Annotated in this window: 40 protein-coding genes, 2 tRNA genes, 3 rRNA genes and 6 pseudogenes (1 of these 51 running past the window's edge); 22 read left to right on the top strand and 29 right to left on the bottom strand. The window is 58.0% G+C overall.

The genetic code is table 11. From position 1 onward, the window contains the following. The first annotated feature begins 98 nt into the window (after nt 1–98). The 8 genes from BFQ04_RS14090 to BFQ04_RS14125 all read left to right on the top strand — a co-directional run bounded on the left by BFQ04_RS14090 (nt 99) and on the right by BFQ04_RS14125 (nt 9,125). A 16S ribosomal RNA gene (locus BFQ04_RS14090) occupies nt 99–1,635 on the top strand. 125 nt (nt 1,636–1,760) lie between these two features. Beyond that, nucleotides 1,761–1,837 (top strand) — tRNA-Ile (locus BFQ04_RS14095). Between the two features lie 28 nt (nt 1,838–1,865). After that, a tRNA-Ala gene (locus tag BFQ04_RS14100) sits at nt 1,866–1,941 on the top strand. 236 nt (nt 1,942–2,177) lie between these two features. Beyond that, a 23S ribosomal RNA gene (locus BFQ04_RS14105) occupies nt 2,178–5,069 on the top strand. A gap of 157 nt (nt 5,070–5,226) precedes the next feature. Further along, a 5S ribosomal RNA gene (gene rrf / locus BFQ04_RS14110) occupies nt 5,227–5,342 on the top strand. Together the 16S, 23S and 5S rRNA genes with 2 tRNA genes alongside form the textbook arrangement of a ribosomal RNA operon. A gap of 217 nt (nt 5,343–5,559) precedes the next feature. Beyond that, nucleotides 5,560–6,219: a paraquat-inducible protein A gene (locus BFQ04_RS14115; protein ID WP_065951353.1), complete on the top strand. Its 660-nt coding sequence runs from the start codon at nt 5,560–5,562 to the stop codon at nt 6,217–6,219. Further along, on the top strand, nt 6,206–6,829 hold the full coding sequence (locus BFQ04_RS14120; RefSeq protein ID WP_065951354.1) for a paraquat-inducible protein A: 624 nt from the start codon (nt 6,206–6,208) through the stop codon (nt 6,827–6,829). The genes BFQ04_RS14115 and BFQ04_RS14120 overlap by 14 nt, the downstream gene beginning before the upstream one ends. Further along, a complete protein-coding gene (locus BFQ04_RS14125) occupies nt 6,822–9,125 on the top strand; it encodes a PqiB family protein (protein ID WP_065951355.1) in 2,304 nt (767 codons plus the stop codon). The genes BFQ04_RS14120 and BFQ04_RS14125 overlap by 8 nt, the downstream gene beginning before the upstream one ends. A 177-nt stretch (nt 9,126–9,302) precedes the next feature. Here BFQ04_RS14125 and mksF read toward each other — a convergent pair whose 3' ends face one another. The 3 genes from mksF to mksB are packed head-to-tail and all read right to left on the bottom strand — an operon-like array spanning nt 9,303 to nt 14,114. Beyond that, on the bottom strand, nt 9,303–12,143 hold the full coding sequence (gene mksF / locus BFQ04_RS14130) for an Mks condensin complex protein MksF (RefSeq protein WP_065951356.1): 2,841 nt from the start codon (nt 12,141–12,143) through the stop codon (nt 9,303–9,305). Beyond that, on the bottom strand, nt 12,140–12,847 hold the full coding sequence (gene mksE / locus BFQ04_RS14135) for an Mks condensin complex protein MksE (protein ID WP_065951357.1): 708 nt from the start codon (nt 12,845–12,847) through the stop codon (nt 12,140–12,142). The genes mksF and mksE overlap by 4 nt, the downstream gene beginning before the upstream one ends. Further along, entirely contained in the window at nt 12,837–14,114 is a 1,278-nt protein-coding gene (mksB, locus tag BFQ04_RS14140) for an Mks condensin complex protein MksB (protein ID WP_065951358.1), read from the bottom strand. Before mksB ends, mksE begins: the two co-directional genes overlap by 11 nt. Nucleotides 14,115–14,301: 187 nt before the next feature. Here mksB and BFQ04_RS14145 point away from each other — a divergent pair, with 187 nt between their 5' ends. Both BFQ04_RS14145 and rimI read left to right on the top strand, forming a co-directional pair. Next, the gene (locus tag BFQ04_RS14145; protein WP_065951359.1) at nt 14,302–15,045 is read left to right on the top strand and encodes an energy transducer TonB; all 744 of its coding nucleotides are present in this window, start codon (nt 14,302–14,304) and stop codon (nt 15,043–15,045) included. Beyond that, nucleotides 15,038–15,490 (top strand): ribosomal protein S18-alanine N-acetyltransferase, encoded by a 453-nt coding sequence (gene rimI / locus BFQ04_RS14150; RefSeq protein WP_003188286.1) that lies wholly within the window; start codon nt 15,038–15,040, stop codon nt 15,488–15,490. Before BFQ04_RS14145 ends, rimI begins: the two co-directional genes overlap by 8 nt. Nucleotides 15,491–15,788: 298 nt before the next feature. Here the strand turns inward: rimI and BFQ04_RS14155 are convergent, their stop codons facing one another. Next, on the bottom strand, nt 15,789–16,193 hold the full coding sequence (locus BFQ04_RS14155) for a serine kinase/phosphatase (protein ID WP_065951360.1): 405 nt from the start codon (nt 16,191–16,193) through the stop codon (nt 15,789–15,791). A gap of 138 nt (nt 16,194–16,331) precedes the next feature. On the opposite strand from BFQ04_RS14155, the gene can reads away from it, so the two are divergent. Further along, the gene (gene can / locus BFQ04_RS14160) at nt 16,332–16,976 is read left to right on the top strand and encodes a carbonate dehydratase (protein ID WP_003188288.1); all 645 of its coding nucleotides are present in this window, start codon (nt 16,332–16,334) and stop codon (nt 16,974–16,976) included. Here can and BFQ04_RS14165 read toward each other — a convergent pair. From BFQ04_RS14165 to BFQ04_RS14180, 4 genes are all read right to left on the bottom strand, one after another. Then, nucleotides 16,973–17,497: an SET domain-containing protein-lysine N-methyltransferase gene (locus BFQ04_RS14165; protein WP_065951361.1), complete on the bottom strand. Its 525-nt coding sequence runs from the start codon at nt 17,495–17,497 to the stop codon at nt 16,973–16,975. The genes can and BFQ04_RS14165 overlap by 4 nt on opposite strands. 141 nt (nt 17,498–17,638) lie before the next feature. After that, on the bottom strand, nt 17,639–18,808 hold the full coding sequence (locus BFQ04_RS14170) for a hypothetical protein (RefSeq protein WP_065951362.1): 1,170 nt from the start codon (nt 18,806–18,808) through the stop codon (nt 17,639–17,641). Between the two features lie 123 nt (nt 18,809–18,931). Continuing rightward, nucleotides 18,932–20,632, bottom strand: coding sequence for an acid phosphatase (acpA, locus tag BFQ04_RS14175; protein ID WP_065951363.1), 1,701 nt, complete (start codon nt 20,630–20,632; stop codon nt 18,932–18,934). Between the two features lie 139 nt (nt 20,633–20,771). Next, a complete protein-coding gene (locus BFQ04_RS14180; RefSeq protein WP_065951364.1) occupies nt 20,772–22,190 on the bottom strand; it encodes a short-chain fatty acid transporter in 1,419 nt (472 codons plus the stop codon). 185 nt (nt 22,191–22,375) lie between these two features. Here BFQ04_RS14180 and BFQ04_RS14185 point away from each other — a divergent pair, with 185 nt between their 5' ends. Further along, the gene (locus tag BFQ04_RS14185; protein WP_065951365.1) at nt 22,376–23,665 is read left to right on the top strand and encodes an MFS transporter; all 1,290 of its coding nucleotides are present in this window, start codon (nt 22,376–22,378) and stop codon (nt 23,663–23,665) included. A gap of 136 nt (nt 23,666–23,801) precedes the next feature. Here the strand turns inward: BFQ04_RS14185 and BFQ04_RS14190 are convergent, their stop codons facing one another. Together BFQ04_RS14190 and BFQ04_RS14195 are read right to left on the bottom strand one after the other, a co-directional pair. Then, entirely contained in the window at nt 23,802–24,038 is a 237-nt protein-coding gene (locus tag BFQ04_RS14190) for a hypothetical protein (RefSeq protein ID WP_065951366.1), read from the bottom strand. 447 nt (nt 24,039–24,485) lie between these two features. Then, complete coding sequence (locus tag BFQ04_RS14195; RefSeq protein WP_065951367.1) at nt 24,486–25,295, bottom strand: AraC family transcriptional regulator; 810 nt, start codon at nt 25,293–25,295, stop codon at nt 24,486–24,488. Between the two features lie 137 nt (nt 25,296–25,432). Here BFQ04_RS14195 and BFQ04_RS14200 point away from each other — a divergent pair, with 137 nt between their 5' ends. Beyond that, complete coding sequence (locus BFQ04_RS14200) at nt 25,433–26,071, top strand: LysE family translocator (protein ID WP_065888066.1); 639 nt, start codon at nt 25,433–25,435, stop codon at nt 26,069–26,071. Between the two features lie 61 nt (nt 26,072–26,132). Here BFQ04_RS14200 and ggt read toward each other — a convergent pair whose 3' ends face one another. After that, a complete protein-coding gene (gene ggt, locus BFQ04_RS14205) occupies nt 26,133–27,962 on the bottom strand; it encodes a gamma-glutamyltransferase (RefSeq protein ID WP_065951368.1) in 1,830 nt (609 codons plus the stop codon). Between the two features lie 314 nt (nt 27,963–28,276). Here ggt and BFQ04_RS14210 point away from each other — a divergent pair, with 314 nt between their 5' ends. Further along, nucleotides 28,277–32,461, top strand: a complete 4,185-nt coding sequence (locus BFQ04_RS14210) for an AvrE-family type 3 secretion system effector (RefSeq protein WP_256544583.1) — start codon at nt 28,277–28,279, stop codon at nt 32,459–32,461. A gap of 70 nt (nt 32,462–32,531) precedes the next feature. On the opposite strand, the gene BFQ04_RS14215 is transcribed toward BFQ04_RS14210, so the two are convergent. After that, on the bottom strand, nt 32,532–33,311 hold the full coding sequence (locus tag BFQ04_RS14215) for a PhzF family phenazine biosynthesis protein (RefSeq protein WP_065951370.1): 780 nt from the start codon (nt 33,309–33,311) through the stop codon (nt 32,532–32,534). Nucleotides 33,312–33,709: 398 nt separating this feature from the next. Between BFQ04_RS14215 and BFQ04_RS29315 the strand changes: the two are divergent. From BFQ04_RS29315 to BFQ04_RS29675, 3 genes and pseudogenes are all read left to right on the top strand, one after another. Further along, nucleotides 33,710–34,493: pseudogene (locus tag BFQ04_RS29315) on the top strand (IS3 family transposase); the annotation flags it as partial. A 1,695-nt stretch (nt 34,494–36,188) separates the two neighbouring features. Further along, the gene (locus tag BFQ04_RS14235) at nt 36,189–36,476 is read left to right on the top strand and encodes a hypothetical protein (RefSeq protein WP_242194930.1); all 288 of its coding nucleotides are present in this window, start codon (nt 36,189–36,191) and stop codon (nt 36,474–36,476) included. A gap of 725 nt (nt 36,477–37,201) precedes the next feature. Then, a complete protein-coding gene (locus BFQ04_RS29675; RefSeq protein ID WP_175413286.1) occupies nt 37,202–37,339 on the top strand; it encodes a hypothetical protein in 138 nt (45 codons plus the stop codon). 258 nt (nt 37,340–37,597) lie between these two features. Here the strand turns inward: BFQ04_RS29675 and BFQ04_RS14245 are convergent, their stop codons facing one another. Genes BFQ04_RS14245 through BFQ04_RS14260 form a run of 4 tightly spaced genes read right to left on the bottom strand, consistent with a single transcriptional unit; the run spans nt 37,598 to nt 41,248 of the window. Then, the gene (locus BFQ04_RS14245; RefSeq protein WP_065951375.1) at nt 37,598–38,635 is read right to left on the bottom strand and encodes a DUF1176 domain-containing protein; all 1,038 of its coding nucleotides are present in this window, start codon (nt 38,633–38,635) and stop codon (nt 37,598–37,600) included. Next, nucleotides 38,632–39,342, bottom strand: a complete 711-nt coding sequence (locus BFQ04_RS14250; protein WP_065951376.1) for a hypothetical protein — start codon at nt 39,340–39,342, stop codon at nt 38,632–38,634. The genes BFQ04_RS14245 and BFQ04_RS14250 overlap by 4 nt, the downstream gene beginning before the upstream one ends. A 20-nt stretch (nt 39,343–39,362) precedes the next feature. Beyond that, entirely contained in the window at nt 39,363–40,814 is a 1,452-nt protein-coding gene (locus BFQ04_RS14255; RefSeq protein ID WP_065951377.1) for a M48 family metallopeptidase, read from the bottom strand. A gap of 2 nt (nt 40,815–40,816) precedes the next feature. Next, nucleotides 40,817–41,248, bottom strand: a complete 432-nt coding sequence (locus BFQ04_RS14260) for a hypothetical protein (protein WP_065951378.1) — start codon at nt 41,246–41,248, stop codon at nt 40,817–40,819. 190 nt (nt 41,249–41,438) lie between these two features. On the opposite strand from BFQ04_RS14260, the gene BFQ04_RS14265 reads away from it, so the two are divergent. Then, on the top strand, nt 41,439–42,389 hold the full coding sequence (locus tag BFQ04_RS14265; RefSeq protein ID WP_065951379.1) for an AraC family transcriptional regulator: 951 nt from the start codon (nt 41,439–41,441) through the stop codon (nt 42,387–42,389). A 283-nt stretch (nt 42,390–42,672) separates the two neighbouring features. On the opposite strand, the gene BFQ04_RS14270 is transcribed toward BFQ04_RS14265, so the two are convergent. The 4 genes from BFQ04_RS14270 to BFQ04_RS14285 form a co-directional block, all read right to left on the bottom strand. Further along, on the bottom strand, nt 42,673–42,912 hold the full coding sequence (locus BFQ04_RS14270) for a hypothetical protein (RefSeq protein ID WP_139111933.1): 240 nt from the start codon (nt 42,910–42,912) through the stop codon (nt 42,673–42,675). A gap of 413 nt (nt 42,913–43,325) precedes the next feature. Beyond that, nucleotides 43,326–43,634: a hypothetical protein gene (locus BFQ04_RS14275; protein ID WP_065951381.1), complete on the bottom strand. Its 309-nt coding sequence runs from the start codon at nt 43,632–43,634 to the stop codon at nt 43,326–43,328. A gap of 29 nt (nt 43,635–43,663) precedes the next feature. After that, complete coding sequence (locus BFQ04_RS14280) at nt 43,664–44,266, bottom strand: hypothetical protein (RefSeq protein WP_065951382.1); 603 nt, start codon at nt 44,264–44,266, stop codon at nt 43,664–43,666. Nucleotides 44,267–44,883: 617 nt separating this feature from the next. Next, the gene (locus BFQ04_RS14285) at nt 44,884–46,674 is read right to left on the bottom strand and encodes a sensor domain-containing phosphodiesterase (protein WP_065951383.1); all 1,791 of its coding nucleotides are present in this window, start codon (nt 46,672–46,674) and stop codon (nt 44,884–44,886) included. A gap of 261 nt (nt 46,675–46,935) precedes the next feature. Between BFQ04_RS14285 and BFQ04_RS14290 the strand changes: the two genes are divergently transcribed. From BFQ04_RS14290 to BFQ04_RS30010, 4 genes and pseudogenes are all read left to right on the top strand, one after another. Beyond that, nucleotides 46,936–48,855 carry an ATP-binding protein gene (locus BFQ04_RS14290; protein ID WP_065951384.1) on the top strand — a complete coding sequence of 640 codons (1,920 nt, stop codon included), beginning with the start codon at nt 46,936–46,938 and terminating at the stop codon, nt 48,853–48,855. Nucleotides 48,856–49,665: 810 nt separating this feature from the next. Continuing rightward, a pseudogene (locus tag BFQ04_RS30435) lies at nt 49,666–50,397 on the top strand (PAS domain-containing protein); the annotation flags it as partial. Nucleotides 50,398–50,442: 45 nt separating this feature from the next. Continuing rightward, a pseudogene (locus BFQ04_RS30440) lies at nt 50,443–50,670 on the top strand (methyl-accepting chemotaxis protein); the annotation flags it as partial. 300 nt (nt 50,671–50,970) lie between these two features. After that, nucleotides 50,971–51,108 (top strand): annotated as a pseudogene (locus BFQ04_RS30010) (site-specific integrase); the annotation flags it as partial. A gap of 7 nt (nt 51,109–51,115) precedes the next feature. Here BFQ04_RS30010 and BFQ04_RS14300 read toward each other — a convergent pair. The 9 genes and pseudogenes from BFQ04_RS14300 to BFQ04_RS28640 form a co-directional block, all read right to left on the bottom strand. Beyond that, a complete protein-coding gene (locus BFQ04_RS14300; protein ID WP_065951386.1) occupies nt 51,116–51,355 on the bottom strand; it encodes a hypothetical protein in 240 nt (79 codons plus the stop codon). Between the two features lie 2 nt (nt 51,356–51,357). After that, nucleotides 51,358–51,648, bottom strand: coding sequence for a hypothetical protein (locus BFQ04_RS14305; protein ID WP_065951387.1), 291 nt, complete (start codon nt 51,646–51,648; stop codon nt 51,358–51,360). A gap of 447 nt (nt 51,649–52,095) precedes the next feature. Continuing rightward, entirely contained in the window at nt 52,096–52,959 is an 864-nt protein-coding gene (locus BFQ04_RS30445; protein ID WP_371914505.1) for a methyl-accepting chemotaxis protein, read from the bottom strand. Further along, nucleotides 52,954–53,736 (bottom strand): annotated as a pseudogene (locus BFQ04_RS30450) (MCP four helix bundle domain-containing protein); the annotation flags it as partial. The gene BFQ04_RS30445 and the pseudogene BFQ04_RS30450, both read right to left, overlap by 6 nt. 171 nt (nt 53,737–53,907) lie before the next feature. Next, the gene (locus BFQ04_RS14315) at nt 53,908–55,419 is read right to left on the bottom strand and encodes an IS66 family transposase (protein ID WP_065951389.1); all 1,512 of its coding nucleotides are present in this window, start codon (nt 55,417–55,419) and stop codon (nt 53,908–53,910) included. A 50-nt stretch (nt 55,420–55,469) separates the two neighbouring features. Continuing rightward, nucleotides 55,470–55,805, bottom strand: a complete 336-nt coding sequence (gene tnpB / locus BFQ04_RS30015; RefSeq protein WP_065951390.1) for an IS66 family insertion sequence element accessory protein TnpB — start codon at nt 55,803–55,805, stop codon at nt 55,470–55,472. Continuing rightward, nucleotides 55,802–56,119 carry an IS66-like element accessory protein TnpA gene (locus BFQ04_RS14325; protein WP_065951391.1) on the bottom strand — a complete coding sequence of 106 codons (318 nt, stop codon included), beginning with the start codon at nt 56,117–56,119 and terminating at the stop codon, nt 55,802–55,804. The genes tnpB and BFQ04_RS14325 overlap by 4 nt, the downstream gene beginning before the upstream one ends. Before the next feature lie 379 nt (nt 56,120–56,498). Then, nucleotides 56,499–56,714, bottom strand: a pseudogene (locus tag BFQ04_RS14330) (response regulator); the annotation flags it as partial. Between the two features lie 37 nt (nt 56,715–56,751). Continuing rightward, a protein-coding gene (locus tag BFQ04_RS28640; RefSeq protein WP_371914492.1) for an IS3 family transposase occupies nt 56,752–57,671 on the bottom strand; the annotation gives its coding sequence in 2 pieces (ribosomal slippage) (nt 56,752–57,626 and nt 57,626–57,671; 1,221 coding nt in all); it runs 300 nt beyond the window's last position.

A 57,671-nucleotide genomic window follows, 5' to 3' on the forward strand; every position in this document is an offset into this window, starting at 1 on the left:
AAGATTATCAGCATCACAAGTTACTCCGCGAGAAATCAAAGATGTAACCAACGATTGCTGAGCCAAGTTTAGGGTTTCTTAAAAACCCAAAGATGTTTGAACTGAAGAGTTTGATCATGGCTCAGATTGAACGCTGGCGGCAGGCCTAACACATGCAAGTCGAGCGGTAGAGAGAAGCTTGCTTCTCTTGAGAGCGGCGGACGGGTGAGTAAAGCCTAGGAATCTGCCTGGTAGTGGGGGATAACGTTCGGAAACGGACGCTAATACCGCATACGTCCTACGGGAGAAAGCAGGGGACCTTCGGGCCTTGCGCTATCAGATGAGCCTAGGTCGGATTAGCTAGTTGGTGAGGTAATGGCTCACCAAGGCGACGATCCGTAACTGGTCTGAGAGGATGATCAGTCACACTGGAACTGAGACACGGTCCAGACTCCTACGGGAGGCAGCAGTGGGGAATATTGGACAATGGGCGAAAGCCTGATCCAGCCATGCCGCGTGTGTGAAGAAGGTCTTCGGATTGTAAAGCACTTTAAGTTGGGAGGAAGGGCAGTTACCTAATACGTGATTGTTTTGACGTTACCGACAGAATAAGCACCGGCTAACTCTGTGCCAGCAGCCGCGGTAATACAGAGGGTGCAAGCGTTAATCGGAATTACTGGGCGTAAAGCGCGCGTAGGTGGTTTGTTAAGTTGGATGTGAAATCCCCGGGCTCAACCTGGGAACTGCATTCAAAACTGACTGACTAGAGTGTGGTAGAGGGTGGTGGAATTTCCTGTGTAGCGGTGAAATGCGTAGATATAGGAAGGAACACCAGTGGCGAAGGCGACCACCTGGACCAACACTGACACTGAGGTGCGAAAGCGTGGGGAGCAAACAGGATTAGATACCCTGGTAGTCCACGCCGTAAACGATGTCAACTAGCCGTTGGGAGCCTTGAGCTCTTAGTGGCGCAGCTAACGCATTAAGTTGACCGCCTGGGGAGTACGGCCGCAAGGTTAAAACTCAAATGAATTGACGGGGGCCCGCACAAGCGGTGGAGCATGTGGTTTAATTCGAAGCAACGCGAAGAACCTTACCAGGCCTTGACATCCAATGAACTTTCTAGAGATAGATTGGTGCCTTCGGGAACATTGAGACAGGTGCTGCATGGCTGTCGTCAGCTCGTGTCGTGAGATGTTGGGTTAAGTCCCGTAACGAGCGCAACCCTTGTCCTTAGTTACCAGCACGTTATGGTGGGCACTCTAAGGAGACTGCCGGTGACAAACCGGAGGAAGGTGGGGATGACGTCAAGTCATCATGGCCCTTACGGCCTGGGCTACACACGTGCTACAATGGTCGGTACAGAGGGTTGCCAAGCCGCGAGGTGGAGCTAATCCCACAAAACCGATCGTAGTCCGGATCGCAGTCTGCAACTCGACTGCGTGAAGTCGGAATCGCTAGTAATCGCGAATCAGAATGTCGCGGTGAATACGTTCCCGGGCCTTGTACACACCGCCCGTCACACCATGGGAGTGGGTTGCACCAGAAGTAGCTAGTCTAACCTTCGGGAGGACGGTTACCACGGTGTGATTCATGACTGGGGTGAAGTCGTAACAAGGTAGCCGTAGGGGAACCTGCGGCTGGATCACCTCCTTAATCGACGACATCAGCTGCTCCATAAGTTCCCACACGAATTGCTTGATTCATTGAAGAAGACGATAGAAGCAGCTTCAAGCTTTGAGCTACAAGCTTCAAGTTTGATTGCGTAACGCATCAAAATTGGGTCTGTAGCTCAGTTGGTTAGAGCGCACCCCTGATAAGGGTGAGGTCGGCAGTTCGAATCTGCCCAGACCCACCAATTTTAGTGTCGCAACCCGTTTAAAAGCGGGGCCATAGCTCAGCTGGGAGAGCGCCTGCCTTGCACGCAGGAGGTCAACGGTTCGATCCCGTTTGGCTCCACCATTAACTGCTTCTGCTGTTAGAGTTTAGAAATGAATATTCTGAAGTGAATATTGATTTCTAGTCTTTGATTAGATCGTTCTTTAAAAATTTGGGTATGTGATAGAAAGATAGACTGAACGTTACTTTCACTGGTAACGGATCAGGCTAAGGTAAAATTTGTGAGTTCTCTTAACGAGAAATTCGAATTTTCGGCGAATGTTGTCTTCACAGTATAACCAGATTGCTTGGGGTTATATGGTCAAGTGAAGAAGCGCATACGGTGGATGCCTTGGCAGTCAGAGGCGATGAAAGACGTGGTAGCCTGCGAAAAGCTTCGGGGAGTCGGCAAACAGACTTTGATCCGGAGATGTCTGAATGGGGGAACCCAGCCATCATAAGATGGTTATCTTACGCTGAATACATAGGCGTAAGAGGCGAACCAGGGGAACTGAAACATCTAAGTACCCTGAGGAAAAGAAATCAACCGAGATTCCCTTAGTAGTGGCGAGCGAACGGGGACTAGCCCTTAAGTGGCTTTGAGATTAGCGGAACGCTCTGGAAAGTGCGGCCATAGTGGGTGATAGCCCTGTACGCGAAAATCTCTTAGTCATGAAATCGAGTAGGACGGAGCACGAGAAACTTTGTCTGAATATGGGGGGACCATCCTCCAAGGCTAAATACTACTGACTGACCGATAGTGAACTAGTACCGTGAGGGAAAGGCGAAAAGAACCCCGGAGAGGGGAGTGAAATAGATCCTGAAACCGTATGCGTACAAGCAGTGGGAGCCCACTTTGTTGGGTGACTGCGTACCTTTTGTATAATGGGTCAGCGACTTATTTTCAGTGGCGAGCTTAACCGAATAGGGGAGGCGTAGCGAAAGCGAGTCTTAATAGGGCGTCTAGTCGCTGGGAATAGACCCGAAACCGGGCGATCTATCCATGGGCAGGTTGAAGGTTGGGTAACACTAACTGGAGGACCGAACCGACTACCGTTGAAAAGTTAGCGGATGACCTGTGGATCGGAGTGAAAGGCTAATCAAGCTCGGAGATAGCTGGTTCTCCTCGAAAGCTATTTAGGTAGCGCCTCATGTATCACTGTAGGGGGTAGAGCACTGTTTCGGCTAGGGGGTCATCCCGACTTACCAAACCGATGCAAACTCCGAATACCTACAAGTGCCGAGCATGGGAGACACACGGCGGGTGCTAACGTCCGTCGTGAAAAGGGAAACAACCCAGACCGTCAGCTAAGGTCCCAAAGTTATGGTTAAGTGGGAAACGATGTGGGAAGGCTTAGACAGCTAGGAGGTTGGCTTAGAAGCAGCCACCCTTTAAAGAAAGCGTAATAGCTCACTAGTCGAGTCGGCCTGCGCGGAAGATGTAACGGGGCTCAAACCATACACCGAAGCTACGGGTATCACGTAAGTGATGCGGTAGAGGAGCGTTCTGTAAGCCTGTGAAGGTGAGTTGAGAAGCTTGCTGGAGGTATCAGAAGTGCGAATGCTGACATGAGTAACGACAATGGGTGTGAAAAACACCCACGCCGAAAGACCAAGGTTTCCTGCGCAACGTTAATCGACGCAGGGTTAGTCGGTCCCTAAGGCGAGGCTGAAAAGCGTAGTCGATGGAAAACAGGTTAATATTCCTGTACTTCTGGTTATTGCGATGGAGGGACGGAGAAGGCTAGGCCAGCTTGGCGTTGGTTGTCCAAGTTTAAGGTGGTAGGCTGAGATCTTAGGTAAATCCGGGATCTTAAGGCCGAGAGCTGATGACGAGTTATCTTTTAGATGACGAAGTGGTTGATGCCATGCTTCCAAGAAAAGCTTCTAAGCTTCAGGTAACCAGGAACCGTACCCCAAACCGACACAGGTGGTTGGGTAGAGAATACCAAGGCGCTTGAGAGAACTCGGGTGAAGGAACTAGGCAAAATGGCACCGTAACTTCGGGAGAAGGTGCGCCGGTGAGGGTGAAGGACTTGCTCCGTAAGCTCATGCCGGTCGAAGATACCAGGCCGCTGCGACTGTTTATTAAAAACACAGCACTCTGCAAACACGAAAGTGGACGTATAGGGTGTGACGCCTGCCCGGTGCCGGAAGGTTAATTGATGGGGTTAGCTAACGCGAAGCTCTTGATCGAAGCCCCGGTAAACGGCGGCCGTAACTATAACGGTCCTAAGGTAGCGAAATTCCTTGTCGGGTAAGTTCCGACCTGCACGAATGGCGTAACGATGGCGGCGCTGTCTCCACCCGAGACTCAGTGAAATTGAAATCGCTGTGAAGATGCAGTGTATCCGCGGCTAGACGGAAAGACCCCGTGAACCTTTACTATAGCTTTGCACTGGACTTTGAATTTGCTTGTGTAGGATAGGTGGGAGGCTTTGAAGCGTGGACGCCAGTCTGCGTGGAGCCAACCTTGAAATACCACCCTGGCAACTTTGAGGTTCTAACTCAGGTCCGTTATCCGGATCGAGGACAGTGTATGGTGGGTAGTTTGACTGGGGCGGTCTCCTCCTAAAGAGTAACGGAGGAGTACGAAGGTGCGCTCAGACCGGTCGGAAATCGGTCGTAGAGTATAAAGGCAAAAGCGCGCTTGACTGCGAGACAGACACGTCGAGCAGGTACGAAAGTAGGTCTTAGTGATCCGGTGGTTCTGTATGGAAGGGCCATCGCTCAACGGATAAAAGGTACTCCGGGGATAACAGGCTGATACCGCCCAAGAGTTCATATCGACGGCGGTGTTTGGCACCTCGATGTCGGCTCATCACATCCTGGGGCTGAAGCCGGTCCCAAGGGTATGGCTGTTCGCCATTTAAAGTGGTACGCGAGCTGGGTTTAGAACGTCGTGAGACAGTTCGGTCCCTATCTGCCGTGGACGTTTGAGATTTGAGAGGGGCTGCTCCTAGTACGAGAGGACCGGAGTGGACGAACCTCTGGTGTTCCGGTTGTCACGCCAGTGGCATTGCCGGGTAGCTATGTTCGGAATAGATAACCGCTGAAAGCATCTAAGCGGGAAACTAGCCTCAAGATGAGATCTCACTGGAACCTTGAGTTCCCTGAAGGGCCGTCGAAGACTACGACGTTGATAGGTTGGGTGTGTAAGCGCTGTGAGGCGTTGAGCTAACCAATACTAATTGCCCGTGAGGCTTGACCATATAACACCCAAGCAATTTGACTACTCTAACGAGCATCAGATTGCGGTGTGTGAAGACGAGATGAACCGAAAGTTCGACGCTCACAAAACACCGATTGCTATCACATACCCAATTTGCTGAAGCGAGGCCATCAGGTCACGACTCAGTACCCGAATTTCTTGACGACCATAGAGCATTGGAACCACCTGATCCCATCCCGAACTCAGTAGTGAAACGATGCATCGCCGATGGTAGTGTGGGGTTTCCCCATGTGAGAGTAGGTCATCGTCAAGATTAAATTCCAGAACCCCTGTTTGCTAACGCAAACAGGGGTTTTGTTTTGGGCGCTCGAAAAGCGCTGCTCTCTGGCGCAGCGAACTTTTCTCGACGCGTACCAACGCCCTGCACGCCCTTATCCTCGCTCCAAAACCTCGGACAAATTTGCACAGTTATTTCTGAACCAGAGCACTAGAATAGGCACCTAACCTTTTTTAGAGCCAGAGCCCTATTTATGCCCGATCCGGTTGATGCCCTTGAGGTGTCGGACTTACCGCTGGACGACCTGGTGGCCTGCCATGAGTGCGATCTGCTGATGCGCAAACCCGTACTCGCCCTCGGTGAAAAGGCTCAATGCCCACGGTGCGGTTACGAGCTATACGCTCACCGTCACAATGTCGTCGAGCGAAGCCTCGCCTTGGTCCTGGCAGCACTGTTGCTGTACATCCCCGCGAACTTTTTACCCATCATGCAGCTCAATCTACTCGGGCAGTCCTCAGAGGACACCGTGTGGACCGGCGTAGTCGGCCTGTTCAACACCGGTATGCAAGGGGTAGCCGTCGTGGTTTTCCTTTGCAGCATGGGTATTCCCTTGCTCAAATTGCTTTGCCAATTGGCCGTGCTGCTCAGCATCCGCTGGAACATCGGTCGCAGTCATGGACTGCTGTTCTACCGCATCTACCACCATATGAAAGACTGGGGGATGTTGGAGGTCTACTTGATGGGCGTCCTGGTGGCGCTTGTGAAGCTTGCGGACATGGCCTCCATTACGCTCGGCCTGGGTCTGGTGTGCTTTGTCAGTCTTTTAATGGTTCAGATCCTGCTCGAGGTGGTGATGTCACCCCATCAGATCTGGCAGGCGTTGTCAGGAGAGGATGACCATGCGGGCGATTGATGCAGGCATTCTGGTTTGTACGGAATGCCATGAGTTGAACAAGCAGGAAGCGGACGCCGATGAGCAACTCTGCAGCCGTTGCGGTGCGCTGATCCACGCACGTCGCCCCAATAGCCTCATACGCACCTGGGCACTGCTGGTCACTGCGGCAATCCTGTATATCCCCGCCAACCTGCTGCCCATCATGACCGTCAACTCCCTCGGCCAAGGTGACCCCAGCACCATCATGTCAGGGGTGATCCAGCTGGTGCAGCATGGCATGTTCCCCATTGCCGCCGTGGTGTTCATCGCCAGTATCCTGGTGCCAACGTTCAAGCTGGTGGGTATCGGCCTGTTGCTGTTTTCGGTGCAGCGCCGTCAACCACTGTCCGCGCAACAACGCATTATCATGTACCGCTTTATCGAGTTCATCGGTCGCTGGTCCATGCTGGATATCTTCGTGATCGCCATCCTGGTGGCGGTCGTAAACTTTGGGCGACTTGCCAGTGTCGAGGCCAATCTCGGCGCTGCAGCGTTCGCCAGTGTGGTGATCTTGACGATGCTTGCCGCAGTAACCTTCGATCCCCGACTGATTTGGGATAACACGGAGTCGGATGACGACCATGAGTGATTTGCCTAAAGCTAAAACCCGCCCTGCATCCAACTGGTCGGCCATCTGGGTGCTGCCGCTGATTGCCCTGATCATCGGTGGCTGGCTGGGTTGGCGTGCCTACTCCCAGCAAGGTCTCGAGATCCAGGTCCGCTTTGAAAGCGGCGAAGGCATTCAGGTCAACAAGACCGAAGTGGTCTACAAAGGCATGACGGTGGGTAAGGTCAAAGCCTTGGCGCTGGATGACGAGGGCAACAATCGGGGGGTGATTGCCACCATCGAGATGAACAAGGACGTCGAGCAATACCTCAGGACCAATACCCGTTTCTGGCTGGTCAAGCCCAGCGTCAGCCTCGCCGGTATCACCGGCTTGGAAACCCTGGTGTCGGGTAATTACATCGCCGCAAGCCCGGGGGATGGTGAGCCCACCCGCAAGTTCAAGGCGCTCTCCGAAGAGCCGCCGTTATCCGATGCCAAGCCTGGTCTGCACCTGACGCTCAAGGCAGATCGCCTGGGTTCGCTGAACCGGGGCAGCCCGGTGTTCTACAAGCAGATTCAGGTGGGGCAGGTCAAAAGCTACTTGTTGTCCGAGGACCACAGTACCGTCGAGATCAAAGTCTATATCGAACCGACCTATGCCAACCTGGTGCGCAAACACACGCGTTTCTGGAACGCCAGCGGCATCAGCATCGACGCCAATCTGTCGGGTGTGAAGGTGCGCAGCGAATCTCTTTCCAGCATCGTCGCCGGCGGTATCGCTTTCGCCACGCCGGAAAATCGCAAGGACAGCCCGCCAACCGACCCGAGCCTGCCGTTCCGCCTGTACGAGGATTTCGACGCCGCCGCCGCCGGTATCAAGGTCAAGGTCAAGCTTACCGACTTCGAAGGCCTGCAGGCTGGACGTACGCCAGTGATGTACAAGGGTATCGAGGTCGGCAGCCTGAAAACCCTGAAGATCGATCCGGACCTGTCCAGTGCCAGCGCTGAATTGACCCTCGACCCCCTGGCCGAAGATTATCTGGTGCAGGACACGCAATTCTGGGTAGTCAAACCGTCCATCTCCCTGGCCGGCATTACCGGCCTGGAGGCTTTGGTCAAAGGTAACTACATCGCCATCCGCCCCGGTGACAAGGGCACCGCGCCACAACGTGAATACGTGGCTCGCGCCAAGGCGCCACCGTTGGATCTGCGCTCCCCGGGCCTGCACATGGTGTTGCTCACCGACAACCTGGGCTCGCTGGATGTCGGCAGCCCGATTCTGTACAAACAGGTCAAGGTCGGTTCGGTACAGAGCTACCAGTTCTCACGCAAGAAAAAGCAATTGGTGATCGGTGTTCACATCGAGAAAGAGTATGAAAGCCTGGTCAACGGTTCGACCCGTTTCTGGAATGCCAGCGGTGTCACCCTGACCGGCGGGCTTACCGGCGGTATCCAGGTGAAAAGTGAATCCCTGGCCAGCCTGATGGCCGGCGGTATTGCCTTTGAAACGCCGGAACCGAATGTGCCGCTGAAAAGGCACATCCCGCGTTTCCGCCTGTTTGCCGATCGGGACGCTGCCAATCGGCACGGCACGCTGGTCACCATCAAGGTTGACCGCGCCGATGGCTTGAGCCCTGGCACGCCGGTGCGCTTCAAAGGCCTGGACGTGGGCAAGATCGAAAGTGTGGACCTGAGTGCCGACATGCAATCAGTGCTGCTCAGCGCGCGTATCACTCAAGTGGCCGACCGCATTGCACGGGTTGGCAGTCAGTTCTGGGTGGTCAAGCCTGAATTGGGCCTGATGAAGACCGCGAATCTGCAGACCCTGGTTACCGGGCAATACATCGAAGTGCAACCGGCCGCGAAAAACGCCGGGCCGCAGAAAAGCTTTGTTGCCCTTGCCCAACCGCCTGAAGCCGCACATCGGGAGGCGGGCCTGAGCCTGACGCTCAGCGCCGCGCGCCGTGGTTCGCTCAAGGAAGGCGTACCCGTCACCTACCGTGAAGTCACCGTGGGCAAAGTCACCGGCTACGAGCTGGGACAGACCGCCGACCGTGTACTGGTGCATATCCTGATCGAACCCAAATATACACCCTTGGTCCGCAGTGGCAGCCGCTTCTGGAACACCAGCGGCTTCGGGCTCGACTTCGGCTTGTTCAAGGGCGCGACGGTGCGTACCGAGTCCCTGGAGACGCTGGTGGCTGGCGGTATTGCCTTTGCCACGCCTGATGGCGAACGCATGGGCAACCCGGCGCGGCCGCAGCAGACCTTTGCGCTGTTCGACAAGTTCGAGGATGAGTGGCTGACCTGGGCGCCCAAGATTCCACTGGGCAAGTAGATCGAGGCGCGGCCTTCGGGGGCAAGCCCCCTCCCACATTCTGATTTGTGAATACATTCAAAGTGTGGGAGGGGGCTTGCCCCCGATAAGGCCCTCAAACTCAATACAAAACTCCAGCCCAAAAAAAGGCCGCGATCCAAAAAGATCGCGGCCTTTTCGCCTTTTCAGCGCTACACGTCAGACTTCATCCAACTCCGGCTCATCGGCCTGTACGTTCAGAGTTGCCTTCACCCCATCGTGACGACGAATGTATTTCCAGTCCGCCTCATCAATGTAGATCCCGTTGGGCCCGCTGCCGCCTTCCAGGTCGATCGCCACCTGGGCGGACACCTGCGGCTTCACACTGGCCAGGATCGGCACGAAGCCCAACTGCAGGCTGGTTTCCAGCAACGCGGCCTGGTTCTTCTCATCGATGTCCGCTGCCTCATCGAGGTAGTAAGGCAAGCGCACACGCCCGGCCTGGTCGCGGTCCATCAAGTGCAGCAACAAGTACATGTTGGTCAGCGCCTTGATGGTCATGGTGGTGCCGTTGGACGCGGCGCCATCGATATCGGTATGAATCACCGGCTGGCCGTTCACCTTGGTGATCTCGAACGCCAGTTCGAACAGGTCCTTGAGGCCCAGCTGGTTATGGTTGGCCGCGACGAGGCGAGCCAGGTATTCCTTGGCCTCTTCGTTCTTGTTGTCCTGCTCGGCACTCTGGCTGAGGTCGAACACCGACAACGTCTCGCCTTCTTCATACTGACCGGCGCTGTGGATGATCTGGTCGATATGCTTGAGGGCTTCCTTGTTCGGCGCCAGCACGATGCGAAAGCTCTGCAGGTTGGAGACCTGGCGCTTGTTGATCTCGCGGTTGAACAATGCCAGTTGGTGTTCCAGGCTGTCGTAGTCGCTGCGGATATTGCGCAAGGTGCGTGCGATATCCGTGACCGCCGCGCGGCGTGCCTTGCCCAGGGTCAAGGCCTCATCGGTACGGTGGGCATAGGCGTTGATCAGCAGTTGCAGGCGACGCTCCATGTCATCCTCGCTGTCGAACTTGGCCACACCCTTGAGGCGCACCTGCGCATACAGCGCTTCGATCTGGCCATCGGCGCGCAGCAAACCTTGCCAGCTGTCCTGATAGTCGTTGAGCAGCGGCAGCAGGTTGTCCATGGAGTCGTCGACCGGATCCATGAACGGCGTGCCGAAGGGCAGGTCCGCCGGCAACAGCTGGCGACGGCGCAAGGCATCGTCCAGCGTACGTTGCTTGGCTTCCATATCGCCGATCTGACGGCCGACCAGTTGCAGCTTGGCCGACAGCTGCTGGACGCGCTCGGTGAACGCATCACTGGAGCGCTTCAATTCGTCCTGGGCCGCTTCCATCTGCGCCAGGTTTTCCAGCTTCTCGCCTTCTTCCGCGCTCAGGGTTTGTGCGCGGCGGAAATCTTCCAGCGCCTTCTGTGCGTCGAGTACCTGCTGGTACAGCGCTTCGGTCTGGGTCTTGCTCGCGGCGCGGTCGGAGGCTACGGCCTGCTGAGTCTTGAGTTGCTTGAGCTCTTTTTCCAGGCGCTCTTTCTGATCGCGCAATGCCGCGCGATCGGCCAGCGCCTGTAACGCCGGTGGCTCAATGTGCGAGATGTCGATGGACAGCCCCGGCACTTCGAAACGCTCGCCCTTGAAGCCATCCAGGATCTGCTCCAGGGATTTGACCCACTGGCCGTCCTCGTCCAGCGTGATGCCGTGCTCGCCCAGCGGCAGGCTGAACAACGAGCTGTTGAACAGGCGCATCAGGCGCTCGACATCCTGCTGCGAAAATTCTTCGCGCAGCTTGGCGTAGCTGTTGTTGTCCGCGTGGTCCAGCTGCTGCTTGACCGACTTCAAGCGTTTTTCCAGGTCGCGCAGACGCTCGTCCAAATCCTCGGCGCTGAATTGCCGGGACTGCGCCAGCGCACCCGCCAATTCGTCGTGAGCATCCTTGGCCGCGAGCAGTTGCTGCTCCAGCACCCTCACATCATCGACCAACGCGAAGCGATGCTTGAGCACCGACAGTTCGCCCAACCAACGCTGGATGCCGCTGATCTCGCGCTCCAGGCGCATCAGCTCCTGGGTGCCGCCGCGCTGGTCGTTCTGCAGCGCATCCTGCTCGCTGCGATAGTGTTCGGCCTGGAGGGTCAGCTCTTCCTTGCGGGCACTGGCGTAGTCCGACCAGGTGCCCAACAGCGAATCCAGCAACGGCGACAGGCGATGCAATTTGCCGCGCAGAATGTCGCGCTGTTTCACACCATTGGCGAGCGCTTCGACCAACGGCCCGGCGGCCACCAGCGAGTGGTAGTCCTGCTCCATGCGCCGCACATCGCGGAAGGCTTCTTCGCACGCGGCGATGTAATCGACGCTGCCGGAACGCAAGCTGTGTTCGAACGCATCGAGGAACAATTGCTTGAGCTTGGCCGCGGTGATTTCGCGCATGTGCAGCAGGTTGATAAACAGCGCGCGGAACGTCTTCAGGCTCTGCTCGCTGGTGGAACGCAGAGGGATCAGCGTCAGGTCCAGCGGAATCGACGTATGGCCGCCTACCAGCAAGCGACGCAGTTCATCAGGTTTGAGTTCATAGGCTTTCAGGCCTTCGCGCTCAAGGTTGGTGAACAGCTCCTTCTGGCGCAGGCAGGTGTCGTTTTTCTGGTAGTGGGCCAGGTCCAGCTTGCCGGCGTAGGCAAAGAACTGGTGACCGAAACCACCGCCCGGGCCGCGCCCGACTACGCCAATCACGTGCGGGCCGTGGGGCAGCGAGACCTCTACCAGGATGTAGCTGGTGTCCGTGGCAAAGTAGAAGCGCCGCGATTGCTCCAGGGTGTACTTGCCGAAGCTCATGTCCGACATGCGCGCCAGGATCGGGAACTGCAAGGCGTTGATCGACGCGGATTTACCCAGGTTGTTCGCGCCATACACCGACAGCGGTTCTTCCAGCGGGAACAAACCCAGGCTGTAGCCGGCGGTGTTCAACAGGGCGAAACGGCGTATGCCGTAGCGTTCCTTACTCATGCGTCGGTCTCCTGTTCTTCGGCAATGGCGCGGGCGAGGGCGTCTTCTTCGCTTTCCTCGGCGAAGTCGCTCAAGTCCAGCGGGTCATCGGTCTTCAGCAGTTTTTCATCGCTGTCCTCGTCGATGATCACCGGTGCCGGCAACGGCAACACGCTGTGCACGCTGGCGGCGAGGTCGCGGTCCTGCTGGACCGACAGGCACACGTCGAGGAATCGATGCATCGGCGGCAGGAAGCGATAGATGCCATTGTCTTCGCCGGCAAAGCCCAGCTGGGTCATGCGGCGCATGATTTTTTCTTCAAGTTCTTCCTGGGTCTGCACCTCGGCCTGGATAAACAGGTCGCGGTACTTTTCCAGCAACGACGGCAGCTCATCGCGGCCCAGGCTGCCGCCATCGAGCACGGCAACCGGGTCGCGGCCCTGGTCGGCCAGATGCTCGACGAGGATGAAGGTGAACAGGGCCAGACGCTGCGCGGTCTTGTTCACCTGCGCGCTGGCGATGGCCGAATCCGGCACGAAGTAATAGAAACCACGGGTATCGCAGACCAGCTCAAAACCCAGGGCCTTGAACAGCGTGCGGTACTGGTCCTGGAAGTTCGACAGTTGCGCGTACAGCTCCGGGTCGCGACGGCTGACGTGGTAACCCTTGAACAGCTCGCGAAAGATCGGCGCCAGCTGGGACAGTTCGGATAGATCAAGATGCATAAGGCGTGCTCGCAGAATTCTCGGTGGCGTCAACGCCGGCCGGGAGCAGGGCGAAGGAGCGCAGGCTGACCTGGTGCTCGTGTGTGTGATAGTCGCGGCGCTCCAGGCGTTCGCGCTTGAAACGTTTTTCCCGCGAGAGCCGCGAGAACCAGTACAGCAACTCGTCGGTGGCACCGTCCGGTTCCTGCTCCAGCAGCCAGGTCATCAGGTCTGGCATCGGCAGTGCATCTTCGCAGCGCTCGAGCATTTCCTTGACCGTACGCGGCGCGCGCTGGGCTTCGCCCTTGTGGATTTTGTGCGCCTTGGGGAAGCGTGCCGGTTTTGGCTCGAAATTGGCCAGGGCATACACGTAGGCTTCCACCTGGCTCGCGCTACCCAGGAAGGTGCTTTGCGGGCGGGTGAACAGGGGCATGGCGGCCTGTGGCACCGCGTCCAGGCCTTTGCGGCGGATCGCTGACAGGGCCAGCGCCGCGCCGCGGGTCACGGCATTGTGTCGGCGGGCTTCTTCGCGTAGCGGCAACAACAACTCGCGCGCATGGCGCAAGGTCAACTGGGCGCTGGTCTGCATCTCGAGGATGCGCGCGTGCGTGCGCAGCAGCATGTCGTCGTCCACCAACTGGCCCAGACGCTGCTGCTCGGTGAGCATGCGCAGCAGCACATTCTCGACCTTGCGCACGCCTTGCTCGAACGCGCCGTCGGCGTTTACCAACTGGATCATCGGCTCGACGTATTCGTCCCAGGTTGCCAACACCTCGGCATAACGCTGGCGCAACGGGATCTGGCGGTCGCTGGTCTTGGCGCGGTCGGCCACGGCCGCGAGGGCCTGTTCGTCGTTGGCCAGTTTTTTCAGCACATCGCGCACGCGCATATCCAGCAGACGCAGTTGGCGGGCCAGGTCGTGGCCATCACGGATGTCGAAGGCGTCCTGGATATAACCGGCCAGACGCTCGAGGTGGCGCAGGTAGGCTTCGATTTCCAGGCACAGGCCAAGCCGGTGCTCCTTGCGCAGATACGCCAGGAAGTCGTGAATCTGTGCATTGAGCTCGAAACGGTTCGGGCTCTTGGCGACAGGCACCAGGATATCCAGGCGAATCCACACGTCCAGCAGGCTGGTGATGTCCTGGGGCGTGCTGTCCAGTTGTTGGGCGGCCAGTTGCGCGCGCAGTTCGCTCAGGCTCAGGGTGCCTTGGTCGAAGTGTTCGCACAGTGGCTCAAGTAAGGCCCAGTGTTCGGCGAGGGCGCGCAGGACGCGCTTGGGTTCGATCATGGGAATGGCCGGCTGGTTGGCGATTAAAAGTCGCGATTGTACTGCATCGGACACGGGATTTATCCACAGCCGGTCAGTGTGCAGTGGGCGATTGTTACCGAACAGCGGTAGAATCCCCGCTCTTTAGTTATCCACAAGTGGCCGAGCTGTGCTTATCGAGTCCCGACGTCGCGCTTACTTGAGCGCCATGCAGGTGGTCAACTGGCTGCCCCGCACCGAACTGCCGTTTGCCGCGCCGTCGCGGCCCGAGCTGTTGCAGGTGCCTGAGCCCTATGAGGCATTCGAGCCTTCAGGCGAGGAAGCCGCCGCGCCGGTTGCGGTGGTCAAGCCTGTGCCTGAAATGCGGCCGACGGTGGAGCGCACGAAAATCGAGGTGCCGCGCCCGTCACCTGTGGTCAAGGCGGTGGTTGCCGAGGAGACTGCCCCGGTGATCAAGGCCCCGGTGGTGCCGCCGCCACGCTTTGCCCTGCAACTGCTGCGCGCGGGTCGTTGCCTGCTGCTGGTGGAGTTGCCCACCGGCGAACGTTTCCAGTCGCGCGACCCCGCCTACCTGCTGCTCAAGGATATGCTGCGCGCCGCCGGCCTGCCCGACAGCCCGCAAATCGTCGGTGACCCGGTGCGCTGGCCGCTGTTGGTGCGCGGCACCATGGACCAGGGCCCGGAAGCTGCGCGGGATTTTGTACAGAGTTTTGTCTCGGCACGCCTGGAAGATGAACCTTGCGTATGCCTGTGGCTGATCGGCCTGCCCGCCGTGCGTTTTGCCGGTGAAGCCAATGCCGAAGCCTGGTACCGCGAACTGCAGGTCGAGGGCCTGGGTTCGGTATGGGCCCTGCCGGGCCTGGAATTATTAATGGAAGAGCCACAGCGTAAGGCTGATGTCTGGCAAGCCATGCGCCGGCTGATGGCGCGCTGGAAAACAACCGATGAGTGAGGCTTTATCCTTTCGCCCGATGACCGAGGCCGACCTCGACGCCGTGCTGAAGATCGAATACGCGGCGTTCAGCCACCCATGGACCCGTGGCATCTTTCTCGACGGCCTGGGCAAGTACCAGATCTGGCTGATGTTCGAAGGCGAGCAGCAAGTGGGGCATGGCGTGGTACAGATCATCCTCGATGAGGCGCATCTGTTGAATATCACCGTCAAGCCGGAGAATCAGGGCCGGGGGTTGGGGTTGGCGTTGCTGGAACATCTGATGTCCCGCGCCTACGCGGCCAACGCGCGCGAATGCTTCCTGGAGGTGCGGGACAGCAATACCGGGGCGTTTCGCCTGTATGAGCGCTATGGCTTCAACGAGATTGGCCGTCGCCGGGATTACTACCCTGCCGTGGGTGGCCGCGAAGACGCGGTGGTCATGGCCTGCACCCTGGTCGACTGAACACCGAAATCCATGTGGGAGGGGGCTTGCCCTAATGCCAGTCAGTTAGCGCCGATCTCTTGTGGGAGGGGGCTTGCCCCCGATAGCGGTGGGTCAACCAACATCAGTGTTTGCTGTGCCGACGTCATCGGGGGCAAGCCCCCTCCCACGTTTGATCTTCGCAGCCTTAAGCATTTCGTTCGCTTAACTGACTGGCATTAGGGCTTGCCCCCGATGGCGGTGGTTCAGCCAATACATGAGTTGACTGACCCACCGCTATCGGGAGCAGGCCCCCTCCCACCTGTTGAACTGAATTGTGTCAGCGCTTGCCGTTGAGCGGGTCCACGTCTGCCAGTTCGGCCTCGTCCAGGCCATTTCCGCCGCCTATCTCTTCCTCACCAACAACGCTCAGATCGTAGTCCGCCGCGCCGTCTTCACCTTCTTCCCGCGCATCCCGTGCGCCATCCTCATGGATCAGGGTTTCCGGGCTCATATCGTCATCGGTCGACTCGTGATCATCCGTCGAAGCACCGGTCATGCCCGCTTCGCGCACCCGTTCGTCAGGCATCAGGTGCTCGCGCTCGCCAGGGGGGATTTCATCGCCGATTTGGGCCGTCTGGTCTTCTTCATCAAAATCCAGCTCGTGCATCGAACCCATGCGGTCTTCATTATCATCAATCGGTTCGGGCTGCGCAGCGCCGTAGGGACGTCGTGATTCAGTCATGGCCAATCCTCATACTGTGGGGCTTATAGTGAGTGGACAGGCTATGTGCCCCAAAGATTCAAGCTAATTTGCGCCACGCGTGACCCGGACGAGGGCTTGTCAGTCACAAAACAGCGCATCATTCCTGAGGCTTTCCTGATGAACGAACTACAAGACCTGCTAGATAACAACGAACGCTGGGCGGATGCGATCAAACAGGAAGATCCCGAATTCTTCGCCAAGCTCGCCCGCCAGCAAACCCCGGAATACCTGTGGATCGGCTGCTCCGATGCACGTGTACCGGCCAACGAGATCGTCGGCATGTTGCCCGGTGACCTGTTCGTGCACCGCAATGTGGCCAACGTGGTGCTGCACACTGACCTCAACTGCCTGTCGGTGATCCAATACGCCGTCGATGTGCTCAAGGTCAAACACATCCTCGTCACCGGCCATTACGGTTGTGGCGGCGTGCGCGCCTCGATGCAGGACCGCCAGTTCGGCCTGATCGACGGCTGGCTGCGCACCATTCGTGATCTCTACTACGAAAATCGCGACGTGCTGGCCCAGTTGCCCACTGAAGAAGAGCGCGTAGACCGCATGTGCGAGCTGAACGTGATTCAGCAGGTGGCGAACGTCGGTCATACCAGCATTGTGCAAAACGCCTGGCACCGCGGGCAGAGCCTGTCGATTCATGGCTGCATCTACGGCATCAAGGATGGCCGCTGGAAGAGCTTGAACACCACCATCAGTGGCTTCGAGCAACTGCCGCCGCAGTACCGTCTGCGACCGCTGGGCGAAGCCTAAGACCGTTTATGCTCGCGCCACCAGGCCATGAAGGCCTGGCCTCTGGCGTTCAACGGCTCCTTGTGGCCGGTGATCCAGCCCCGGCAGTTCGGCTCGCCGCAATGGCAGGCGAACTGTCGGAACAGCGCGTCTTCGGTCGTGGCGTAATCAACCGTCAACGCTGTACCGACGGGGATAGACTGTGCGGTCCACAGTTCCAGGTAAGTGGTGTCCAGGAACACGTTTGGGGTGCACGAGTGCTGCAACAGGCCGCAGAACCAGGCGTCGTACAAGTGAATGCGTGGCGATAGCTGCAGCGTATACCGACGTCGTTCGCTGACGGCATACCCGCAAATCCTGGCGATGCGCACGCCTCTCCCAAATGCGACACGGGCCTTGATGACGGCAGGCGTGCCGTGAGTGCCTTGCACGATCTGGAAGTGTTCGCTCGAGGGGTAACCCTGATCGACGTGCAGCGTCTTGAACGGGTAAAGGCTGTCAAACACAGCCGCTTTAGCCTTATCCATGGCTTGAGTCTTCATCACTCTCCTCATAGGGCTGCATGGACCTGCGGGGCTTAACTGACGGCCAATCTGTTGCAGCAAATGGGTGCTGCCCAAGACTCACCCAAGTCGCAGCCGATTTCTACTGTCAAATCTGACAGTAGAAATCATTGCCACCGCTCACAGCGCAGGTGGTGCGAGGGTGGGGGGCGGGGCGGCATTGCGCAGCTGTTTCAACTGGGCTTTGATGGTGGGCGTGGCGCATTTGGCGTTGGCCTGCTCCGCAGTCAGGTTGCGCACCGAGGTGTAGAACAACTCGCAGGTCTGCTCCTTACGCGTGACCTGCCAGGTATTCATGCATGCCTTGAGCAACACATTTGCATCGCTGGCCGGTTTCTGGCCCATGCCGGCTTGCCAGCAGGCCGCGCTGAGGTCCTGGCCCATCACTTTCAGGCCGGCTTCATCGGCCTTTTGCTCATTGCCGTCATACGTGTCCGGGCTGGCGGCGTACCAGATGTAACTCGGGTGGTTGGCACCGAGCACCGAAACCGGCTTGCCCGGTTCCGGGCTGATCTGCGCCAGCCCCAGCACCGCCACGGTCTGCCCGTATTGTTGCTTGATCCAACTGCGCACTGGCGCGCCGAAGGCCACCATCGGCAACGTACCGTCGGGGCGCAGGCTCAACTCCTTGACCATGCGGGTCTGGTAGTCGGTGAAATAGCTGTAGACCGCTTCCAGGTCTTTACCGGCATTGGACGGGGCGGCGATGGGGGCGATATCGATAATGGTCTGATAGGCCGGGGTTTCGCCGGCAGGGATGCCGTTGCTGGTGAGCAAGGTTGCCCAGCGGTCGGTGGTGGCCGATTCCAGATAGTCCTGGGCCTGTGTCAGCGAGTAGTCCGGCGGGAAGTGCAGCAGCTCGATGCTTTTGCGATTTTCCAGGGCCATGCCCAGCGGCAGGAACAGGTACCAGTTGTAGGCCCACTTGCCGTCGGTGTTGAGCTGGCTGGCGCCCAGGTAAGCCAGGTCGGCGGTATCGAGCAGGGCCGTCAGGGGCTGGCCGTAACCGTCCGGTACGCCGCTGAAGGTCGCTGCGACCTGGCCGTCATGGCTTTTGACGCTGACCTTGGCCCGACTGTAGCCGTCACGTTGCAGGCTCTGGTTCAAATAATGCTCGGCAGTCTGCTCCAGCGTCCAGGGCCGAAAGCAGATCACGTTGCAGTTGTTGGGAAACGCGAATAACTGAGTGACACGTTGCGTGCTGCCCAACGGCACTTCGATGTCGGCCTGTACGGCCGCACTGGCCAGCAGTGCGGCCAGGGTCAAGGCCAGCGTGGTTGGTTTGAACATAGTTGGTTCCTTGTCAGCGAAAGCCCGTCTGCGCGGGGTGAAAGCCCACCCTTCACACAGTAGCGGCTGACCAGGAAAACCGCGTGCTAAATCGCTGCGGGTGTCGCGATTGGATAAGTGAAGCTAAACGCTGAACTGCAAGGCGTTGCTCAAATCCCCCATGGGTTTCTGGCCGCGGGCGAGCATCGCGTCATCCCTTTGCTTGAGGCCGTCCAGGGTTTCCAGCTCAAACACGCGGGTGATCAAGCGCAGGATCGAGGCGGCGTCATACACCGTATGGTCAACCGTGCCTTTGCGCGCAAACGGTGACACCACCAGCGCCGGAACCCGCGTGCCCGGGCCCCAGCGGTCGCCCTTGGGCGGTGCCACGTGGTCCCACCAGCCGCCGTTTTCATCGACGGTCACCACCACCACCATGTTGTTCCACTGCGGGCTTTCCTGCAGCACCTTGAGGGCGCGCACGATATGGCGGTCGCCCGAGGCTACATCGGCATAGCCGGCGTGCATGTTCAGGTTGCCCTGGGGCTTGTAGAACGTCACGGCGGGGAGCTTGCCCGCCTGGGCATCGGCGAAGAACCTATTGGTGCTCGCCTCATCACCCAAGCCGCCGTCGCGCAGGCGTTTGTCACGTTCCGCACGGTTCTCGGGGCCCTGCTGCTTGAAGTAGTTGAACGGCTGATGGTGATACTGGAAGTTCGGAATATTGGGGATGCCGCCCGAGTCCTTGAACTGATCCAGGGTGGCTTGCCATGCGCCGGCGTACCAGGCCCAGTCGATGTTCTTTTTCGAGAGCTTGTCGCCAATGTGTTCATGGGTTTGCGGCACCAACACGTTGGGCAGGTCCGGTTTGGAATAATCGGGGTTTTGCGGGTCGCGGATCCAGGTCGGCCAATAGGGCGGCGCCAGCGTGTTGACCGCGTAACCGTCCGGGGTCAGGGCGCTGGGGCCGAACTGCGGCGGGCCGGCCATGGCACTGGCCGGCGAGGTGTCCAGGGGTTTGAGGCGCGGGTCGCCGGGGTCGTCGCTTTGCAGCGTGGCGATCTGCGCCTTGGCCACTGATTGCGCAGCATTGGGATAGGTCGGTGCGGTGGCGCTGATCAGGTATTGGTGGTTAAGGAACGAGCCGCCGAACGCGCCCTGGAAGAAGTTATCGCACAGCACGAACTCCCGGGCGACGTCCCACAGGCGCAGGGAGTAACGGCTCTGGGCGTAATGACCCATCACCAGGCCACCGGAATCGCCCCACGCCACGAACCCGTCATTCTTGCCGCCGTTGATCTGCATCTGGTTCTGATAGAACACGTGCCACAAGTCCCGGGTCACCAGGCTCAGCGGCAAGTCCTCGGCATTCGGACCCTTGAGGGCGAACGGTGCGTTGGGCAGGTTCTCCTGGAACTGCACGGCGCTCGGGTAGGTCACCCCATCCACGCTTTGCGGGCCGACCTGCAGCACGCCGCCCCAGGTCTGGGGGAGGGCGGGCAATACGCTGCCATCGCGGTCGCGTTGTAGGTAATCCGTGGCGGACAGCGCCGAGAGGGGTTTCTCCAGCCCGGGGAAATCGGCAAACAGATTGTTGAAGCTGCGGTTCTCCGCGTAGATCACAACGACGGTCTTCACCTGGTCGCGCAGGGCCTTGTCCAACTCCGGCGCTGTAAGTGGCCGCGCCGCCGGTTTTTCCGGCGCCTGGCCGGCATTTCCACAGCCACTCAAGGTTGCGCCCACCCCCAGCACTGCAGCGCCCCCCAGGAATCGCCGGCGACTGCTGTCAACCGGCGCCTGGCCTACGGAATCTGTGGAAGGGCGATCTACGTGCTCGTCACTCATTGCGTGGGAGTCCTTGGGGAGATGTTGCAAGATATTTCGCAGGACGGTAGCAATGCAATGTGACGGGATTAAGGCAGCTGCAAGCTGCAAGCTTGAAGCTTGAAGCTTGTAGCTGAAAACTTGCAGCTTGCGGCTGCTCCTAAGGCATCACCGGCGGAACATACGTCAACGTCGTCCCCAACGCCCACAGCAAAAACAACACCAACGGCGTGTGCACCAGCAATTGCACAAACGAAAACCCGATCAGATCCCGCGCCTTCAGCCCCAGCACCCCAAGCAGCGGCAGCATATAGAACGGGTTGATCAGGTTCGGCAGCGCCTCGGCCGCGTTGTAGATCTGCACCGCCCAGCCCAGGTGGTATTGCAGGTCATTGGCCACTTGCATCACGTAGGGCGCTTCGATGATCCACTTGCCGCCGCCGGACGGGATGAAGAAGCCCAGCACCGCCGAGTACACGCCCATCAGCAGGGCGTAGGTGTCGTGGGAGGCGATGGAGGTGAAGAACAGCGAGATATGGTGCGCCAGGGTTTGACCGTCGCCGCCTTTGACCACGGTCATCAGCGCTGCAATCGAGCCGTACAGCGGGAATTGGATCAACACGCCCGTGGTGGTCGGCACGGCGCGGGCCACGGCATCGAGGAAGCTGCGCGGGCGCCAGTGCAGCAGCGCGCCGACCATGATGAACAGGAAGTTATAGGTGTTGAGCCCCGAAATGGCGCTGATTGCCGGTTTGCTCGAGAACTCGTGGAACAGCCAACCGGCCGCCAGCAGCGCCAGCGCAATCGTCAGCAGCGGGCTGTGCTCCAGCCATTCGCCGGGTCGGGTCGGCACCGGTGGCTTGGGCAGGTTGAACGCAGGGTCGACGCCGCAGGCCTTGGCATCCCGCGCGCTGTTCGGGCCCGGCGCGGTGGCGTAGGCGATGATCAGCGAGACCACGATCAGCGCCAACAACATCACGCCCGATTGCCACAGGAAGATGGTTTCGGTAAACGGGATCATCCCGGTGATCGCCAGGATCGACGGCGGCAAGCTGGCCGGGTTGGCCTGTAACTGCGCGGCCGACGAGGACAAGCCCAGCGCCCACACGGCGCCCAGGCCCAGATAGGCCGCGGCGCCAGCGGCACGGTAGTCCATGCGCAGGTCCGTGCGACGCGCCAGTGCACGCACCAGCAAACCGCCGAATACCAGGGACAGGCCCCAGTTGAGCAGGGAGGCCACCATGGAAATCAACGCGACCCAGGCCACGGCCGACCGGCCGTTCTTCGGGATGCGCGCCAGGCGGTCAATCAGCTTTACCGCAGGCGGCGAACTGGCCACCACATAACCACCGATCACCACAAAGGCCATCTGCATGGTGAAGGGAATGAGGCTCCAGAACCCGTCGCCAAACGCCTTGGCGGCTTCGGTGGGCGCAGCGCCCATGCCCAGGGTGGCCACGGCGACAACGATCACGGCGAGGGCGGCGAACACCCACGAGTCCGGGAACCAGCGCTCGGCGAAGGTGGAGCAACGCAGGGCAAATCGGGCATAGCGGCTTTCTTCGATAGCATCGGCCACGTGTCTTTCCTCTTGTATTTATTATGGGGTGGGCAGTTTTGCGGCATGTTCCGCTACGCTCATTGATTTGGGAATGTAGTTATCTTCATCGATCAATGAGTAAAACAAATATATCCGCCGCGATTGCCATCATCCGGTTCAACTCATAATCTGCACGCCATTTTGTTTGTCTGCCGAGCATGCACATGACTGCCACCGCTTCTTCACAGGCGCAGCGTTTTTCCCGCTCCGACTACAAAACCCTGGGCTTGGCCGCCCTCGGTGGCGCCCTGGAAATCTACGACTTCATTATCTTCGTGTTCTTTGCGCTGACCCTCAGCCAACTGTTCTTCCCCCCGCAAATGCCCGAGTGGCTGCGCCTGCTGCAAAGCTTCGGCATCTTCGTCACCGGCTACCTCGCCCGCCCGCTGGGTGGCATCCTGATGGCGCACTTTGCCGACCACTTGGGGCGCAAGCGCGTGTTCAGCTTGAGCATCCTGATGATGGCCTTGCCCTGCCTGCTGATCGGAGTCATGCCGACCTACGCGCAAATCGGCTATTTCGCACCGCTGATCCTGCTGGCGCTGCGCGTGTTGCAAGGCGCCGCGGTGGGCGGTGAAGTGCCCAGCGCCTGGACCTTCGTCGCCGAGCATGCCCCGCGCAGTCATCGTGGGTATGCCTTGGGGTTCCTGCAGGCCGGCCTGACCTTCGGTTACTTGCTCGGCGCGCTCACGGCCACGTTGCTTGCACAGGTCTTCACCCCGGCCGAGATTCTCGACTATGCCTGGCGTTTCCCCTTCCTGCTCGGCGGCGTGTTTGGCGTGATCGGCGTATGGCTGCGCCGCTGGCTCAACGAAACCCCGGTATTCCTCGAAATGCAGGCCCGCCGCCAGGCTGCCGCCGAACTGCCGCTGCGCACCGTGTTGCGCGACCACCGCGCCGTGTTGCTGCCGGCGATGATCCTTACGTGCGTGCTGACGTCGGCGGTGGTGGTGCTGGTGGTCATCACCCCCACCATGATGCAGAAAACCTTCGGCATGAGCCCCAGCCACACCTTTGCCTTGAGCGCGCTGGGGATTGTGTTTCTCAACATCGGTTGCGTATTGGCCGGCCTGCTGGTGGACCGCATCGGCGCCTGGCGCGCGGTGCTGGTCTACAGCCTGCTGCTGCCGGTGGGGGTGTTTATCTTGTATGCCAGCCTGATCAGCGGCGGGGTCTGGCTGGGCGCCGCGTATGCCGTGGCCGGCTTGAGCTGCGGGGTGGTGGGCGCGGTGCCGTCGGTGATGGTCGGGCTGTTTCCGGCGCCGGTGCGGGTGTCGGGGATTTCCTTCACCTACAACATTGCCTACGCGCTGTGGGCGAGTACCACACCGCTGCTGCTGATTGCGTTAATGCCCGCCAGTCCGTGGATTTGCGTGGGGTATTGCGGGGTGATGGGGGCGGTGGGCGTGGCGAGTGTGGCGCTGTTCGGCAAGCGCCACACCTTGGCTGGCTGAGGCTCAGGTCAGGACGATGATCGTGATTCATGTGGGAGGGGGCTTGCCCCCGATAGCGGTGTGTCAGCCAGCCTGTCTGTCGCTGATACACCGCCATCGGGGGCAAGCCCCCTCCCACATTGGTTTTGTGGTGTTTTCAGGTTCGTGGCAGGCATTCGATGGTGCGGTTTATCACCGTTTTGGCCATTTCCAGCAGATGCCATGCAGCATGGATTCTTGCGCGGTCGTGGGGTTGCAGGTGATCGCAACAGTCCCACACCGTGGCCGATGCGCTGTTGATCAGATGGGAAATGTAAAGTTGAGCGTCTTCGAAGCTGAGTTCTTCATTGACGACGAGGCAATCCATGGGCGGATCGGGCAGTGCTTTGGTCATGGTGTAACTCCTATTGAACAAGGGAGCGACCACCAACGCTGCTAAACGTGAGGTGGCAGCTGTACGCGGGTTAGCAGACCGGTCAATAGGAAAACCAGCGCACCCGAAGGTGCCCCACGTACAGCCGCCATAATGCGGTGACAACGTGTGCCTATTGAACTCAGGCTGCTAAACCCGATCACTGAATTTCAGTGACGGGTCGAAGACTAGCCATCGATTCCAACAGGCACAAGGCGGCGGGGATTGTCTCGGAAACGTCCTGCAATTTAAAGGGACACGGCTTGCTGGCCCTTTACAAACCATGACGAAATGCCAGCAACGCCACCTTATCCAAAAGGTGGGAGGGGGCTTGCCCCCGATGAGGCCGTGTCAGTAACGCATCCGAAACTGACCCACCGCTATCGGGGGCAAGCCCCCTCCCACATTGAATGCATTTCAGGTCTTGAGTCAGCGTCCGAGCATTTTCACCCAGCGCGACGGCGGCATGCCGTAGGTGCTGCGAAACTGCCGGGTCATGTGGCTCTGGTCGGTGAAGCCCGCGCTCATCGCCGCATCCACCAAGGGCTCGCCCTGGGCCAATAATTGGCGCACCAGGTCCAGCCGGCGCATGGTCAGGTAGCGGTAGGGGCTGGTGCCGAACAGCAAGCGGAAATCCCGCGACAGCGCCCAGCGGTCGCGCCCGGCGTGATCAGCGATTTCATCCAGGGTGAGGCTGCGGCCCAGGGCGCTGTGGATAAATTCCCGGGCGCGCTCGGCGGCGATGTAATCAAAGGATTTGCGGCTTGTGATGACGCCGGACGCAGCGCTGAGCGTATGGGCCAGGTCGAACATGGCGTCCTGCTCCTGCATCGGGTCGATCGGGCAGTCCAGGCTTTGCAGCAATACCTCGCTGGCGCGGTGCAGCCGCGGGTCGGTGGACACGCCGCCGGGTATGAAGGGCAGCGGCTTGCCGCCGAGGATCTGCTGGATCAGCGCCGGTTCTACATAGATCATCCGGTACTTGAAACCCTCATCGCTGCCCGCGCGGCCGTCATGGATTTCATCGGGGTGAATCACCATGGTGGTGCCGGGCAAACTGTGGGTCATGCCGCCGCGATAGTGGAAACTCTGCACACCGAACAGCGTGCGCCCGATGGCGTAGGTGTCATGGCGATGAGGGTCGAACGCAAAGCCGGCAAAGTAGGCTTCGATACGGTCCAGGCCACTGGCGTGCGGCGCGCGGTGCAGCCAGTCCAGCGTGTGGGTAGGGTTGCCCATGGTGACTGTCACAAAAGGAGGTGGAAACACGTTAGCCGAGTCTGCGCCCCTTGTCTGCCGGGGTCTTGTACGATTGTGCAGTTGTTCGGCCAGGCCTATGATCCAGGCTGCGTATTGCCTTGAAGGAGCTGGCCGCGATGGAACTGTTCAACCCCGCTTATGTGGCGCCGCTGGTCTCGTTGGCCCTGCTGTGGACGGTGGCCGTGGTCACGCCCGGGCCCAACTTCTTCAACACCGCCCAATTGGCCGCCAGTTGTTCGCGCCGACATGGTGTAGTGGCCTCGGCGGGCGTGGCCACCGGTACGATCCTGTGGGGGTTGGCGGGTGGGCTGGGGATCAAGTCGCTGTTTACGGCCGCGCCTATGTTGTACCTGGCGTTCAAGATCATCGGTGGCTGCTATTTGATTTATCTGGGGCTGAAACTGTTCAAGCGCTCGGCAACCAGCATGGGCCAGACTCCATTGCCGGATGCGGCGCGGCGCTCGCTGTTTTCCGCCTGGCGTCTGGGGCTGTTGGGTAACCTGTCCAACCCCAAGGCGGCGCTGTTCGTCGCCACTATCTTCGCATCCACCATGCCGCCGTCGCCTTCGCCGGTGTTGCTGACGTTGGCGGTGATCGTCATGGCGACCTTGTCGTTCAGTTGGTACACCAGTGTGGCGCTGCTGTTTTCCAGTGAACGCATGGCCACTCTTTACAGCCGTTCGCGTAAATGGCTCGATCGTTTTGCCGGGGGATGCTACGTCTTGTTCGGTTCACATCTGATCGCGAATCGCTGACCGTCCGTTACACGGCTTAAATGGGTGGTGAGGGAGCAAGCGCCCTCCCACCCAGGTTGAATCAGTCGCCCAGTGCTTCGCCTTCGCGCCGCGGGTCCGCACCCCCGCTCAATGACACCTTGCCCTGGGCATCACGCGTGCGAACGATCGCCTGGACGCCGCTGGTCATGTCGATTTCGCTCAGTTCGTGACCTCTACTCTTCAAGGCCTGCTTCACGCCCGGGCTGAACAGCCCGGCTTCCAACTCGGTTGCGCCATTGCGGCTGCCGAAGTTCGGCAGGCTGATAGCGGCCTGCGGGTCGAGTTTCCAGTCCAGCATCGCGACCAGTGTTTTGCTCACGTATTCAATGATCTGCGAGCCGCCCGGCGAACCCACGGTGGCCAGCAACTCACCGCTCTGACGGTCGAATACCAGGGTCGGCGCCATGGCCGAGCGCGGGCGTTTGCCGGGTTGTACGCGGTTGGCGACGGGTTGGCCGTTTTCTTCGGGGATGAACGAGAAATCGGTCATCTGATTATTGAGCAAAAAGCCCTGGACCATGACGTGGGAGCCGAACGCCGCCTCGACCGAGGTGGTCATCGATACGGCGCCGCCCTGATCATCCACGGCCACCACTTGCGAGGTGGAAATGCGCAGTGGCGAGCGGTCCGGCGCGTAGGCCACCTGAAGGCCTGCCGGTTGACCCGGCTTGGCGATGCCCATGCTGCGCTCACCGATCAGTGCGGCGCGCCGGGCCAGGTAATCTGGTGCAACGAGACCGGCAACCGGCACCGGCGTGAAGTCCGCATCAGCCACGTATAGCGCTCGGTCGGCGAACGCCAGGCGCCCGGCTTCGGCGATCAGATGCACGGCTTCGGGCGTGGGTTCAAGCCCGGCCGGCGAGGGACTCTTGAGCGGCGTCATCGGCGCGATGGCCAGGCGCGGATCGCGCGTTTGCAGCGCCTGCAATGTGCCGAGGATTTGCGCAACAGCGATCCCACCCGACGACGGCGGCGGCATGCCGCAGACTTTCCACTGCTTGTAGTCGGTACACAACGGCGTGCGCTCCTTGGCGGCGTAGCCCTGAAGGTCCGCCTGGGTCAAGCTGCCGGCATTGCGATTGCCCTGCACCTTGCGCGCGATTTCATCGGCAATCGGGCCGTGATACAGCGCGTCCGGCCCCTCCTTGGCGATACGCTTGAACACCTTCGCCAGCGCCGGGTTCTTCAACAGCGTGCCAGTGGCTTTTGGCGAACCATCGGTATTCAGAAAGTAAGTGGCCATGTCCGGCGATTGCGCGATAAAGCGGTCTGCGGCAATCAGGCTGTGCAGGCGTGGGGAGATTGCGAAACCCTGTTCGGACAACCGGATCGCCGGTTCGAACAGCTGGGTCCACGGCAGGTGGCCGTTCTTTTTATGCGCCATTTCCAGTGCCCGCAATACCCCCGGCGTGCCCACCGAACGCCCGCCGATCTGCGCATCGGTAAACGCCATGGGCGTACCGTCGGCCTTCAGGAACAACCGCTCTGTCGCCCCGGCTGGGGCGGTTTCCCGGCCGTCATAGGCGTGCACGTTTTCGCCGTCCCACAGCATGATGAATGCGCCGCCGCCGATGCCGGACGATTGCGGTTCCACCAGCGTCAGCACCGCTTGCATGGCGATCGCCGCATCGATTGCCGAACCGCCCCGGCGCAACATTTCGCGTCCGGCTTGGGCAGCCAGTGGGTTGGCAGCGGCAGCCATATGGCGGGCTGCGTGACGAGTGGCGAGGTCGGTGCGATAGCCCGACCCCAGCTCCGGTGCGGGTGGTTGTTCATTGACCGTGGTGTGGCAGCCGGCAAGGGCGAGCGTGATGGCAACGGTTGATAGTTGACGGCGGGAAATAAAAAGCACGCGTTGAACTCCGTTCATTTTGAGAATGACCTGATCTTCCTGTCGCAAGACTTTAGCGCAGCAGAGAGGGGGATGGTCCGGATTGATTGGTTTTTTCCGGTCGGGCCCGCCGGGCTGGGTTTGCGTAATGCTGGAACCAAACCGAGGAAAATACTCACTCGGTAACTGGTATTTATCTATTTCTGGAGCCTGCTATGCACAGAAGAGTAGATGGTCTGCCCCACGCACAACATGACGTCATCGAGCATGCTCATGTCGATAATGCACATTCCCGCCCGGCCACAGAGCCTGCCCAGCCGTTACCCTCCTACCAATCGTTGAATCCCGCTTCAATGCTGTTCGATATCCGCCTCAAAGGTGGGCGGCTGGAACCTGATACAACCCTGGTGGGACGTGATATCGCCCGCCATCTCAATGCGCCGAACAAGCATTATGTCGCTGATGGCGCCTCGGTCGCCGGCACGTTGCGTTTCAAGGATGAGCGAGATTACCTGTTTCATATTCAGCCCACGCCTGCTGTTGCGGCGGTATTCAGAAGCAGCCTGCCCGAGACTGATGGCGGTGAAGGTCGCGTATCGCCGGGCCCCGGTCGGGGACACTTGGGAAGCGTAAGCGGTGTACAGACGACCGCCGAGGGCAAGCAATTTCGTCTGGATCAGGGACGCCTGTATCGCTTCGAACCCCTTGCCCTGTCCTGGTTGCCCGACGCCGACAACCGCACCTACAGCCGTATCGGGCTGACCCGTGAAGGGCAACTGTTGAAGACCCCTCCGCAGGCGCTGGACAGCAGTGCGCAGGGGCGGACCTCGGCGGTGTTGCGCCAGGCTCAGGGCGCATCGGTCGTGCAGATTCAAGGTGCCGACGTGGCGGATGCACGCCCGGTCGATGAACGCGGCGCGCCTGTGCAACTTACGCGAGTCGGCTTGTCTGGCGGCACGCTGTATGGCGCCACGGCTGACGGTGAACTGCTGCGCGCGGACACGCGGCTGGCGCGGGACGGCACGCTGCCGATGGTTGCGCAATCGCTCGTACCGCTGGAGCAGGCGCTGAAGGGCGCAGTGCGTGTCGAGGGGTTCTTCCATGATGACGCCGGGCAGCTCAATGCCCAGGTTCGTGATGCCCGGCAGCAATTGCACAGCGTGCCGTTGGATAGGGCTGGCGCACTGCGCCCTGAGTGGAACCTCAGCGACGTGCTGGTCAAGGGCATCGAGAAAGGCCTGCCGTTGCCCAGCCTCCAGGCATTGACGACAGCCGTCGATCTTGGGCTGCGGGGCAAGGTTGCGTTTGATTCCGGCACATTGCTGAGCTGGGATGCGTCGGCGCAACGTTGGGACACAAGCGCACAACAGGGCGTGGCACATCTGGAACGAGGGCTGGATGGACGCGCCTATGCGCTCCAAGCAGGGCAACTCAAAGCGGTGAATGTAACAAAGGTACGTGACCCGGTCTTTGAGGGGGCCAGTCATGAATTGAGCGCACTGCCCAAGCCTCGTCCCCAGGTGTCACTTGAGGAGGTACTTGCGGGCGATATCCAGCGTCCTGTCACTGGCTTTGCCGTAGCCGACGGCCGCAACTTTGTAACCGTCGATAAAGACCATCAGCTCCAGGCCTGTGTGGACGGAGTGGTCGGTCCGTTACGGCTTTCACCGGCGCTCGCAATCAAAACACTGGCGCTGGATCATGAAGCCAATCTTTATGCACACACTCAGGTGGGCGAATTGTTCAAGCTCGATCGCCGCGCCTGGCAAGGCAGCGAGGATGCCGCGCCCCGCTGGAGCAAGGTTGAACTGCCGCAGGGCCAGTCTTTGGAGTCCCTGCGGATGGGGGCTGACCGGCACTTGATTGGCGGTTGGGACAAGCAGTTCCATCGACTGGATAACGCGGCCCCAAGCGCAATGGCGTGGGGGCCGGTGCGACCGGCGGTGCAGGAGGCTTCATTGGCCGATACGTTAGCGGCCGGCCAGATGCGCACGCCTGTGTCAGGGGGCGCGCTGACGGCCAGCAGCAATGTGCTTGGGCAAACACGCGAAGGGATGCCCATCAAGCGCAATTTTCTCCAGGGGATCAAATCGCACTTCCATCCTTTGCAAGCGCTGGGTGAGAAAGGCCAGTCCATTGGGCATCACATCAATGGTCGCCGGGGATTGGAGAGCGTATACGTTGACGATAAGCGCCTTCACCAACAGCTCGAGTCGCTCTCAAGGAGCAAGCCGGTTGGCGCTGACCTGAGTACTCGCCTTGCGGCCATGAGCGAGCCCGGGCCGCGACAGGCACTGGCCGAGCAGCTCAGCCAGGCGTTGGCCAAGGTCGAAGAAAGCAGCCAGTCGTGCGCCCGCCTGATCGGCGACCTGCATGGGCTGACAGTTGATGCACAGCCCAAGCTCAGCCGAACGGTGGTGAGCGCCGAGTCGACGCTGCACCAGTTGTATGAAGCATTCAAGCGGGTCGAACCTTCAGCGCAGAAGACCACGGCAGCGCTGCTGGCCAACTTCGAAGGGCAAGGCTTGAGGTTGCCCGAGTGGAAACCGGAGCGCAAACGAGATTCCAGTCATCCTTCGGCGCTCGTCGAAGGCGATCTGATTCACCATGCCGGCACGCTTAAGCAATTGGCTGGGATGGTTGAAGAACTGAGCAGTACGTCCGGCCATAGCCCAAGCGCCTTGAAAAGAATCGAGGCGTCGCTGGAGGCAGTGATGAAAGGCTTTGAAGAGGGCCCTGTGCACACGCTGTCCAGCCAGCAGATTGTCAGCTACGACCAGGCGGAATCCCTGTATGACAACTTCAAACTGCTGGCCAAGGATCTTGGCACTCCAGGGTCCGCCTTGCATTGGCATCTTTCGGGGCTGCTGGGATTGCCCGCCGATGCGTCCATTACGGATGTGATGACACGGCAAGTGCAGCAGATGGACACGGGTCATGCCCTGAACACCAGCCGCACCCAAGGGGTGAGCGTCGCAGCGCTGGTGACCGGCATAAAGCCGGTGGCGCCAGTGGAGTTTTTTCTGGGCGGTTCCAGGTCTCATACCCATGGTGTGAACATCAGTCGTACCGACACCGGTGCGCGGGTTGAGATCAGCACCGAGGGCACATATCGGTTGGCTGGATCCGTGGGCTCGGGTGTGACCTTGGGTAAAGGCGGCGCTGCGCTGGGGCCGGGCCTGAGGGTCGCGGGCGAGTTGACGGCTGCCGTTGCGCATAACAAGGGGGCTACCCTTGGTTTTAATGTAAAAGAGGCCGACTTTGGCAAGATGATGTCGATTCTGATGGGGCAGTCTGGCGGTTTCCACGACTTGTTGGCATTGGGAGAAAAACACGCGACGGGCACAAGCTCGAAACTCAGTGGTGATGTCAATCTGGATGCGCTCGCGCAACTGCGTTTGATGTATAGCCCGCAAGAGAATATTACCGAATTGGACTCAGTGCTTCGCGCCGGTATTGGAGGGGTGGGTAGTCTGAATCTTATGCATTTGGACAAGAGCCGAAGTACCACGCATTCAACGACGGGCACCAGCCGAGGCGAGGGACGCAGCGCTCAATTATTGAGGCACGGCGCAGTAGGCGCCAACTTCGCGCCTGTCAACGCGCTGGCGATCGCCGGCCGTGATGCCAGCAACGGGCCGGCAGCCATAGCTTTTGCTTTGCCGGAACTGTCGGTCATGGTGAAGTTCGATCGCACACAATCGAAGGCCTTCAATTTTTCGTTCAAGCCGCCGGCCCCCGTCACTCAGTCTCAGGTTGACGATATTCGAGACAGCCTGTCGCGGTACTCACCGCAATGGAGCCGGGATTTAGCCACCATCGCCGCGTCGAGCGCGCAAGGTTCTGCCGATGAACAACTGATCACGCTACAGCAGTTTCTGGCGACTCACCCACCGTTGGCGACCAAGCTGGATGACTATGAAGCTATCAGTCAGTCGCTGGGTAAAGTGTTGATTCAACAGGACCTGATGAAAGCTGGCTTACGTCAGTTGGCCTCGGTCGAGTCATCAGTCACACGTGTTGGGGTGCGCGATGATGAGCAGCATGGCTGGCTGGACGATGTCGCACCGGGCAACAAGGCAGCTATCGTGCAATGGCTCAGGGATGACCCGCAATTGGCCCATATCATCAAACAACTGCAGCAGGGTGAAGGCACCTCTGTGACGCTCGGCATGGAACTCAAACCGCAGGTTCTGCGCATGATCGAGCATCGTCACCTGGCGGGCGAAAGCACCGAGCCGTTGATCAAGCGAGCGCTGAAAGATCCCAACAACCTGCGTGTGAAAAGCATGGGCATGAACTATACCGCGACCCAGACCCATGGCATGTCGTTGCCGTTCCCGACCAATATCAGCTTCTCCAGCAGCGCCTCGCTCAGTCATACGCAAAAGCATGTCAACGTCGACTTCGAATACGGAGCAAATGCGGACAAACCGTTGCGCATGAACCTGAACAATACGTTGAGCCCCCTGCCACGCCACGACCTGACCGTTGACTTGGCGGACCAGCGTATCAGAACACCCAATGCGATGGCCTGAAAGGTAGCCGCAGGGATGACTGGGCAACCGACATGAATAAGCGGCTTACCTGAGGGCAAGCCGCTGTGTTTTACAGATAAATCACACCCTGCATATACAGCGCGGCCTTACCGGAGATGATCACCCGGTCACCGCGCAGCTCGCAGCGCAATTGACCTTTGCGCGTGCCGCCTTGCTCGGCGGTCAATTGCGATTTGCCCAGGCGCTCGGCCCAGAACGGTGCCAGCGACGTATGCGCGGAGCCCGTGACCGGGTCTTCATTGACCCCCACATTCGGGCCGAACCAGCGCGAAACAAAGTCAAAGCGCGTGCTCTTGGCGGTGACGGCAATCCCGCGTTTAGGCAGGCCCTTGAGCCTTGCGAAATCCGGCGTGAGTGCGGCCACTTGTGCTTCATCTTCCACCAGCACGATATAGTCATCGGTGCCGAACACCTCGGCGTTTTCGATCCCCAATGCACTTAGCATTCCGCTTGGCGGCTCGCAGCGCTCCGGTTGCCTGGCCGGGAAGTCCATGGCCAGTTCGTCGCCGTTGCGCGTCACCCGCAGCTCGCCGCTGCGCGTGGCGAAGCGCAACACGCGCGGCGCGCCCGGCAACTTGTGAATCAGCACCCACGCCGCTGCCAGCGTGGCGTGGCCACACAGGTCCACTTCGACTTCCGGGGTAAACCAGCGCAGTTCATAAAGGTCGCCACGGGGCACGAAGAACGCAGTTTCCGACAGATTGTTTTCGGCGGCGATGTGTTGCAGTTGCTCGTCCGTCAGCCACTCGGTGAGCGGGCATACCGCCGCAGGATTGCCGCCAAAGGCGTGCTGGCTGAAGGCGTCGACTTGGTAGATGTCCAGTTGCATCGGGAGCGCTCCGTGGTGGGGGAGGCTGGACACTAACAGCGGCTCCCGGGGGCGTCAAAATACAGATGGGTAGTATTTTTGAGCGTGAGCACCTTGGCGACACTTTCCTGCGCGCATAAAAAAACGGCCTACCTTTCGGTAAGCCGTTTTTAGTACTTGGTGGCTACACAGTCATTTGAACAGGAGTCCTAAGATTTTGTATTTATAATATTTTCTGAATACTAAATCATTAAGGCATACACATAGGCATACACACTGACGGACTTTCAACGGCTACTGCCCTGATATCTGTGCTTGGCATCGCGTCGTTCATCTCAACAAAACGATGTTCCAGACTGAATCGCGGCGGGTTTCGTATGTACCTCTTTGCCTTAAAATGAGGCCAATTAGGAGGTGCCATGAGCAACCCGCGTTACCCAGAAGAATTCAAAATCCAATTGGTCAATCGAGTAACCGAAAAGAAGCTGCCTGTCGCTGATGTGATGGCCCGCCTTGGCGTGTCGACGCATAGCCTCTATGCCTGGATAAAACGCTACAGCAAACCTTTAGAAGAACGATAGCAAGACGATCATTACCCCTCTGAACTGCGTCGTCTGCGAGCGGAATTCAAGCGCGTTATTGAATAGCGATACATATTAAAAAGGTCGCCGCGTACTTCGCCAAGGAGCACGGCTGAAGTACGCCTTTATGAAGCAGTGCGCAGGCGACTGTTCGATTTGACGGCTTTGCCTGGCGCTGAAAGTCCATCCCAGCGGTTATTACGCCTGGCTTTCTGAGCCGCAATCTGTACGCCCCCAAGACGACCGACGACTGCTGGGTTTGATCAAGCATTCCTGGCTGGAGAGCGGCGGCGTTTATGGCTATCGCAAAATCCATGACGATATGCGCGAGGTCGGTGAGGATTGTGATCGTCATCGTATGGCAAAGCTTATGCGTCTTGAAGGTCTGTATTCTCAGACAGGTTATCGACGCCGCCCAGGAAAGTACGGCGGTAATCGAGCGGTCGCCTCATCCAATCAGCTGACGCGCCAGTTAGTTGTCGTGGAACCCAACAAGGTTTGGATCACCGACACCACGTACTTACGTACGAATGAAGGCTGGTTGTATTTGGCGGTGGTGCTAGACCTGTTTTCTCGTCAGGTCGTTGGCTGGTCAACTAATTCGCAGATGACCAGTGATTTGCAACCCCCAGAATACGAATTTTACTGGTCGACGACGAGTTCGAGGCGCGCGAAACGCTTGCTGCCTGGCTAATGCAGCTTGGGCATGAGGTTGTCGCCGTCTACGATGCGACCGCCGCTCTAGAGGACTGAAGGACGATAAAACGCCATCGCATTGATGACCAGTGACGTTGGCTTGAGCGGTTACATAGATGGATGCGAACTGCCCACAAGTGCCGAATGCTGTATTACCAACTACCAGCGTTGCTCATTACTGGATATGCCGGCCTTGACCTGGAACACCGGATACCAAACGATACCGCGGTGCTCGTTAAGCCATTCGACATGCACATCTTGATACCATCAATTTCCAACTGCCTGAACGGGAATCCATAGTTAAATCTGTATCGCGAGCAAGCACCCAATCGGTGCATGTTAATGGGCTTGCCAGAGGCTTCATGGCCAACGTGAAAGTGATCAGCTATTGCCGCGTTATTGGGCTTCAGCCTGACCTACCCAGTCTATGTTTCTCCGCGCAGTTGCAAAACTATGTGGGGCTTGTTATCGCTCTCAATCATAGCGCGAATGCGTAACTTGATTGTCTCAATGGAAAAGCCCGCTGTTGGCGGGCACATGTCAAACAAGTCTGAAGTGTCGCACTACAATTGATCAGTCGCCCGGCTTGTGCTTGTGTGGTGGCAAGGTCGGGTGTTTTTTCTCGCTAGGCGGATCTACATGCCGTCTGCGATCATCCTGACCGTCCTCGCGCTTAGGTTTGGGTCCCGGTTTGATGTCAGTAAACATGACGTACTCCTGTGATGAATGGATAAGCGGGTTAAAGGTAGCTATCGTTATACAATCAGCGAATTGGATGTTGCCGTCTCGAAAAAAGTTGCTCCACCTGGGAATATGCGTGGAAGTGCTTTTATGACGTGGTGACTGGCGTATCACCCACTGGGGCTGTCATAACGCTGCCGTTGGCTTTACGCCAACGGAAATGCTGGAAACAGGCAAGAAGTGAGGGCGTTGGTAATGGCAGCAGCTGGGCGCTAATTACACATCGGGCTGATCCAGGCCTCGCTGTATTGTTAAAGCGTTAATTGCCCACACACTTTGTTGATAGGGGGGCGTCGATAGACGCTTTACCAACGTAGCCACTCCAAACACGATGTAGCGATGGTTACTGAAAAAAAGGATTGATCCATAAAAAATACTGGCGGCAAGCGGCACCGTATGACGTTGCCACAAACTTGCCCAGGTACAGTTTTGAGTTCACCGCGGCTGATGAGGATACACGTCCCCGCGTGATCGATAACTCTCAAGCCATGGGTGTGCCGCGCCGGCATTTTTTTGTGTGGGACACCACCAACGATTCCCACAAGCCGGTGTACATAACCCTGACCAGGGACGGCGAAACGTTTGGACCAGCGGGTTGAATACACGCCGCGTGCCGTGAACGGCATGAAAAGGCAGGCCCTTATGTCAAATGCCAACCTTGGGACATGGGCGAGTCAAACCGCGGGATACCTGCTGGTAGTTACCACAGGCTTATTAATTCTTGGCGTCGCTCAGGAGCTAGTGATCGATACCTCCTTCTCGATGAATAAATGGGGCCTCAGGACGGTGTATACGCTTGCCAGCGAGCCAGCTAGGTATTGGGGCATGCGTGCTATCGCATAGCACGATTGCGCTGGTCCTAAGCGCCTCGGTGGCCGGTGTGTTCTGGCTGGTCAGGTTGAAATCCACGCTCACAGCGCCTGAGATAACCGCCATGCCTGAAACAGCACACATCAGACAGCAGCAAGAGATGAGCGAACTCATTCAAGAGACGGCCAACCTGCTGGATGAAGGCGCCGCAGACATGCCGTTAGCTTTTTTCGAAGCCTGCGAACATCTGCACCTGCGGGTCGCGCAGCTGATGCGTACGACTTTTCTGGCGGTGCAAAAAAAGCCAGCGGCCGGAGGATACACCAACCTACAAGGTGAAGTACTGACAGCCGTGTGAGGTTAAGCTTGGGGGGCACTCCGTGAGTATTGAATGCGGGCCAATCCCACCGCACTGGTACCTACCGTCACTGCCCAGGGAAGTGACCGTTGCCCGTATCACCCGTCATGCCCACAAGTGGCCCTAATCAAAAGGCTGGTTCAAATCAATGGATCCTACTCGGCCGCCTCGCATTTGAGGGTTGGAAAAATATCTACCCTTGATTTGGATCTTGAGGGCCACGCCGTTCCTCAATACCGTCGCGTCATACCCTGCCTGCCTATCCAACTCCAATTTGAGATTGAGAATGCGAGCGGCTTCATACTCTGCAACCTCACCTGTGACACCTAGCGGCTTGCCTGTGAGCTGATAATGACGCCGAGCAAAGGACTTTCGCGTCGCTCAGGATCGTGTAAACCTCATCGTTTACTTCTATGCTTTTTACCGGGATGGAGCCGGGCTTTCACCCTGCCCTGAAAGATGATTTGCGCGATCTAACCAAAATCGTGCCTTCTGAAAGTATCGATCAGCTTTCGTGACTCGGCCTGCTGCAAAGGCCTTGTTGCCATCTGCAAGCCAGTGGCTTGCCTTTATCTGCGCATCGAGTATACGGTCATCCAGCCGCACTTTAGGGGCTTTGGTAGGCATGGCTTTTTCAATCCACGATTCGACCCCAGCAGAACTGTGGTCTATAAATTAAAAATAGGTAACGTGCCACCATCGGCACACCTACTGAGAGGTTCCGCATGGCTAACAATGAAAAAACAAGTAAAGGTGTTGCGTCCAAGGCCAGCGAGCAACTGAAGGACAAGAAATCTACCGCTGATGAAAAATCAGTTGCAGGTTCGGCACTGACTCAAGCGCCGGATAAAAAGAAAAAGTAGATTGTACTTTAGGGCATATAGCCCTAACGCTTTCCTGCATTGCGTAACTCAGGCGAATGTTGTCAGGAGTCGGCTTATCACGAAGAAAATAAAGCTCGCGCGGTGTCTTGCAACGCTTGGGCTTGATAGTGCCGGCGAGCAGCACCTTTTGAAAACTGATCAGCCCTATGCACTCGGTTTTGAGGATCGAAAAACATTCCTCTCCTACGTACCTGGCCCCATGTTTTACGGCGGGGCTTAGGTGTACCTGGCGCGGTTTCAGATATCTGCTGCCCGGTACATCCGAGGCCAATAAGGCGACTCCACGCCCGCGCAGCGCACCATGCCAGATAGCGACAGAGGCTGGAACCGCTCACCGTCGAAGCGCCAGAACTGCTCGCTGCCACAGTCACCAAAGCCCCTAGCCCGGTTAAAACTCGACAGTTCTCCTGTGTCCGGATCGTAACCAACAGCGCCGTTTGGCTCATCGCCCAAGCCATGAGGAAAAACCTGCATTTCAAGAGGCTTGACCTGCTCAGGATGCTCACGCGGTGCTTGGTATAGCACATATGCGCAGTTGTAGGCTGCACACCAAGTCTGGATGATAACCAGCGCCTGTTCCTCGTTCAGAGCGTAAACGCTGGTCTCGACCTTGCTCATATCATCGACGTCTTGTTTCCAGGTATCAAGAGTCGCAGCGATCACCGCATCGCCGATACGCTTTTGTTCTGCTTCATCCGGCTGCCCAACAGGCTTGAACTCCGGCAGTACAGGTGCGGCCGGCGCCGACGGCACTTCACTGTCAGGCTTGGCACCTCGACGCATCAAAGCGCTCTGTGTGCCGACTCGCTCCTGCACTGCATCCATCAACAACAGTGCAGCACTGATTCCATCAAGCGAGGCTACCTGTTCGCCCTGTGTCGCAGCTACAGTCAGGCGATTGCCATTGCGTAACTCGTCGATCAGCGTCAATGCTACGGCGCCGGTGGCGTACCAATCCTCGCCTGATTCTGCATCGCCCTTCTGCAGTGCACTCCTTAACGGTTTGCCGTCCAGTTGGGGCTGGCCATTAACGTCCTGTTGGGTATAAAGAGCAACCCTTAGTTTGCCCTCAGGGCCGGCCTTGCGGGTAATGCGTACCGTCCACTGCGCAAGCTCCATGTCCTCAGACGCAGACACTGCTGTGCACTGACGTGTATTGTCACATCCCACCACCCAGTCCTTGATTTCACGATACAGCGGCACGTGCTCAGCTGCGTATGGCGAAGAGCTCACCCATGCGGCCGCCAGCCCTGCGGCAATTAATGCGGACTTCATACGAAGCCCATCTGACGCTGACGCAGCGCTGCCAGTTCCTGCTCAGCCCGGGCCACGTTCAAGTAGCTCTCCATCACGCCCAGGAGCTCGTCATCGCGCAGCGGTTTTCCGTTGACCCGATAGCCCACGGACATGATGCGTACCTTTGGCGTACCACGGCTGCGCGTGAACAGGGCCTTGGAGAACTCGAAGCTGACCTTGCGCTGGTGTGAGTTTTCGCCTGAGTCCGAGCCGAGTTCAAGTATCAGCGATTCCATCCAACGGCCGTTCTTGTAGCTCACACGCCCCACCTGCAGCAGGTCGATAGGCTGTTGGAGGTTGTGCACACGCAGACAACGGTGATCCAGCGTCATGAACACAAACGTTCCTGAGTGGCGGTTGGCCCAGGTAGCGGCAACCAGTATGGCAACCCCGACCAGGCAGAAGATCAAGGCGCCCACGCCGCCCTTGTCACCCGGACGATGCACCCCACCCATGTCACGCAGCACCGCCCAGGCCAGCAGTGCCATCACCAACGCGGCGATGGGCAACACGTATTTGACACGAGGTGAGGAGGTAAACTCGGTCTTATCCGGCACCGAGTCGATGAAGGCTTGCAAGTTGCCGGTGGCGTCTTCGGCTTCGGTGCGTGTGGCCTGGTTGTATTCGTCGGTCAGCGACGCAGCAAGGTCGGCAGCGCTGCCAGGTTGGTAGGGTGGTTTATTCATGGGTCAAGTCTCCGTGCTGCTCATGCGGTGTGCGCCGTGTCGGCGAGTAATTGGTTGAACCACTGGCTGTCAGCCTCGCTGGCCGGACGGGACGCCTGACGTAGCAAGTCGTCGTCCAGTGCCACCTTAAGGTTGTGTACGCGCTGCAAGGTGGGCGGATGGGTGTCGAAGGGGTGCTCGACACGGTGTTCGAGGGTGTGGGGGCTGACCGGCAACGCGTGCTGCCCCATGTGGCTGTTGAGCGCCTGCACAATGTTGCGGGTCTGCGGGCTGGCGAGCAGCAGGTCGATCAGCTCGGACAAGGCACACACCCGCAGCAAGGCGCAGGCGAATGTTCGGGCACCGGCCACCCTGGCGCCCACTTCGTCGGCGGCCAGTTCCTGCCGGCGGCTCCAGTGATGGAAGGCGTGATCGAATCGCTCAAGAAAGTACAGCGACACCCAGATGCCAGGGCCGGCCAGCAGGGTGTCACTGTCGTTGTCTTCGAGCATGGTGTGGATACGTGAATGCACGCTATGGAACAGCGACGACAGTTGCGAGCCCTTCTCCGTGTCGCCGGATGCGAAGTGCCCCAGCTCATGTCCCACCACAGCGCCTGCTTCGTCCTGGCTCATGGCCGAGGCGTAGGTGAGCGGGATATACAGCGTGCGCCCAAGCAGCGGCGCCTGCGCTGACTGCAGGAACACCTGGCTGCTGGTCACGAACCAGGAGCGATCAACGCCCACCACGATATGATCCGGCGAGGGTGCATTGGCCGTACGTGCAATGTCATCCACCCAACGCCACAGGCCCGGCGCATGCTCGCGTGACAATTCACGCCCCAGCAGCCCCAGCGCAGGTGCCTCCAGCGGTGCCAGCCGCTTGCGGATGCTGCGCAGCAACAGCACGCCACCTGCCAGCACCACCCACAGCGGCAGGGTGAACAGCAACGGCATGGCGCCGCCCCTGTCCCAGTTGCTGTAGGCCCAGACCATTTCGTAGAGCAGGCACAGGCTGATACCTGCCACTAGCAGCGCCACATCAAGGAAGATCAGTTGGGTGACCCGCTGCCAGGCCAGTGTCAGGTGCTGCAGCATGTAGTCTTGCGAACGAATAGAGCGCAGGGCGTCATACTTGAGCTTACCCAGCAGCGCCAGACCGGTCAGGGCGGCCGCCAGCGCACACAGCTCAGCCAGGTGCGCGAGTAACCCGCGTAACGTCAGCCAGCCGTGGTCCTGCACGATGCGGGCGATCTCCTGCTGCATGTGCGGCACGATGTACTCGGCCCCCACATACCCGCCGGTCAGGCTCTTGTGCACCGGCAAAAGATGCTCGGGGTCTTTTTCGGCGGCCACGATCCAGTCGCGCATTTGCTGCTCGTCGCTCAATGCCCAGTGCACGCGACCGTCTTGCAGCAGTGCGTAAAGCATCAGCCCCAACGGGACCAGAAACAGAAAGGCCAGCAGCCGCAACCTGCGTGATGAGGTAGACATGATCACTTCTGGTTCAGGTAGTCGGTGAGGAACGCTTGGGCATTGCCCTGTGACGATAGCCCTTCGCTGTAGCCCACGTTCAACTCCTGGCTTTCGTCAGGCAAGTACAGCTCGCCATAGCCATCTTGAAGGATCAGCGCCACGAACTTCAGGCCGTTGACCTCGGTGCTGTAGCGCGTGTCCTTGGCGGTCTTTTCCACTTTCATTTTCTGGATGCGCAGGTTCCAGTCATGGTCCACCCCTTCCACTTGCACCAGGGCCTCGTTGACAGGGCGGGCACCGATGCGCAGCGTCCATACCTTCATGCCTTGCTCACCTTGGTAAGCCATGACCTTGTCGGCCACTTCCGGGCGGGCGTCGTCGGCCAGGGTGAAAGCGGAAGTCAGCAGCAACGCGCCAACGGTGAGTGCGCGCGCGCAGGTGCTCAGGAACATGCCAGTGTCCTCGGTAATGAAATGAGTGCACCTGATAAGCCAGAGTCACCGAATCGTCAAGGTTGCTGACCGCCTCACACAAGTGAATGGCCGCCGGTCACAGGCACTGGTTAAAAAAGCACCACCAGCACTATACTGCGACCCCATTGTCGGATTGACGTCAAATAGCCGTTAGCCAGTATTGAAAGCCATGCAGAGTTGGACCCCTTACCGGGACACCGAAGTGTTCTTCGATGGCCCGCAGCCCTTGAGCCGGTCAAATATCCTCGACGCGTCCGCGCGGGAGATCATCGGCAGTGCCAGCGGGTACTACCAGGCGCGAACCGTGCGCCCATTGATGCAGTATTTCGACTGCGACCTTCGCTTTACCGAGCGGCTGCGCATCCACAAGGTGCTGCCCGAAAGTCTGTGCATTGTGCAGGTCCTCGAAGGAGGATGGAGCCATAGCATCGACCGCCGCACGCCTAATCGCTACACGCCGGAAGCCCCGGTCAGCTTGGGCCTGAGCGAGCCAATGGAAGCGGTGGATATCCTGCCGTCCGGTAGCCACGCACGGCTGGCGGGGCTGCGCATCGCCGGCTCGTTCATTCACGAACAGGCCGAGGAAGGCGACACCACGCTGTTGCCGCTGCTGCGCCTGCAACAGGACGGTGTACGTTTCACGCCACTGCCCCGCTGCATGGCGCTGCGCTCGCTGTTCGAGCGCCTGTACCAGACGCCCTACCACGGCGCACTGGGCAGGCTGCATCAGGAAAGCCTGACCCTGGCAGTACTGGTGGAGCTGGCAGCGCACCTGGGCGGCCAGCAAACCCGCCCCCAGGGCCAGACCCGTGCCCAGCGCGATCTGGCGCACGAAGCCCGGCAACTGCTCGAAGATAATCTCGCCCGGCCACCGGCCAGCCCTGAGCTGGCATGCATGCTGGGTGTGGGGGAGACCACGCTGCGCCGCGCCTTCAAGCAGGCGTTCGGCAGGTCGATGCTGCACTACCTGCGCGACTGTCGCATGGAAGTGGCTCGCCAACTGTTGTGCGAACGCAAATGGCAGGTGGCGCAGGTTGCGTACCGTGTCGGCTACGCAGACCCGGCCAACTTCACCCATGCCTACAAGGCGCGGTTCGGGTATCCGCCGGGTAAGGAGTGAGCGGCGTATTGAATCAACCTGGGCTAAGCCGACTTGTTTGAGCGCCTCTGCGGCCACCTGGGGCCCATCGTACAGCCAAACGACCTGTGCTGAAGCAGCCCGCCGTGCTCAAATTTCGTGAGTGCCATGGTCGTTTTTCGTGACTACTGGCTGCCTTTGAGAATGATGTGTGTGCTTGGTAAGCGTCCGGTGAAGTCAGGTTGATACAACCGGATTCGTGGCGCTTTTTCCCTGCTATCCGGGCTTGATCGGAGCGGCATGGGGTTCGGCGGCGCTCAACGTATCAAAGTGATTCGTGGTCGAAACCTGGCTTAATGGAATCAAGCCCCTCTAAATTGAATCCACGCTCCAGGTTTAACCGCACTAGCTGGCATCGGTCGTAGTCACCTACACCGGTAATGTGCGCTTTAGGAGGGCAAAGTTTCTCCACCAGCTCAGCACCCAGATCCATACGCCCAGTCCGGATGAAATGTGCAGCGGCAATTAAAACTCCGACTTGGTTTTCGCTGTTCTTCAATCCCATTCTATTCATCATCCGTATGCGTCCGGGCAAGTCACCCACAAGACTCCGCAAAACTAAGACATGGTATTCACTTAGTGGCCACCAGCCAATCAGATGAGGAATTGTTGAGTGCCGTTTGAGTTATTGGATCAATCCGAAGCCGGTGAGGGCTATTGCTTCGGCTTGCTCTTACTGAGAACGAACCACACTGCTAAACAGATAAGCCCGCCGCCGTATAAATGCGCGACCGAAAAACGCTCACCAAGGAACAATGGATAAGCTGGCATATTTTGAGAATGTGCCGCTGAAAGCCGACGCAATTTTTGCAGGGGAACTCCCTGAAGAGCGGTTTAGAACCCTATTGAGCTGACCGTCGGGTCGTTGTTCGCCGCAATCCGACTTCTGGGCACTTTGCGTGAGACCAGCGTGATGGTTCAGCCTCCAGATGATTCTGCATCACACAAAAGCTCCAGCAAGTCATTCGCCAGAGCCGCCGCTTCTTGTCGAAAGTCGGTATTCCAGCGGCTCGACCAGTTAACAGGCTTTCCCTCATCCTCCCAATGCGCCAGCGCAAGCCCGTTGATTATTTCCAGCTCGAACCAAATACGCCGCCAGGCGACGGCGTTCTGAACTGACCTTGTGTCTTTCCACAGGAATTCTGTTTGCGCGACAAATGCCGCCCATGCGAACACATCTTCTGAGGCTCGCTCGCCGAGCGTTCGGAAGTATTTTGCGCTAGCCAATTAACGATTCCTTGTAGTCGTGCACCTATCTAGTAAATGTCCATCCCCGGATACAGAGCTTCAGGTGGATGATAATCGGGGTCCTCAAACCTGCTGTTCTGGTAATAGGTTTGGGCCGTCGGTCCATCACCGTTATAGGTCACCTGCGGATTCGGCGTGAGATGCCAACCGTGTCCTTCTGTGTCGCCCTCAATCAGCGATGCGTACACCCTACAGCTGCCTGATGAGCCGGATGTCAGCCTGAACTGGTAATAGAGTCCGGCTTGGGGAGTAAACTTCGTCGAGATGTGGCAGGAGCGAGTGAGTGACCCCTCCCAGAAAAGATCCACCTGCGTTTCTATACCGGGTCGGATCTGCGTTTCGTAATAGTCCCATGTGAGGTCTTGCCCTGCCTTGGGCATACCCAAGTCCTGTGTATGGGTGAACGGCAGGAGGCCGGTGCGAACAGCGCCGCCGGAACGTTTACCGTTTTCGTATTGGTAAACTTCGGCATGTTGCGTGTAGTCGACGATACGTACCCAGGCAGGATTGGGCTCGTTTTCGGGCGCGGTGAAGTAGTTGGTGTGGGGCAAATACTGGCAACCTGCGAACAACGGCAATGCAATCAGGCCAAGCAGAGGGCGTATCGACATGAAGCCTTTCCTTTTGCGGAGTCAGGGTTACAGACCACAAAAGAGGAGTCGCATTGCGTAACAACAGAAAATTTTGTGCTTGAAGCGTCGCGACGATATCAGATGCGGAGCCTATGCAGTGCACATAGAGAGCGGCGTAGCTTGATCATTGGGAGGTATTTGCTTAAGAAAATCGAAATGAGCACCTCGCATGATCCCTGGTACACCCCCTTTCGTGCTCTTCGGGTCGTGAACAGCCGTAAGCCAGATTTGCAACGACAAATTGCTTTCCAACTCCGGCAACCACAGTAAAGGAACTCAAGCGCACAAATGGTCTGTCAATTCTTCAAGCCCGGCCCTTTAACACGAGCAGACGCTTTTCGGCCAGAAGCACACACGGGACTTACTATCTCATCCTGAGCATTGCCGCTGTACCAAAAGTACTCCTGGATTCTCAGTTTAGACTTTGTAACGCGCCAGGGTAGGACCGATTTGAGGATACGTTTCCAGCTCCGATACTGAGTTTCATGATGCGCATCGATGCGTTTAGATCGGATTTTATCCGCTTCTTGAATCGCTTTCTCTTAGCTATAGATGGCTGTACAAGTCCCGCCGAAACGAAGCAGCCCGCCATTACGTCAGCTAGGCCGCCCAGACAACCAGGCACCCTCGTCAAGCCAGGCGAGAAGGGCGACCGGTGATAATGGCTTGGCGAAGTAATAACCTTGGCCCTGCTGACACCCCCAACCTCGCAGCAGGTGGTAGTGCAGCTCAGTTTCAACTCCTTCCGCCACGACGGTCAGGCTAAGATTTCTCACCAAGCTGATCAGGCCTCGGATTATGTGCCATTCTTTGTTACCCGGCTGAAGATCAACGAGCAGTGAACGATCGAGCTTGACGCTGCTTGCCGGAATCTCGCGCAGGTAGGCCCAGTTACTGTAACCACTGCCAAAGTCATCAATCCCAATGGCAACGCCGAGATCGCGAAAACGTTGCAACTGGACCCGCACGGCCTGGAAGTCAGTCACTAGGACGCTTTCGGTAAATTCGAGCTCAATGAATCGTGGTGCTACCTTGAAGGCTTGCAGGCTCTCGACCAACTGATCGAACAGACGTCCGTCAGTCAGATCCAGTGCCGAGACGTTCAGGGAGACAGTCATTTCCAAGCCCTTAGCGCGCCACTCTGATAGCTGCTCACAGACGCGCCGCACTACCCAACTGGTGATGTGGCGAATAGAAGCTGTGGTTTCGGCCAGCGGGATGAATTCAGCAGGGCTAATCTCACCTAGCTTGGGATGCGACCACCGCAGCAGTGCCTCAACAGCAACGCACCGGTTGCTGGCAAGATCGACACGAGGTTGGTAGACCAGCCTGAATTGATCAACGGTGCCAAGTGCCGCTTCGATGTCATTCAGAAGTACGGTGCTGCGACGCAGGCTCGAATCGATCGCGGGGTCGTAATCGAGCCAACGCCTCTCGCTTCGGCGCGCAGCATCAGTGATGCTGGACATCTGGCGCAGGATATCCGTCGGCAGGCCAGATTCGGGCTTGTGCGGCAGTACGCAGATCCCTACATCGGAGAAAACGGGGATATCCCCACAGTACAGCGGTCTTTCGAACGCATGCACTATGCTGTCGGCCAGGCTGGACAGCGACAGTGTCCGGTGGTTGAGCAATGCGACAAAGCCCAGAGTGCCGGAGCGGTACAAACGCGTCTCTGCGGGCAGCAACTTCAAGACCAGCTCTTTGACCGCCAGCATGAAGTTGGTGAAAAACTCGCTGCCAAGCGACTTCGCCAAACTGTCCATCCCCGATGCGGAGAGCGGCTCTATAAGGACAGCGACCCGCTCATGCTGATCAGGTGCCTGCAGAATGTCTGCTTCAAAGCGCTGCCGGTTGGGTAAGCCAGTCATCGGGTCGATGTAATGCGAGCGGTGCATGGATTCCAACCTCGCCACCACGACCTGGGCCGCGTTGCGCAGAAGGGTTCGCCCTTGCTCGTCCATCGGAGCGTGCGCTTTATAGTCAAGCACGCAGAGCCTGCCCAGGTTGCGCCCTGAATTGATTGTCAACGGAGCACCTGCGTAATACCGGATGAACGGAGCGCCTATTACCAAGGGGTTGCTCAAGAACCGCGGGTCAGCGACAGGGTCACATATTTCTAACATCCCCCCTTCGTCGAGACTGTGGGCGCAGAAGGATATTTCGCGCGAGGTCCGTTCAGGCTCCATGCCCACACGGGCTTTGAAAACTTGATAGTCGCGCTCGATGATGCTGACCAGCGAAGTAGGCACCTTAAAATAGCTGGAGACCATCGCCACAATGCTGTTTAGCACAGGGTCCGAGCCGCTTTCCAAGTCGGAGGTCAAACGGTCTACGTCGACCAGCCGAGCGCATTCTTCTTCGGGCCATAAGTTGCATGTGGTCATTTCGGCTACTATTGAGTGATAAGTCGGCTGGAAATACCAAGATTAGGTGTTGATTCTATGCCTTGAGCTTATCACGGTGCCAAATTCCCACAATTATTGTTAGCCATTGCGCTGATAATCAGAAACTATAGGCCCTAGTTGTAAACCGCTTAAAGCTGAAGGAGTGGTTGCCTATAATTATCTAAGGTTGCGAACCATCGCCATATCGACTGCCGACAATTCGCACCTCAGCTCTCCGACCTGGCCCCGACGGAGCAACATTTGATCAGTATTCTCTCTCGTAGTCTTGAGTTGGTGCGCCGATTTGCACGCAATCAGCCAAGCCCTCCGGTTAGCTACGCCGGCACCGTCGTGGTGATTGCGCTTTGTGCCGCCGTGCGCGTGCAGCTTCCCTTTACAGCACTACCGTACCTGTTTTTCATACCGGGGCTTATGTTCATCGGTTTCTGTTTCGGCGTTGGTCCATCGGTCATAGGCTGCGTGCTAGCAGTGCTCACCGCACACTATTTCTTCATTGGCGAGATTGGCTTTAATGATGGCTTGACAGCCTGGGTTAGTAGCGCAAGTTTCGCCCTCGTGACCTTCGGCATGGCGGTTGTTTGCGCCTTATTCCGAAGAACCTTGAGCGCCCTCTCCGATGTTAACGATCGTCTGGAGTATGAGGTCGAGCGTCGTACACTGGAGCGAGATGGTATCTGGAATGTATCCCCTGACCTAATCTGCACGTTGGCCGAGGACGGTGACGTCGTGGCGATGAATCCAGCCTGGCAAACCGAAACCGGGCTTTCAGATCTAGAACTCAAGGGCGGTGCATTTTTCTGCTTCATCTCCCCCTCCCAACTGTCGGACGCCCTACTCACCCTGGGCAGAGGGGATATCGCAGAGCTCGATACCCAAGGCTCTCGCGCCAATGGCAAACCGCTGCACTTGAACTGGCGAATAGCACGTCGAGAGGGGCTGTACTTTGCGGTCGCGCGGGACGTTACTCAATACAAGGAACGTCAAGAAGCGCTGGAGCAAGTGAGCTCGCAGTTGCAGCAGAGCCAGAAAATGGAAGCAGTGGGCCAGCTAACAGGTGGATTAGCCCATGACTTCAATAACCTGCTGACCGTAATCACGGGCAGCTTGGACATGCTCGACCGACGTATCGCCCAGGGCAAGCAAGAGGACCTACCACTATATGTAGGGCTCGCACGAAATGCTTCTGCCCGGGCAGCCTCTCTGACACATCGGCTGCTGGCCTACGCCCGACGTCAGCCTCTGGCGAGCTCAGTAGTCAACCTGGCGTTGCTAGCTCAAGAAATGAGGGAGCTCATCAGCAGGAGCCTCACGCCGCGGATCGAACTGGAGCTATTGGCACCAGAAGAAACTTTGCTGTGCTTATGTGACGCCCACCAATTGGAAAACGCGATATTGAACCTGTGCATCAATGCGCGCGACGCTATGCCTCATGGAGGTCGGCTCCAGATCCAAATCAGCAAGGCCCGCGTTGATACCTCGGATGGCGCTACAGCGCTGAACGCAGGGCAATACGCACTTTTCCGGATATCTGACACCGGGACGGGGATGCCACAAAGCGTGCTTGAGCGCGCTTTCGACCCATTCTTCACCACCAAACCCTTGGGCTCTGGAACCGGCCTGGGCCTCTCGATGGTCTATGGTTTTGCCCAGCAATCATCGGGCGAAGCCCGGATCGAATCAGTTATGGGGAAAGGCACTACGGTGAGCCTTTTCCTGCCATTGCACCACAGTCAAGCCACAACTGTTGATGTCAGCGTACCCATCAGTATGGAACACGATTTCCAGGCACATAACGCAAGGGTAATCGTGGTCGACGACGAGGATGCTATTCGGGACCTTATTGGCGAGACGCTGGAAGAAGTCGGCTATCAAGTCACCAAGGCTGGAACCGCTGCACAAGCACTGCGGGAGTTGGAAGAACAAGCAGAGGCAGCGTTACTGATCGCGGACATCGGCCTGCCCGGCAGTATGAGTGGCGATGAATTGGCGGTGATCGCTCTCGAAAAATGCCCTACGCTCAAAGTTCTTTTCATTTCCGGCTTCTTGGAAAATGCTGTCCCGGCGATCGCACTTAAAAGCGGCCAGACCGAACTCCTGCTAAAGCCCTTTGCCCTAAAAGAGCTTAAAGCAATTGTGCAGCGTTTAATCTCTCAACGATGAGCAGGCTCGACACCTCAGGTATACGCCGAGCAATTCGCAACCTTCGTGCCTTGCCCGCGAAGCCAATGACTGCATCTTTCAAAGTTGGCGAACTACCGCTAGCCAATCACGTTGCTCACATTGCGTTCTGCCGAGCGCTACTCCTTGATCGAATAGCACACAGCCGCATCGACGTAGGATTACGACAACCGTGCAGATGCATCCTGTTGGCGCCAGAAAGCGATGGGGTGATGTGTTTCAGGTAGCCCTGTAAGCGAAGGATGGGCTTCTTGCTTGCAGAGTTTGAGCTTCAGTTCGGAAAGCGTCCGCCTTTGGCCGAACACTGCCGATCACTAAAGGTAGAAACCGACCACAAGCGACCTTTAAACGAGGTCTGTTGACACATTTGCTCATTCAGGGGCAATTCATACAAAAAGAACGTGTACAAACTTAAATTTGTGTACAGCTTTTTTCTTCAGTGACGATATAGGTGGCGAGGTGCCATGGATAGGGCCCGCAACAATTATGAGTCCAATTACCATGACTACCTTCTTTGGAATGCGCCGTGATCGTCGCGCGATAAAACAATTGGTGACTGCGATTACTCGCGGTGTACCGCCAAAAGTAGACGGATGCGCTGAAGCAGTTGCAGTCCTTGATGCCTGGAGGGCGTTTGATTCACTCGATCGCAGTTCCAGATCCCGTATACAGGAGCTTGAGCAGGAATTGGAAGCAGCTCGTGAGCTACTTCGCGACGCAGCATCGTCCGCTTCTGCACACGAGATCAGATTCGACCTTGTGAACCGCGCTTCCAGCGAAGGGCTGTGGGATATGGAGGTAGTCGCCGGCGACCCCGTGAATCTTAAAAATCGTTTTTGGTGGTCTCAGCAACTACGCAACCTTCTGGGGTTCAGCGATGAGCGCGACTTCCCAAATGTTCTAGCGAGTTGGGCTGATCGCCTGCATCCGCAGGATAAGCAAGCCACTCTTGACGCTTTCACCCGCCATCTGAACGATAAATCCGGGCACACCCCTTACAAGGTGAAAAATCGGCTTGCGATGAAGGACGGCTCATACCGCTGGTTCTATGCACAAGGAGAAACGCTGCGGGATGATCGAGGTATGCCTATACGCGTAGCGGGTTCTCTGCGTGACATCCATGATCAGCTTGAGCGAGACGAAGAGCACGATGTGATCATCACCAGGTTCGAACTGGCCAGGGAAATGCTCTCGGACGGTTTGTGGGATATGGAAGTTATCGCGGGTGACCCGGCAAATCCAAAGAACCCATTCTGGTGGTCTCCTCAATTCAGACGATTGCTTGGATTTGAAACCGTGGAGGAGTTCCCTGATGTCTTGGATAGCTGGGCATCCAGGCTGCACCCGGATGATAAGGAGCAAAGCCTAAAAGCCTTTGGAGCTCACCTGAACGACCGGTCTGGGAGGACGCCCTTTGATATCGAGTATCGGCTAAAGATGAAGAGCGGTGAATATCGATGGTTCAGAGCTCGAGGTCAGACTCGGCGCGACGCCTCCGGCTCGCCGCTTCGGGTGGTAGGGGCCCTTGTGGATGTCCATCTGCAGCACGAGCAGGAAGCGCTAAGACAGGCAGAGGTCGCGCATCAGCAGACGCTTGAGGAAAACATCGCTCAATTGTCTCAGATAGTTGGGACTATACAGAGCATTGCGAACCAGACAAATCTCCTGGCACTGAACGCGGCGATCGAGGCCGCGCGCGCTGGCGAAGCGGGTCGTGGCTTCGCGGTCGTTGCCGACGAGGTTCGCAAGCTCGCGACTCGCACTACAGAAGCAACCGAACAAGCTGCCGGAATGATCGCCCGCTAACTACTGCTCTGTTTAATCCAAGCTGGGGCGATATTCGCCCATCTGCTCGCTGCCTCGGTACGTACTAAGTAAATTACAGTAGACAACCAACGGCAGTGAGCTCGAGCATCCATTACCCATCCAGATATGAACCATCTGTTGGGAATTTATTCAGGGCGCTCTGTATCGTTGCTGATTATTGTAGAGCCCTGAATGACCTCCGGGAGGTGACATGTCATCAGCGTCCGCTTCTGGCCGATTACTGCCTGTCGCGACCGACTGAAAACGACCCAAAGCGGTCTTTCGCTTACCACAGGCATTGCTTCAATCGACTGGATCGCCGAACAGATGGGACGCACCAATGGCAATATGATCCGTCAGCACTATGGGACCTGGATCAACGAGGACGGGCCGGACGTGGTAGGGATGCTACAGCTGGCATTGAAGCTATCGCCGGTTACAGCTCCACACAGAATCCGCGCAACCCCACCGCATCGGCAAATTGTCCTACCGCCGTCAGGCTGGCCCAGATGCGTAGCGTTTCGCGGCGCGAGCGTACCGCCAACCAGCGGCTGCCAGCGCCGCCCAGGCGGATGGCCAGTGTCCACTTGTCCTCCTGGTGACTGACCAGCGTATCGCGCACCGCGCCGCCCTCCACTAGGGCGCGCAGGGCTTCTTCATGAATGCCTTGGGGCATGATTAAGCGTGCCTTCTGACTTGAACGATAAAGTCACTAACCTGCGCCGGTGTCAGGCAATTCAGTTTCCCGAAGGTCGCCAGGTGCTGAATCATTGCTTCATGACTGCCGGGTTGCCGGGCGATCATGCGACGGCAGGTCTTTTCCAGGATCAATCGCGCCATCTGCGGGTTCTCGACCTTCGTCGCATCGAAGGCCAGCGCGATGGCGGTGGCCAGCTCGCCCAGGTCCGGGTCCTTGTGTTGCAGCGCCCTGAGCGCATTCATCTGCCGTGCGGTGATGGGTAGCGACACGTCTCTCGTCCTTAGCGATCATGCTCAGCCGTTATCAAGGGTAATGGTAGACCAGGCTCCGGGGGGCTGGTTTCCGTCAAGCGCAAAAAAGCCCGCCGGAGCGGGCCTTGATGTGGGAGGCCATTGAACATAGGGCGCGTTATTGGAAGCGCTCTATAACAGCCAAAGGCTAATGGCGCTTCGGTCCGTCGAGCGTTCCAGCAGGCGGTGGAGGCCTCCGGAAAGGTTCCATTTCAGCCGAAGCCCTATACCCTCCGCTACCCGAATATGTGCGCAAAACAAATAGCTCACATTTACTTTTTCGCTGACTCTATTGTTTTCGATGTCCCGCCAGTATGCACATTTTCTGTAAGCGGATGGCGAACACACCTTCGGAACTCACACATTCATGAATGAAAATTGCGCCCACGTTTAAGCGGACACAATACAAACTTATATTGTGCTGACCTACAATCGGAATTGCCTTACCAATGTATTAAACGAAATTGCTAACTGCGATAGCTCGTGACTAGAAGCGCTGGTTTGGTTGGCACCCGCCGCCGTCTGCGTCGATAGATCCTGAATGTTAACCAGGTTGCGATCCACCTCTCGCGCTACTTGAGCCTGCTCCTCTGCTGCGCTTGCTATCACCAGGTTTTGCTCATTGATCTGGCTAACGCCTTTACTGATCCGCTCTAGTGCCAGGCCGGCTTCAGTGGCAAGTAATTGAGTGCTGCGCACGAGGTTTTGACTTTTCTCCATCGCCTGCACCGCATCGTCAGCACCGCCACGAACCCTGCTGATCATAGCCTCGATCTCGCCAGTGGATGTCTGGGTACGGTGTGCCAAAGCACGTACTTCGTCGGCCACTACAGCAAAACCACGACCTTGCTCACCAGCACGTGCGGCCTCAATCGCAGCATTAAGAGCGAGCAGATTGGTCTGCTCAGCGATACCACGGATGACGTCCAATACCTTGGTAATGTCGTGGATCTGTCCGGCCAATGCCTCGACTCGCTGTGTGGAGTCAGTAATTTCCTCTGTCACAGTATTGATAGCCGTTACAGCCTGCTGTACCTGCTTCTGCCCTTTCAATGCGTCTTCAGCAGTCTGGCTGGAGATCTGAGATGTGCTGGCTGCGTTGCGCGCCACTTCTTCCACTGCAGCCGTCATCTCGTTGACCGCAGTAGCAGCTTGTAGGATTTCGTCGTTTTGTCGCACCAGTCCACGCGCGCTGTCCTCTGTAACCGCAGTCAATTCTTCAGCTGCGGAAGCCAGTTGGTTCGAGGCGTCGGCAATTTGCTGCACGGTGCCTTTGAGGTTGCTTTGCATAACGGACAGAGACTGCAACAACTGGCCAGTTTCATCGGTGCCCCGAACCTCGATGGCCTGGGTCAGATCGCCTTTAGCTACGCGCTCTGCACCTTCGACCGATAGGTAAATCGGACGGGTAATCATGCGAGTGACGATCATTCCAAGTACGCCGGCACACAGCATGGCGATCAGGCAGCCCACGATCAGCACCCAAGTCACTTGGTTGTTAGTGCTTTCGCCTGCTTTCGCGACATCGAGAGCCTGGCGACTGTTGGACTCGATCATGATCTTGATCTCAGCAATGAGTTTGAGGTAAGGCGGTGTAACGTTGTGTGTAGCGAGCCTTCGAGCCTGTTCAATATCGCCACTTTTTAGCGCAGCGAAACCCAAATCCACAGCAGCAATGTAGGCCGGCCAGTCACGTTCGAAATCGTCGCCCGCAGCCCGTTCGTCTGCCTCTAGCGGGGTGGCACGGTAAGTTTTGAATGCATCTTGAGCCTCGGACTGATTATCGCGGTACGACTGGATAACGGCGTTGATATCGTCATCGCTGGCGTTCGCAGCTGTCAGCACAATGGCCTTAAAAAAGTCACGGTTGGTGGCAATGGCGTTTGCCATGATTGCGTCGGTTTTCTGGATCGATACCATGTTGTTGGTCACAGTATCTTGCAGTTGGCCATACAGCTTGGCGATGCCGGACTGACCCAGTGCTGCCACAACAACAGTGATCAACGCGCATAGACCAAATGCAGTTAGTAGCTTGGACTTCAGTTTCAGACTTCTCAGCCAAGACATAGGGATTACTCATTAGGAGATCAAAGGGAGTTAGAAGCGTCGTTTCCTTGAAGAGAATAGCGGCAGGGGCGAAGTAAACTTTAATACTCACAAAGTCATGCACCTTGCTACGATGCACGACGAGGGTAAGCGTACTGGGGATACGCCTTGCGTAGGTCAGCTAAGCACCCACTAATGCGGCAGCAGTTGCTCGATCTCGCTGGCTTTCTGCGTCGGCAACCGCATCAGAACATCCTTGAGATACGCATACGGATCATGCCCGTTCATGCGCGCCGACTGGATCAGGCTCATGATCGCCGCCGCCCGTTTACCGCTGCGCGGCGATCCAGCGAAAAGCCAGTTCGACCTACCGAGCGCCCACGGCCTGATCTGGTTTTCCACGGCATTGTTATCGATGGGCACAGCACCATCATCCAGGTAGCGCGTCAGCGCTACCCAGCGTTTCAAGCTGTAATCCAGTGCCTTGGCTATGGCCGATCCCTCGGGTACAAGCGCGCGTTGAGCGATCATCCACTCATGCAACTTTTCCGCGATGGGCACCGCCATTTCCTGGCGTAATCGCCAGCGATCTTCATCGCTCATGTCCTTGGCCTGCCGTTCGACTTCGTACAAGCCGCCAATGGAGTGCAGCGCCTGTTCGGCCAACTGGCTTTTGTTCGCCACATGCAGGTCGAAAAACTTGCGCCGAGCATGGGCCATGCAGCCGATTTCGGTGATGCCCTGCTCGAAGCCAGCTTTGTAGCCTGCGAAGTCATCGCAGACCAGCTTGCCGTTCCAGGTGCCCAAGAAGTTGCGTGCGTGTTCACCCGCACGGCTGGGGCTGAAGTCGTACACCACGGCTTTGAGGGCCGAGAACGGCGTGCTGCTGTAGGCCCAAACGTAGGCGCGGTGGGTTTTCTTCTCGCCGGGCGCCAGCATTTGTACCGGCGTTTCATCGGCGTGAACCACGCGCTGGGCCAGCACCACTTCGCGCAGCGCATCGACCAGCGGTTGCAGTTGTACGCCGGTTTGGCCGACCCACTGAGCCAGCGTCGAGCGCGGGATCGCCAGGCCGGCACGGCCGAAGATCTTTTCCTGCCGGTACAGCGGAAGATGGTCGGCGAACTTGGCCACCATCACGTGGGCCAACAAGCCGGCAGTGGGGATGCCCTTGTCGATCACCTGTGCCGGTACCGGCGCTTGAATCAGTGTTTCGCACTGACGGCAGGCCCATTTGCCACGTACATGTTGCTCAACAGTGAACACGCCCGGCGTGTAATCCAGCTTCTCACTGACGTCTTCGCCGATGCGCTGAAGTTGGCAGCCGCAGGAGCACTGAGTGCTCTCTGGCTCGTGATGAATCACGGTACGAGGAAACTGCGGTGGCAACGCTGCAAGCTTGGGTTGTTGGCGTGGCTCGTCCAGTGCCGGGGCGGGACGAAGTGCTTTCAACTCGGCATCAATGGCTTCGAGATCGGTGCTGAGCAAGTCATCCAGCAAACTGCCTTGCGCCGGGCTGATCTGCTCACTGCGCTTGGCAAACTTGTGGCGTTTAAGGATGGCGATCTCGTGAGAGAGCTGCTCGATGACGGTCTTGTCGCGGCGGCTCTCTCGGCCCATGGTGTCGACCTTCGACAACAACTGCGCAGCGAGTGCGCGCAGTTGATCGGACGTCATTTGGTCGAGATTGGGCGAGAAGGTCATGCCGTGGATTTTACCAAAGCCGCCCACCAGACACAGCTAAAAGACCCGATTCAGAGCAACGTAATTACGCCGTTAGCACCGACCCGCTGCCAAGGCAGGCCCAGCAACAGCGCCTGAAGTTGCTCTGCGTCGAGTTCAACTTCGTGGCCTCGATGCGTGCCGGGCCAATGAAACTTACCTCGGTTCAGGCGGCGCGCTGCCAGCCAGATACCCACGCCATCGTGCACCAGTACTTTCATCCGATTGGCGCGGCGATTGGCGAACAGATAAGCGCAGTGCGGCTTCGCCGCACCGAACACCGCGACCACGCGGGCCAGCGCTGTGTCTGTGCCGGCGCGCATGTCCATTGGCTCGGTGGCAAGCCAGATGGTGTCGATGCGGATCATTGCGAAAGGCTGCGGATGAAGCGTGCGCAGCCATCCGGGTCGGAGACGGGCCATTTGACCGTGATGGTTTGAGCGCCCAGCGGCAATGCGATCACCACCGCCTCGTCAGCATGCCGCTTGGGCATGGTTTGCAGTGGTACGAATGCTGGAAGTGGCGCAACCGCCTTGTAGCGGTATATCGGCAGCCACTTGCGGATGACGTTGGCGTTGATACTGTGGCTGATGGCGACACTGGAAACTGAGGCTCCGGGTTGCAGGCATTCCTGCACGACCTGGGCTTTGAAGGGCTTCGGGTAAGAGCTTCGTTGGCGCATGGAAATCCTGGCGATAAGGGTGATCGCGTCCGCAAAAATAGACGGACACCATCGTCCTTAATGCTGGAGTTCGGTAGGTGTGTTCACCGCACGCTTACGCGGCATCGCTGTGATGATGCTCTTTCCGACATCGTCCTGCCTAAGTTGAGTGCTTTTGGTACAGCGGTGGTGCTCAGGGTGAGATCGTAAGTCCCGAGTGCCTGCCTTTGGCCGAGAGCGGGAATTAGGAATAGCCCGCATCCGGCCAATAGCTGCCTGTCGGGACCGGCTGAAATCGACCCGAAGCGGCTGTTCATGAGTGAGTTCTGTCGTCCAAAAACGGAAGCCAAGAATGTCTACGAAAACCAGGGTGATTCAAATTGCCTTGAGCGGCTGGGAGCTACTCGGAACCTAAGAGCTTTCTAACCTCGGCGATGATCAAATCGATATTGAATGGCTTTGCCAATACTGCATCAAACAGATCCGATCTCTGCATACCGATGTGTGCCTGAGCACCGCTCATCAAGATGATCGGCAAATCGTTAGCGGAAGGAAGTGCTCGCACAGATGTAGCGAATTCTAGACCGTCCATGACCGGCATCATAAAGTCGGTAATTGGATTAGCCCCTACAAAACCGGACACCAACTCCCCGTTAAATTGATGCTGCCGCCAAGCGCCTGAACTCCCTCGGTGAGCGATATTTCAAGGCGCTGTGTGGATGCTGCTCGTTGTAATGCTCGAAGGCAATTGCCAGGTTACGCAGCGCCGTTTCTCTATCTGGTTTGGGCATATGCGCCACGTAGTCACGCTTGATAGTCTTTACGAAGCTCTCGGCCATGCCGTTGCTTTGCGGGCTACGCACCGGTGTCGTTACCGGTTGCAAACCGATCTGCCGGGCAAATGCGCGCGTCTGTTCAGCGGTGTATGCCGAACCGTTGTCGCTTAACCACTGCACTGGCGTAGTCGGCAGTTGGTCACCAAAACGCTTCTCTACGCTTTCCAGCATCAAGTCGCGGATATCATCGCCACTGTACCCGGTCGGGCTCGCGACCCAGCCGATGGCTTCACGGTCACAGCAGTCCAGGGCGAAGGTCACGCTCAGTTTGGCGCCATCCTCGCATCGGAACTCAAAGCCGTCCGAGCACCAACGCGTATCGCTGGTTTTCACGGCAATACGGCCTTCGTGCCGACGCGGCACGCCGGGCTGTTTGATCCGGCGCTCAAGCAGCAGGTTGTGATCACGCATGACCCGGTAAACCCGCTTTACATTGATCGCAGGGAGTCGTTGCTTTTCTCGTGCACGGCGCAGTAATCCCCAGACGCGACGGTAGCCATAGCTGGGCAGCTCGCTGACCTGTTGCTGAATTTCGACTACCAACTCAGCGTCATTCACAGGCCTGCTTCGCCGTACTCTGGGCGATAGCGATTGCTTGATCCGAACCGTTAATTGCGAGCGCGCCACACCGAGACATTTGCTGACCAGCTTCACTGGTCGTCCCCCGGCAACAAGGGTGAGTGCGCAATCCATTTTCGCGACCGGGCGATCTCTACGGCCTCTTTTAGAACTTCGGC

Source organism: Pseudomonas sp. 37 R 15 (genome assembly GCF_900004865.1).
In the GTDB taxonomy this organism is placed as follows: domain Bacteria; phylum Pseudomonadota; class Gammaproteobacteria; order Pseudomonadales; family Pseudomonadaceae; genus Aquipseudomonas; species Aquipseudomonas fluorescens_AM.

Bases quoted from the DNA above. Each gene is read 5' to 3' on its own strand.
- BFQ04_RS14325 (WP_065951391.1), bottom strand. From the start codon at position 56,119: ATGCGCCAACGAAGCTCTTACCCGAAGCCCTTCAAAGCCCAGGTCGTG.
- BFQ04_RS14245 (WP_065951375.1), bottom strand. From the start codon at position 38,635: ATGAAGTCCGCATTAATTGCCGCAGGGCTGGCGGCCGCATGGGTGAGC.
- rimI (WP_003188286.1), top strand. From the start codon at position 15,038: ATGAGTGAGGCTTTATCCTTTCGCCCGATGACCGAGGCCGACCTCGAC.
- BFQ04_RS14270 (WP_139111933.1), bottom strand. From the start codon at position 42,912: ATGGGATTGAAGAACAGCGAAAACCAAGTCGGAGTTTTAATTGCCGCT.
- BFQ04_RS14165 (WP_065951361.1), bottom strand. From the start codon at position 17,497: ATGAAGACTCAAGCCATGGATAAGGCTAAAGCGGCTGTGTTTGACAGC.
- BFQ04_RS14280 (WP_065951382.1), bottom strand. From the start codon at position 44,266: ATGTCGATACGCCCTCTGCTTGGCCTGATTGCATTGCCGTTGTTCGCA.
- BFQ04_RS14145 (WP_065951359.1), top strand. From the start codon at position 14,302: ATGCAGGTGGTCAACTGGCTGCCCCGCACCGAACTGCCGTTTGCCGCG.
- ggt (WP_065951368.1), bottom strand. From the start codon at position 27,962: ATGAACGGAGTTCAACGCGTGCTTTTTATTTCCCGCCGTCAACTATCA.
- tnpB (WP_065951390.1), bottom strand. From the start codon at position 55,805: ATGATCCGCATCGACACCATCTGGCTTGCCACCGAGCCAATGGACATG.
- BFQ04_RS14190 (WP_065951366.1), bottom strand. From the start codon at position 24,038: ATGACCAAAGCACTGCCCGATCCGCCCATGGATTGCCTCGTCGTCAAT.
- BFQ04_RS14195 (WP_065951367.1), bottom strand. From the start codon at position 25,295: ATGGGCAACCCTACCCACACGCTGGACTGGCTGCACCGCGCGCCGCAC.
- acpA (WP_065951363.1), bottom strand. From the start codon at position 20,632: ATGAGTGACGAGCACGTAGATCGCCCTTCCACAGATTCCGTAGGCCAG.
- BFQ04_RS14260 (WP_065951378.1), bottom strand. From the start codon at position 41,248: ATGTTCCTGAGCACCTGCGCGCGCGCACTCACCGTTGGCGCGTTGCTG.
- BFQ04_RS14215 (WP_065951370.1), bottom strand. From the start codon at position 33,311: ATGCAACTGGACATCTACCAAGTCGACGCCTTCAGCCAGCACGCCTTT.
- BFQ04_RS14265 (WP_065951379.1), top strand. From the start codon at position 41,439: ATGCAGAGTTGGACCCCTTACCGGGACACCGAAGTGTTCTTCGATGGC.
- BFQ04_RS14120 (WP_065951354.1), top strand. From the start codon at position 6,206: ATGCGGGCGATTGATGCAGGCATTCTGGTTTGTACGGAATGCCATGAG.
- BFQ04_RS14200 (WP_065888066.1), top strand. From the start codon at position 25,433: ATGGAACTGTTCAACCCCGCTTATGTGGCGCCGCTGGTCTCGTTGGCC.
- mksB (WP_065951358.1), bottom strand. From the start codon at position 14,114: ATGATCGAACCCAAGCGCGTCCTGCGCGCCCTCGCCGAACACTGGGCC.
- BFQ04_RS14185 (WP_065951365.1), top strand. From the start codon at position 22,376: ATGACTGCCACCGCTTCTTCACAGGCGCAGCGTTTTTCCCGCTCCGAC.
- BFQ04_RS29675 (WP_175413286.1), top strand. From the start codon at position 37,202: ATGGCTAACAATGAAAAAACAAGTAAAGGTGTTGCGTCCAAGGCCAGC.
- BFQ04_RS14155 (WP_065951360.1), bottom strand. From the start codon at position 16,193: ATGACTGAATCACGACGTCCCTACGGCGCTGCGCAGCCCGAACCGATT.
- mksF (WP_065951356.1), bottom strand. From the start codon at position 12,143: ATGAGTAAGGAACGCTACGGCATACGCCGTTTCGCCCTGTTGAACACC.
- BFQ04_RS14210 (WP_256544583.1), top strand. From the start codon at position 28,277: ATGCTGTTCGATATCCGCCTCAAAGGTGGGCGGCTGGAACCTGATACA.
- BFQ04_RS14250 (WP_065951376.1), bottom strand. From the start codon at position 39,342: ATGAATAAACCACCCTACCAACCTGGCAGCGCTGCCGACCTTGCTGCG.
- BFQ04_RS30445 (WP_371914505.1), bottom strand. From the start codon at position 52,959: ATGCAAAGCAACCTCAAAGGCACCGTGCAGCAAATTGCCGACGCCTCG.
- BFQ04_RS14285 (WP_065951383.1), bottom strand. From the start codon at position 46,674: ATGACCACATGCAACTTATGGCCCGAAGAAGAATGCGCTCGGCTGGTC.
- can (WP_003188288.1), top strand. From the start codon at position 16,332: ATGAACGAACTACAAGACCTGCTAGATAACAACGAACGCTGGGCGGAT.
- BFQ04_RS14170 (WP_065951362.1), bottom strand. From the start codon at position 18,808: ATGTTCAAACCAACCACGCTGGCCTTGACCCTGGCCGCACTGCTGGCC.
- BFQ04_RS14255 (WP_065951377.1), bottom strand. From the start codon at position 40,814: ATGTCTACCTCATCACGCAGGTTGCGGCTGCTGGCCTTTCTGTTTCTG.
- BFQ04_RS14115 (WP_065951353.1), top strand. From the start codon at position 5,560: ATGCCCGATCCGGTTGATGCCCTTGAGGTGTCGGACTTACCGCTGGAC.
- BFQ04_RS14125 (WP_065951355.1), top strand. From the start codon at position 6,822: ATGAGTGATTTGCCTAAAGCTAAAACCCGCCCTGCATCCAACTGGTCG.
- BFQ04_RS14300 (WP_065951386.1), bottom strand. From the start codon at position 51,355: ATGCCCCAAGGCATTCATGAAGAAGCCCTGCGCGCCCTAGTGGAGGGC.
- BFQ04_RS14315 (WP_065951389.1), bottom strand. From the start codon at position 55,419: ATGACCTTCTCGCCCAATCTCGACCAAATGACGTCCGATCAACTGCGC.
- mksE (WP_065951357.1), bottom strand. From the start codon at position 12,847: ATGCATCTTGATCTATCCGAACTGTCCCAGCTGGCGCCGATCTTTCGC.